Annotated in this window: 38 protein-coding genes, 9 tRNA genes and 1 pseudogene; 42 read left to right on the forward strand and 6 right to left on the reverse strand. The window is 55.0% G+C overall.

All coding sequences use genetic code 11. From position 1 onward, the window contains the following. Positions 1–110 precede the first annotated feature (110 nt). From JMF85_RS05550 to JMF85_RS05585, 8 genes are all read left to right on the forward strand, one after another. Positions 111–198: transfer RNA gene (locus JMF85_RS05550), tRNA-Ser, on the forward strand. Positions 199–291: 93 nt separating this feature from the next. After that, positions 292–368, forward strand: a tRNA-Met gene (locus JMF85_RS05555). Between the two features lie 65 nt (positions 369–433). Beyond that, positions 434–509, forward strand: a tRNA-Val gene (locus tag JMF85_RS05560). A gap of 7 nt (positions 510–516) precedes the next feature. Then, positions 517–592 (forward strand) — tRNA-Thr (locus JMF85_RS05565). A gap of 15 nt (positions 593–607) precedes the next feature. Next, positions 608–684, forward strand: a tRNA-Asp gene (locus JMF85_RS05570). A 25-nt stretch (positions 685–709) separates the two neighbouring features. Then, positions 710–785, forward strand: a tRNA-Phe gene (locus JMF85_RS05575). A gap of 21 nt (positions 786–806) precedes the next feature. Continuing rightward, a tRNA-Tyr gene (locus JMF85_RS05580) sits at positions 807–892 on the forward strand. A 9-nt stretch (positions 893–901) separates the two neighbouring features. Next, positions 902–974: transfer RNA gene (locus tag JMF85_RS05585), tRNA-Lys, on the forward strand. A 114-nt stretch (positions 975–1088) separates the two neighbouring features. Here JMF85_RS05585 and JMF85_RS05590 read toward each other — a convergent pair. From JMF85_RS05590 to JMF85_RS05605, 4 genes are read right to left on the reverse strand one after another with little or no spacing between them, the layout of a single operon-like run. After that, positions 1089–2669: a GMC family oxidoreductase gene (locus JMF85_RS05590; RefSeq protein WP_141334335.1), complete on the reverse strand. Its 1581-nt coding sequence runs from the start codon at positions 2667–2669 to the stop codon at positions 1089–1091. Further along, positions 2666–3277 (reverse strand): gluconate 2-dehydrogenase subunit 3 family protein, encoded by a 612-nt coding sequence (locus tag JMF85_RS05595; RefSeq protein WP_236595746.1) that lies wholly within the window; start codon positions 3275–3277, stop codon positions 2666–2668. The genes JMF85_RS05590 and JMF85_RS05595 overlap by 4 nt, the downstream gene beginning before the upstream one ends. Positions 3278–3284: 7 nt before the next feature. Next, complete coding sequence (locus JMF85_RS05600) at positions 3285–3677, reverse strand: hypothetical protein (RefSeq protein ID WP_127609203.1); 393 nt, start codon at positions 3675–3677, stop codon at positions 3285–3287. 24 nt (positions 3678–3701) lie between these two features. Beyond that, positions 3702–4967: a nickel-dependent lactate racemase family protein gene (locus JMF85_RS05605; RefSeq protein ID WP_201317875.1), complete on the reverse strand. Its 1266-nt coding sequence runs from the start codon at positions 4965–4967 to the stop codon at positions 3702–3704. Between the two features lie 278 nt (positions 4968–5245). On the opposite strand from JMF85_RS05605, the gene JMF85_RS05610 reads away from it, so the two are divergent. From JMF85_RS05610 to JMF85_RS05730, 25 genes and pseudogenes are all read left to right on the forward strand, one after another. After that, complete coding sequence (locus JMF85_RS05610; RefSeq protein ID WP_201317876.1) at positions 5246–6349, forward strand: PucR family transcriptional regulator; 1104 nt, start codon at positions 5246–5248, stop codon at positions 6347–6349. A 93-nt stretch (positions 6350–6442) separates the two neighbouring features. Further along, positions 6443–7567: an ABC transporter ATP-binding protein gene (locus tag JMF85_RS05615; protein ID WP_127609197.1), complete on the forward strand. Its 1125-nt coding sequence runs from the start codon at positions 6443–6445 to the stop codon at positions 7565–7567. Positions 7568–7710: 143 nt separating this feature from the next. Beyond that, positions 7711–8652 (forward strand): HPr(Ser) kinase/phosphatase, encoded by a 942-nt coding sequence (gene hprK / locus JMF85_RS05620; RefSeq protein WP_141334341.1) that lies wholly within the window; start codon positions 7711–7713, stop codon positions 8650–8652. Between the two features lie 61 nt (positions 8653–8713). Beyond that, a complete protein-coding gene (gene lgt / locus JMF85_RS05625; RefSeq protein WP_155614718.1) occupies positions 8714–9712 on the forward strand; it encodes a prolipoprotein diacylglyceryl transferase in 999 nt (332 codons plus the stop codon). 31 nt (positions 9713–9743) lie between these two features. Further along, complete coding sequence (gene ppaX, locus JMF85_RS05630) at positions 9744–10400, forward strand: pyrophosphatase PpaX (protein WP_201317877.1); 657 nt, start codon at positions 9744–9746, stop codon at positions 10398–10400. Then, positions 10397–10897, forward strand: a complete 501-nt coding sequence (locus tag JMF85_RS05635; protein ID WP_127609189.1) for an acyltransferase — start codon at positions 10397–10399, stop codon at positions 10895–10897. Before ppaX ends, JMF85_RS05635 begins: the two co-directional genes overlap by 4 nt. A 287-nt stretch (positions 10898–11184) precedes the next feature. Then, the gene (locus tag JMF85_RS05640; protein WP_127609187.1) at positions 11185–12384 is read left to right on the forward strand and encodes an ATP phosphoribosyltransferase regulatory subunit; all 1200 of its coding nucleotides are present in this window, start codon (positions 11185–11187) and stop codon (positions 12382–12384) included. 15 nt (positions 12385–12399) lie between these two features. Continuing rightward, positions 12400–13044, forward strand: coding sequence for an ATP phosphoribosyltransferase (hisG, locus tag JMF85_RS05645; RefSeq protein ID WP_054797495.1), 645 nt, complete (start codon positions 12400–12402; stop codon positions 13042–13044). A 17-nt stretch (positions 13045–13061) separates the two neighbouring features. Beyond that, the gene (gene hisD, locus JMF85_RS05650) at positions 13062–14351 is read left to right on the forward strand and encodes a histidinol dehydrogenase (RefSeq protein WP_054800217.1); all 1290 of its coding nucleotides are present in this window, start codon (positions 13062–13064) and stop codon (positions 14349–14351) included. Further along, positions 14344–14961 (forward strand): imidazoleglycerol-phosphate dehydratase HisB, encoded by a 618-nt coding sequence (gene hisB, locus JMF85_RS05655; RefSeq protein WP_127609185.1) that lies wholly within the window; start codon positions 14344–14346, stop codon positions 14959–14961. The genes hisD and hisB overlap by 8 nt, the downstream gene beginning before the upstream one ends. 3 nt (positions 14962–14964) lie before the next feature. Continuing rightward, entirely contained in the window at positions 14965–15585 is a 621-nt protein-coding gene (gene hisH, locus JMF85_RS05660; RefSeq protein ID WP_127609183.1) for an imidazole glycerol phosphate synthase subunit HisH, read from the forward strand. Positions 15586–15625: 40 nt separating this feature from the next. Next, a complete protein-coding gene (gene hisA, locus JMF85_RS05665) occupies positions 15626–16354 on the forward strand; it encodes a 1-(5-phosphoribosyl)-5-[(5-phosphoribosylamino)methylideneamino]imidazole-4-carboxamide isomerase (RefSeq protein ID WP_054800219.1) in 729 nt (242 codons plus the stop codon). Between the two features lie 45 nt (positions 16355–16399). Then, positions 16400–17158 (forward strand): imidazole glycerol phosphate synthase subunit HisF, encoded by a 759-nt coding sequence (gene hisF, locus JMF85_RS05670; protein ID WP_201317878.1) that lies wholly within the window; start codon positions 16400–16402, stop codon positions 17156–17158. Then, the gene (gene hisIE, locus JMF85_RS05675) at positions 17155–17847 is read left to right on the forward strand and encodes a bifunctional phosphoribosyl-AMP cyclohydrolase/phosphoribosyl-ATP diphosphatase HisIE (protein WP_201317879.1); all 693 of its coding nucleotides are present in this window, start codon (positions 17155–17157) and stop codon (positions 17845–17847) included. The genes hisF and hisIE overlap by 4 nt, the downstream gene beginning before the upstream one ends. A gap of 31 nt (positions 17848–17878) precedes the next feature. After that, on the forward strand, positions 17879–18706 hold the full coding sequence (gene hisJ, locus JMF85_RS05680; protein ID WP_201317880.1) for a histidinol-phosphatase HisJ: 828 nt from the start codon (positions 17879–17881) through the stop codon (positions 18704–18706). 100 nt (positions 18707–18806) lie between these two features. Beyond that, on the forward strand, positions 18807–19757 hold the full coding sequence (locus tag JMF85_RS05685; protein ID WP_054797498.1) for a ribose-phosphate diphosphokinase: 951 nt from the start codon (positions 18807–18809) through the stop codon (positions 19755–19757). A 180-nt stretch (positions 19758–19937) separates the two neighbouring features. Further along, positions 19938–21686, forward strand: coding sequence for a tetratricopeptide repeat protein (locus JMF85_RS05690; RefSeq protein ID WP_201317881.1), 1749 nt, complete (start codon positions 19938–19940; stop codon positions 21684–21686). Between the two features lie 34 nt (positions 21687–21720). Further along, positions 21721–22668: a thioredoxin-disulfide reductase gene (gene trxB, locus JMF85_RS05695; RefSeq protein ID WP_201317882.1), complete on the forward strand. Its 948-nt coding sequence runs from the start codon at positions 21721–21723 to the stop codon at positions 22666–22668. Positions 22669–22858: 190 nt separating this feature from the next. After that, positions 22859–23809 (forward strand): ROK family glucokinase, encoded by a 951-nt coding sequence (locus JMF85_RS05700; protein WP_127609173.1) that lies wholly within the window; start codon positions 22859–22861, stop codon positions 23807–23809. 295 nt (positions 23810–24104) lie between these two features. Further along, entirely contained in the window at positions 24105–25004 is a 900-nt protein-coding gene (gene rapZ, locus JMF85_RS05705) for an RNase adapter RapZ (RefSeq protein ID WP_127609171.1), read from the forward strand. Continuing rightward, complete coding sequence (locus JMF85_RS05710) at positions 25001–25990, forward strand: gluconeogenesis factor YvcK family protein (RefSeq protein ID WP_054797500.1); 990 nt, start codon at positions 25001–25003, stop codon at positions 25988–25990. Before rapZ ends, JMF85_RS05710 begins: the two co-directional genes overlap by 4 nt. Positions 25991–25995: 5 nt before the next feature. Beyond that, positions 25996–26921 (forward strand): annotated as a pseudogene (whiA, locus tag JMF85_RS05715) (DNA-binding protein WhiA). 225 nt (positions 26922–27146) lie between these two features. After that, positions 27147–27416, forward strand: a complete 270-nt coding sequence (locus JMF85_RS05720) for an HPr family phosphocarrier protein (RefSeq protein WP_010500412.1) — start codon at positions 27147–27149, stop codon at positions 27414–27416. A gap of 451 nt (positions 27417–27867) precedes the next feature. Continuing rightward, positions 27868–29646, forward strand: coding sequence for a copper amine oxidase N-terminal domain-containing protein (locus JMF85_RS05725; RefSeq protein ID WP_141334354.1), 1779 nt, complete (start codon positions 27868–27870; stop codon positions 29644–29646). A 223-nt stretch (positions 29647–29869) separates the two neighbouring features. Then, the gene (locus JMF85_RS05730; RefSeq protein WP_201317883.1) at positions 29870–30682 is read left to right on the forward strand and encodes a hypothetical protein; all 813 of its coding nucleotides are present in this window, start codon (positions 29870–29872) and stop codon (positions 30680–30682) included. A 79-nt stretch (positions 30683–30761) separates the two neighbouring features. On the opposite strand, the gene clpP is transcribed toward JMF85_RS05730, so the two are convergent. Together clpP and JMF85_RS05740 are read right to left on the reverse strand one after the other, a co-directional pair. Beyond that, positions 30762–31343 carry an ATP-dependent Clp endopeptidase proteolytic subunit ClpP gene (gene clpP / locus JMF85_RS05735; protein WP_127609161.1) on the reverse strand — a complete coding sequence of 194 codons (582 nt, stop codon included), beginning with the start codon at positions 31341–31343 and terminating at the stop codon, positions 30762–30764. A 133-nt stretch (positions 31344–31476) separates the two neighbouring features. Continuing rightward, positions 31477–31551: transfer RNA gene (locus JMF85_RS05740), tRNA-Arg, on the reverse strand. Between the two features lie 244 nt (positions 31552–31795). Here JMF85_RS05740 and JMF85_RS05745 point away from each other — a divergent pair. From JMF85_RS05745 to rnr, 9 genes are all read left to right on the forward strand, one after another. Next, a complete protein-coding gene (locus JMF85_RS05745; RefSeq protein ID WP_201317884.1) occupies positions 31796–32824 on the forward strand; it encodes a sugar-binding transcriptional regulator in 1029 nt (342 codons plus the stop codon). A 60-nt stretch (positions 32825–32884) separates the two neighbouring features. Continuing rightward, the gene (gene gap, locus JMF85_RS05750; protein ID WP_127609157.1) at positions 32885–33892 is read left to right on the forward strand and encodes a type I glyceraldehyde-3-phosphate dehydrogenase; all 1008 of its coding nucleotides are present in this window, start codon (positions 32885–32887) and stop codon (positions 33890–33892) included. 288 nt (positions 33893–34180) lie between these two features. After that, positions 34181–35365, forward strand: coding sequence for a phosphoglycerate kinase (locus JMF85_RS05755; RefSeq protein ID WP_155614711.1), 1185 nt, complete (start codon positions 34181–34183; stop codon positions 35363–35365). Positions 35366–35422: 57 nt separating this feature from the next. Continuing rightward, positions 35423–36175, forward strand: a complete 753-nt coding sequence (gene tpiA, locus JMF85_RS05760) for a triose-phosphate isomerase (protein ID WP_127609153.1) — start codon at positions 35423–35425, stop codon at positions 36173–36175. A gap of 1 nt (position 36176) precedes the next feature. Beyond that, on the forward strand, positions 36177–37721 hold the full coding sequence (gene gpmI, locus JMF85_RS05765; protein ID WP_201317885.1) for a 2,3-bisphosphoglycerate-independent phosphoglycerate mutase: 1545 nt from the start codon (positions 36177–36179) through the stop codon (positions 37719–37721). A 44-nt stretch (positions 37722–37765) separates the two neighbouring features. Continuing rightward, positions 37766–39058, forward strand: coding sequence for a phosphopyruvate hydratase (eno, locus tag JMF85_RS05770; RefSeq protein WP_054797503.1), 1293 nt, complete (start codon positions 37766–37768; stop codon positions 39056–39058). A 243-nt stretch (positions 39059–39301) separates the two neighbouring features. Then, a complete protein-coding gene (locus tag JMF85_RS05775) occupies positions 39302–40012 on the forward strand; it encodes a M50 family metallopeptidase (protein WP_155614709.1) in 711 nt (236 codons plus the stop codon). A gap of 129 nt (positions 40013–40141) precedes the next feature. Then, positions 40142–40381, forward strand: a complete 240-nt coding sequence (gene secG, locus JMF85_RS05780; protein WP_054797504.1) for a preprotein translocase subunit SecG — start codon at positions 40142–40144, stop codon at positions 40379–40381. A 320-nt stretch (positions 40382–40701) separates the two neighbouring features. Continuing rightward, positions 40702–42884: ribonuclease R (gene rnr, locus JMF85_RS05785; RefSeq protein WP_201317886.1), on the forward strand; the 2183-nt coding region annotated here is incomplete at its 3' end.

Genomic DNA, 42884 nt, shown 5'->3' on the forward strand with positions numbered 1-42884 from the left:
TTTTCACTATTGTGAAATCAAAGCATTCAGCATGCTGAGTTTCGTATCCAGTTTTCAGGGCGCAAGCTCTGTGCTTATGACGGTGTACAAGCTGTCGTATAGCTCATCTTGGAGAGATACCCAAGTGGCTCAAGGGGACCCTCTGCTAAGGGGTTAGACTGCGCAAGTGGTGCGAGGGTTCGAATCCCTCTCTCTCCGTTGCTTCACCCTCATGGATTGAGGGATGGGAACCGAAGGTTCATCGGAGCATAAGCTTCGTAAGCGAAACTTCGCAGACTCATTGATTGATATGGCGGCGTAGCTCAGCTGGCTAGAGCGTACGGTTCATACCCGTAAGGTCGGGGGTTCGATCCCCTCCGCCGCTACCAAAACAAGTTGAATGATTTAGACATTTTATGGTATGATTCGACTTGTGTGTACTTGTACATACTATGGAGGCTTAGCTCAGCTGGGAGAGCATCTGCCTTACAAGCAGAGGGTCGGCGGTTCGATCCCGTCAGCCTCCACCATACATACGCCGCTGTAGCTCAATTGGTAGAGCAACTGACTTGTAATCAGTAGGTTGGGGGTTCAAGTCCTCTCGGCGGCACCAGTTGTCTTTCATTGTGGAGCCGTGGTGTAGAGGCCTAACATGCCTGCCTGTCACGCAGGAGACCGCGGGTTCGAATCCCGTCGGCTCCGCCATGAATAACTTCATAACCCTACATATGGCTCGGTAGCTCAGTCGGTAGAGCAGAGGACTGAAAATCCTCGTGTCGGCGGTTCGATTCCGTCCCGAGCCACCATAGGCTTTTTTTAGCCGTCTTGGAGGCTTAGCGAAGTGGCCAAACGCAGCAGACTGTAAATCTGTTCTCTGACGAGTTCGGTGGTTCGAATCCATCAGCCTCCACCATTCATGTAAGAGCCATTAGCTCAGTTGGTAGAGCACCTGACTTTTAATCAGGGTGTCGTAGGTTCGAGTCCTACATGGCTCATCTTGTTACAAAGAAGAGATCTTCCATGAGAAGATCTCTTCTTTGTTTTGGCAACATTCCGTTTCTCTACTCACACGGATCGCCCCCCGTTCACAAGGACGAACCGTGTGGTTCTCATTGCAGTTCGAGCCTCGTACCGCTCTGCTTGATATAATCCGCCGTCCGAAGCGCGAGCGCCATGACGGTGTTCGTCGGATTACCGCCGCCTGAAGTGACGAAGGAGTTGGCACCGCATAGAAATAGATTGGGGATGTCGTGACATTGTCCGTAACTGTTCACGACCGACGTCTCCGGGTTGTCTCCCATTCTGCAACCGCCCATCAGATGGGCGGTATCGGGAACAATGAATTCGACACGTCCGCCGGAGGCTTCAAGGATAGCGCTCATTGTACCGATAGCGTGTCGAATTAATCGCCGGTCATTCTCTCCATAACCGAATGTCACTTTAGCTCGCGGCTGGCCGTGAACATCCTTCTCTTCGCATAAGGTGATGCGGTTGGCTTCGTCTGGAAGCACTTCCCCGACCAACGTAACGCGTCCGTAGTAATTATAATCAAGCATCGCCTCGCGCAGCCGATTGCCCCAGACCGGTCCTCCGGCACCCCCGGATTTGGCGATGCCTTGAGCGAAGCCGAGCGGTCTGGCGCCGTGCGCATGCAAGGTATAGCCTCGAGCGAAGTCGCGGTCCGGCGACGTGCTATAAAAGTCCTGCGTCGATGCGAGCACGGGCGTACCTTTATAGAGCCGCACTTCGTCGTCGAAACGGGCGTATACATCATGACTGCTGTGCGTCATGAACGCTTTGCCCACCCAACCGCTGCGGTTGGCGAGGCCTTCGGGATACTGTCCGTTGGCGGAATTGAGCAACAGCCGTGGGGTTTCGACGACATAGGTAGCTAATACGACGATGCGGGCCTTTTGCTCATAGGTATCGCCATGATGTACGAACGTAACACCGGTCACCCTACCGGTCGCATTCATATTCACCTGGGTCACGGTACAATCCGCAAGCACTTCTGCTCCCGCTTTCTCCGCTTTGGGGATGTGGACAATCAGCGTGCTGAATTTGGCGTTCGGCATACAGCCTTGATTGCAAAACCCGCGGTTGATGCAGGGCGGCCTGTCTTCAAACGGTGCGGATAAAATCGCGAGCGGCGTGACCGTCCAGCCGATGCCCAGCTTCTCGCAGCCGCGGGCAAACACTTGCGCATTCGGGCTGATCGGATCACGTTCCGGATACGGATACGGTCCACGGAACGGCCCCCAAGGGAAATATTTCGGGCCGGATACGGCAATGTCCCGCTCGATCTTCTCATAGTAGGGCTTCAGATCGGCATACCGGATCGGCCAATCCTCCCCGACGCCATCGAGCGTACGCGTCTGAAAGTCCGACTCATGAAACCGCAGAAACACCCCGGTAAAATGCGTTGTACCGCCGCCAACCCCCCAGCCGGAGTTATTGTGACCCATTTCCAGCGGATCGGATCCGTCAACAACGCGCGTATCCTGCCAGCCCAACCGCTGCATCGCCAGCTCGTCACTCGCGAAATCATGCTGAGGGTCGCGATAGGGCCCCGACTCCAGCACGACTACTTTCATACCGGCTTCGCTCAGCTCTTTGGCCAAGACGCCTCCGGCGGCGCCAGCGCCTACAATCAAGACGTCGACGGTTTCATCTCCATATCGCCTGTTCATGAGGGCTTACCTTCCTTTATCGGCTCCCAAGGGTCGGGCACATCCGGATTCATGCGTACATAACCGCGGGGATAGGCGGGCCCTCCGTATCCGATTTCCGACCAAACCTCCGGATGCGAGTAATAGCCGTCAATCGCAAGCTTCAGCAGCTTTTGAAACCAAGCTTGCTGCGGGATAGACCTCCAAATATCGGGGGGAGAGCCGTCTCCTTGACTGATTGCATGCATAATCTGCTTCTTTTGCTCCTGATCCATATGAAAAAATCGTTTCGTATGTAGCCTCTGACAAGCCGAGTCGAGCGCTTGCAAGCCATTGCGCACGAGCGCCGGAGCCGGCGGTTCGCCAGGTTTACGCTGGCTTTCCTGACCGGAATTCATCTTGGTGTCAATATGATCGAGTACGAACTGTATGATCTCCGGCCGCTCGTCATCCAATAACAGGCAGCACCAAGCCCGCAAGTTCTCAGCTTCAACAGCCGTCAGGAAGGTATAGCCGCCGCCGCCTGTCTGCAGGCGGTCAAGGACGATGCGCCGTGTGTGCTCATCCCATTCGTGCCGCTGACTCATAACGTCATAAGAAGGATAGCGGGTCAAACGTTTAATAGACATTCCTCTCTCACCTCCAGTAATAAGCAAGCAAGCCCAGTACGCTTAACGCGCTAAAGAGAAGCGGCAAAACGACCGGAGGCCCAGCCAGAAAGTTGCGCATCGAATAGCCGCCGACACGGACGCCGACGCCGTGAAAATGATAATAGAAACCGGCGGCTCCGATCATGACGCCCAGCCACATCAGTCCCGCAAAGACCAGAAGCAGCAGGTGGCTGCGGTCGAAGGCGAGCCACACGGCCGTCAGACTGAAGATAGGCGCCGCGACGACGGGGGTCCACATCGATTTGTGATGGAAATTCTGCCGGTAATGCGACAGCGCCACTTGAATCCAAAGGACGAAGAAGGCAACGCCGACAAACAAATAAATGACACGGTCGAGCGACCAGCTTATCCAATCCATGATCATCGCCTCCATGGCTTCGTTTTATAGGCTCGGTGAAGCCGGTTTAGGAAAGGTCAACGCGCCATAAGGCAGACAGGCCGCTGCCGTAGGTCGTTGCGGGGACAGAAGCTCTTCGAGCAGCGAGTCCAGTGATTCGACGGGAGTAAATCCGAGCAGCTGCGTGACGGGTCGCGGCATAGCGGACAACAGATATACGCGATGGTGAGCAAGAATTTCGTCTATATGTAAAATTTTGTGCGCCCCCAATACGAAATGCGCCCTAAGCTGGGCTACCGTGTGTGAACGGTTATGCATCGTATCGAGCCAGGCTTGAAATTGCCCGTTACCGAGCATTTCGGAACATTCCGCCACGAGAATGATGGTCCCGCCCGGTTTCGTGAAGGCTGCGGCGTTACGCAGCGTTTTGACCGCTTGATACATATGCAGGTCCTTCGGATACCCGCCCGGCGAGGCGATCACAATATCATAAACGGGCGAAGCCGGCACTAGAAACCGCTCGGCAGCAAGCCTCATGCCCACTTGATGGGCTTTCACGATATCGCCGGCAACGGCGTCCAAGACATGACGGTCGTGGTCGACGATCACATTCAGCATGAAGTGGACCGGCACCAACCGCTGCGCTTCCTCTAAATCGCGATGGACGGGGTTGTCCGAGCTCCCGACGATGGCTTTGTGCGTAAGCGAGAGCGCGTGGTTGTGCTCAATGCAGCGCTTGGAGGCAACGCCGGGAACTAACGATTTGACGCCTCCGGATATGCCGACGAGCGAGTGCGGCTCGATATTCCCGATGACGATGCGCAGCGGTGAAGCCGCGACAAGGCGGTTAATTTCAACGGGCGTTCCCAGCGTCGTCGTCCCGATATAAACGCAATCTTCGGACAAGCAGGAATGATTATGTACCCGAACCCGCGTATAAACGGGATGGGAAACAAGCTCGCGCAGCTCCTCTTGCGTATGCCGCCGATGATAGCCTAGAGCGACGACCACATCGATGCGATCATCGGGGATCCCAGCCTCGTTCAATTCCTCTAACAGCGGCTCAAGCAGCAAGGGACTAGGGCATAGGCGCGTTCCGTCGGGAATTAAAATAACCGCCTCCGTCTTGCTGCGGGCAAGCCTGCGCAGCGGAGAGCTGCCGATCGGTGCATCGAGCGCGCGGCGAATTCGGGCTCTGGATTCCAGTTGAGATCCCGGATTTCTGGGAAGCCTATAGGTGACGGTGCGAAGCGTATGGCCCGAAGGGATCTGGAAGCTTACGGTCGTCTGGCCATAACGCAGCATGGGCATCTTCTGATTTCACCCCCTGCATGAAGTTAAAAGTGATGAAAGCAGTTCAATTTTTCCCCAATATCATAAAAAGTATCCTGTTTCCGGGAAATAAGGGATGTTTATACGGCCGCCCGTCCGATCATAAGGAAATGAAATCGGGAATGGAGCCTTTGCTTCCTTTTTGTTTATGCTACAATAAGAGGATGTCGCCGGGAGTGGCGCCGAAATAGAGAAAACGTTTGCAACGTGACGCGGTTCGTCGGTACCGGTTGCAAATAAGGAGAGGGAGCCAAGGAATGGATTGGGAACTCGTACGTCAGCAAGTCGAAAGCGCGCTCGGTATACCTGTCAGCAGCGTCAAATGTTCAGTGGAAGAATGGTCCAAGCAGGTCGAGGAAAACGGCGGCGTCGTCTCCGGGGTGGACAAGAACGGCCAAGTTTATTTTTTGGTGCACAAAGAAGGGCAAGACGCGCTGCTTCTGCAAGTGCCCGCCGGGTCGATAACGCCCAAGGAACGGATGCTCCTTGGATTGCTGCTCGAAAACCGGAAACAGCAGGATAAAAAATCGGCTTCGCCAAGCGGTGAAGAGGAACGGAAAGCGGCATTGATCCGTGAATGGTTCAAAGGCCAGCAGGAACTCGGCTATACGCAAGCGGAGCTGCCGGATACGCTGGTGTCGCAATTATCGCTGTACGCAACGAAAATTCCGCTGCTGCTGTATGTCGATCAGATTACGTCGCGGCGCGCGCATTATACAGAGCTGAAGAAGCTGTTAGAGTCTTTCTTCGATGCGCCGCTTACACTGATTCCCCTCACGGATAAAGAATGGCTTATTCTCGGTCCGGAAAAAATATTGACGATGGACGGCGGGGATGATAAAGCCGATGCGTCCGACGAAACGCTGGAAGATCAGCTCGCCGCACTTGGTTACGGTCTTCACGAAATGCTGGAGAATGAATGGGTGGGTGAATGCCATCTTGCCGTTCATTACCCGATCCTTCCGGCCAAATCGTTATATGCCACCGTGCTTCAGCTGCGCGAGACGATCATGCTCGGTCGGACCTATCATATCGGCAGTAATATGCATATGCCTTGGGAGCTGCAGTTGGAGAAGCTCGTCCATATGCTTCCCGAAACGGAGAAGGCCAATTTTCTGGAGCGGGTGCTCAAGCGGCTTGATGTCGCTTTCGATCCGGAGACGATGACGACGCTTGAGCATTTTTTTCAACTCGATTGCAATGTCAGCGAGACGGCCAAGAAGCTCTATATTCATCGGAATACGCTGCTTTATCGGCTGGATAAATTCAAACAGGAAACGGGATTGGACGTGCGGACGTTCAATCATGCGGTGCTTGTGAAGATCGCCTTGTTATTGTACAAAGTAACGAAAAGAAAGTGATTTTTTTGTGAAGATTGTGCATAGTCATCAACGGATCAGTAAGGTATGATGTAAGCATATTAAGAAGATATCAACTCGTAGGGGGAATTAATCATGGCAGGCGTACGTTTAAACCACATCGTAAAAAAATATCCGGGTGCAGCGGAAGCAACGGTTAAAGACTTCCATTTGGACATCAAAGATAAAGAGTTTCTCGTACTCGTAGGCGCTTCCGGCTGTGGTAAATCGACGACGCTTCGTATGATCGCAGGTTTGGAAGAAATCTCCGAGGGTGAATTGTACATCGGCGACCGTTTGGTGAACGACGTGGCTCCGAAAGACCGCGATATTGCAATGGTATTCCAATCCTACGCTTTGTATCCGCACATGAACGTGTATCAAAACATGGCTTTCGGTTTGAAGCTTCGCAAGTTCAAGAAAGCCGACATCGACGCTCGCGTTCGCGAAGCGGCGAAAATTCTCGACATCGAGCACCTGCTCGACCGTAAACCGAAAGCATTGTCCGGCGGTCAGCGCCAACGTGTTGCCTTGGGCCGCGCGATCGTTCGCGAACCGCAAGTGTTCCTGATGGACGAACCGCTTTCCAACCTGGATGCTAAACTTCGCGTACAGATGCGCGCTGAAATTACGAAACTGGTTAAACGGCTTGAAACGACAACCGTTTACGTCACGCATGACCAAACAGAAGCCATGACGATGGGCGATCGGATCGTCGTTATGGATAAAGGGGTTATCCAACAAGCAGCTACGCCGGAAGAGATTTACAACTTCCCTGTTAATATGTTCGTAGCGGGCTTCATTGGTTCCCCATCGATGAACTTCGTTAACGGCAGCTTTACTGAGCAAGGCGGACAGCTGCACTTCCGTACAACGGGTGTCGACGTTCAGCTGCCTGAAGGCAAAGCCAAAATTATCCGTGAAAAAGGTTACGCCAATAAAGAAGTCGTACTCGGCGTTCGTCCGGAAGATTTCCATGAAGAAGCGATCTTCATCGAGGCGTCCCCGAACTCGATCGTTAACGCTCACATCGAAGTGTCCGAGAACCTCGGTCATGAGATGATCCTTCACTTGAACGGTATCGGCAACTCCAACGTTGTTGCCCGCGTAGACAGCCGTTCCGGCTTCCACGAAGGGATGAACGTCAAATTGGCGATCGACATGAACAAAGTTCACTTCTTCGACAAAGAAACGACAGCTTCCATCCTGCTGAATGGCTAATGGAATCGTATAAATAAAAAACCAGCCGAAAGGCTGGTTTTTTATTTGAATGATAGCGATAAGCAAAGCGGGCGGCAGCGGTTGATTTATGCGGCCGATTCCTTTACGATGAGGATACTGGTATAAAAAGGAGACGAACGACCTTGCCTAAAAAAGTAAAAGTTTCGGATTTGGTAAGAGAGTTTCAACTTGAGATTATATGCGGCGATGAGGGCTTGAAGCGTCCGATCATGACTGCCGACCTATATCGACCCGGGCTGGAACTGGCCGGTTATTACGAGTTTCATCCGCATGACCGGGTACAGATTTTAGGAAAAACGGAGCTGACCTTCTTCGAAGGCCTGTCGCCGGAGGAACGCACGGAGCGGATGCACCGGCTTTGCGCGCCGGATGAAATCCCATGCATCATCATTAGCCGCGGACTGGAAGCGCCGATCGAGCTGCTGGCGGCGGCGAATGACTACCGGATCGCGGTGCTGCGGACGCCGATGGCGACGACGATTTTGGCAAGCCGATTGACCGGGTTTTTGGAAAATCGTCTCGCTCCGACAACGACGATTCACGGCGTACTTGTGGACGTTTACGGTATCGGCATGCTTATCTCCGGTTCGAGCGGTATCGGGAAGAGCGAAACAGCGCTTGAGCTTGTGAAGCGCGGGCACCGCTTGATTGCGGACGATGCGGTGGAAATTCGCCAAACGGCCGACCACACGCTGATCGGGAACGCGCCGGAGCTGATTCGGTACTTATTGGAAATCCGCGGGATTGGTATTATTAATGTCATGACGTTGTTCGGAGCCGGAGCGGTACGCACCGCGAAGAAAATTTCGGTTGTCTGTAAGCTGGAGAATTGGCAGCAGGACAAGCAATACGACCGATTGGGACTGGACGAAGAGAAGACCCGGATTATCGACACGGATATTCCGCTCGTCACGATTCCTGTGCGTCCCGGGCGGAACTTGGCGGTCATTATTGAGGTGGCGGCGATGAATTACCGCTTGAAACGGATGGGCTATAATGCCGCGCTGCAATTTACGAACAAATTGACGGAATCGTTAAACGAGGATATGGACGACTTGGAATAATCCCATTGAACGGGGAGCGGTTCTCGGACCGTTCGCTTCGTATAAGGAGAGAAGATAGCGCATGTTTTTAGCTCTGAATCCGATCGCATTTTCACTTGGACCGCTGACGGTCTATTGGTATGGCATTATCCTGGGTGCGGCGGCGATGATGGGATTGTTGCTAGCGGTGCAAGAAGGCAAGCGGTTTGGCATTTCACCGGACTTTTTCATGGACTTGGTGTTGATCGGCGTGCCTTCGGCCATCATCGGCGCGCGAATTTATTATGTCGCCTTTAAGTGGGAAGATTACAAGGATAATTTGATCGAAGTAGTCAAGATCTGGCATGGCGGCATCGCCATCTACGGCGCTTTGATCGGCGCAATCATCGCTGCTGTCATTTATGTACGGCGCAAAGGCTATTCGTTCTGGAGGATTGCGGACATTTGCGCGCCGGGGCTGATCATCGGACAGGCCATCGGGCGCTGGGGCAACTTCATGAACCAGGAAGCGCACGGTGGACCGGTAAATGAAGCGTTCTTACGGAACAATCTGCATCTGCCTGATTTTATCGTCAATCAGATGTTGATTGAAGGACAGTATTATCACCCGGCCTTCTTATACGAGTCATTGTGGAATTTAGCCGGACTTGTGATCTTGTTCGTACTGCGCCGTCAACGGTTCTTGCGGGCAGGCGAGTTGTTCTTCAGCTATTTCATTTGGTATTCGATCGGCCGCTTCTTCATTGAAGGGGTCCGGACGGACAGCCTGGATTTCACCGGACCGGAATGGTTGGTCTCCCTGATGCACAGCTTATGGTCGCCGATGCGCGCGATCGGGTTTGAGCCTGGGGTGATGACGTACGGCGGCAATGTGCGGATTTCGCAGCTGCTGGCCGTACTGATCGTTATTGCCGCGATCGTCGTGATCATCGTGCGGCGGAAGACAGGAGCGTCTGCAGAGCATTATTCCGATCCTATTCTACAGGTCGGTGCGGCAGCGGCGAGCGAGACGACGACGGCGGTAAACGCCGAAGGAGCTCCGAATGAGGCGAAGCCGGGAGAGGCAGAGGAAACAAGATGAACATGAGACCAGCAAACGAAGGAGCAGAAGCATGATTCAAGCCGTACTGTTTGATTTGGATGGGACGATTCTCGATACGAATGAGCTGATCATTCAATCTTTTTTACATACGTTTGACTGGGACACGCCGGAGCCTGTAACGCGGGAGCGCATCATTCCCAACATGGGGCGGCCTTTGCACGAGCAGATGGCGGATTTCTCGGGGCGGGAGCAGGTGGAAGATTTGATCATGAAATACCGGGCTTTCAACATCACCCGGCATGATGAATTGGTCACGGCGTTTCCTCATGTGCCGGAAACGCTCGCCCAATTGCGTGAAGCGGGGGTGAAGCTCGGCGTCGTCACCAGTAAAATCCGGAAGACGACAGAGATGGGCCTGAAGCTGACCGGCATTATCGGTTATTTTGATTCGATTGTCACGGTCGAGGATGTAGAACAGCCGAAGCCGCACGGGGAAGGCATCTTAAGAGCGCTGCGCGAATTGGGTGTGGACGCCTCGAGCGCTTTGATGGTCGGCGACAGCCATTACGACATCGAGGCGGCCCGAAATGCGGGTGTCTCCCCGGTTGGGGTCGCCTGGTCGTTGAAAGGCGTCGAATATTTGCGCCGGTATGAGCCGGACCACGTTATTGACGATATTCGCGAACTATTGCCGATTGCCGGCATAGGAGGAGAATCCAACGCTTGAGACAGACGGACCGATATCCGGTGGACGGGCCTAACTCGTTATGGCAAGTATACAGTACGATAAGCCGATGGAAGGCCATTCGTAACTTTATTTTTATCCAGATCGCCAGGTATGCGCCCTCCTTGCCTTTGAAACGGTGGATTTATCGCCGTATCTTAGGGATGAAAGTGGGGGAGCATGCCTCTTTCGCTTTAATGGTCATGGTGGATGTATTCTTCCCGGAGAAGATCGAGGTGGGGGACAATACGATCATCGGATACAATTCGACGATCCTGACGCATGAGTATTTGATCAAGGAATACCGGCTCGGGCAGGTGAAGATCGGTTCCCATGTGATGATCGGAGCGAACAGCACCATACTGCCGGGCGTAACGATCGGGGATCATGCGATCATTGGGGCAGGCTCGGTCGTGCATAAGGACGTTGCGCCGTACAGCTTCGTCGCGGGCAATCCCCTGCGCGTAATACGAGAGGACGTCCGGGAGAGCGGGGAGTAAAACGATATCCGATTTAGCCTAACAGGGGCCCTTCACACCGGTTTGAACGGGAATAACGAACGTAGTTCCGCTCTTGTCGGAAACGACGGTTTACAAGCAGAAATACCGCACCCGGGTTCCGCTCGGGCGTTCGGATGAAGCTCTGCAGACATACGGAGAACGTTCGTGTTATTCCATTGACGGAGTCTCGTTTCCATGGTAGACTAACGATTACATTCTTTATTTTGGTAGTATGGTAGCACATTAGCGAACTAAAGCAAAAATTACGAATAGTAGGGTGAAGACCGGTGTCCAAACCGAAAGTGTTCGAAAAGCCGACAGGCGTCAAAGATTATTTGCCCGAGGCGGCGGCCAAGCTGCGCAGCATTGAGTTCAAACTGATGCAGTGTTTGGAGCGCTGGGGTTACAGAGAGATCATTACTCCAACGTTGGAGTATTACGATACCGTAGGGGTAGCGAGCTCGACGGAAGATAAGAAGCTGTTCAAGCTGCTCGACCGTAACGGCACGACGCTCGTCATGCGCTCGGATATGACGGCGCCGATCGCGCGTGTCGTTTCGTCCTTGCTTCGTGAACATGCGTTCCCTCTTCGTTTGTCGTACCACGCGAACGTCTTTCGCGCGATTGAAGCGGAAGCGGGGCGGGATGCGGAATTTTTCCAGACTGGCGTTGAGCTCGTCGGCGATGCGTCAAGCGAGTCCGATGCGGAAGTGATCGCACTCGCGGTCGCTTGCTTGCAGGCGGCCGGCGTGAAGCCGTTCAAAATCGCGCTGGGTCATGTCGGCTTCCTGAACGGCTTGTTCCAGGAAACGCTGCGCGACCGTACGGATGCGCAGACGCAGTTGAAGGACTGCTTGCTGAACCGCGATTACGTCGGTTATCGGGAAGCGCTCAAGACGATGGGCTTGCCGGCGGAGGTGCGGGAAGAGCTGGAGGGCATCCTTCGCTTGCGAGGGGGCCAAGAGATTTGCCGCCAAGCGCGTCAGTTAACCGACGATCCGGTAGCGCAGCAAGCGATCGCACATTTGTGCGAAGTGTGGGACGTGCTGGAGGCGTATGGCGTCAGCGAGCATGTGCTGATCGATTTGACCATGATCGGCGACTTCTCTTATTACACGGGCATGACCTTTGAAGGCTATGCGGCGGATCTCGGATTTCCGGTGTGCAGCGGCGGTCGTTATGACAACCTGCTGGCGCAGTTCGGCCGTCCGGCCCCGGCGACCGGCTTTGCGCTCAAGACGAACCGGATTCTTGAAGTGATCAGCAAGGAGGCTGCCGCAGAGACGTCGAACCGCGTGCTGATCGTCTATACGGCGGACAACCGGCAGCAGGCGTTAAGCCGGGCGGGAGAGCTGCGGATGGAGCGGCAAGCGCCGGTGGAGACGCTGCTCGCTCCGGACGGTCAGTATGAGAAAGAACAGCTGGCCGGCGGTTCGGTTCGCGTTCGGGGGATCGAATATCAGAGCGTCATTGAGTTTGTGAATTAAAGGAGCGGCGAGCCCATGCAGGAGTTATTGAAAGTAGCGATGCCCAAAGGGCGTATTTATAAGCAAGCTTCGAAGCTGTTCCGCGAGGCGGGCCTCGCGATTCCGGACGAAACGGACGAATCGCGCAAGCTGATTATCGCGGTGCCCGAAGCCAATATGGAGTTTATTATGGCGAAGCCCGTCGACGTTCCGACGTATGTGGAATACGGCGTAGCCGATATCGGCGTCGTCGGCAAGGACGTGCTGATGGAGGAAAACCGCGACGTTTACGAGCTGCTCGATCTCGGTATTGCCCGCTGCCGCATGTCGGTCATCGGCTTGCCGGATTGGAAGCCGGTGCTGAATCCGCGGGTGGCGACCAAGTATCCGAACGTCGCCTCGCAGTATTTTCGGGAGCGGGGACAGCAGGTGGAAGTGATCAAGCTGAACGGCTCCATCGAGCTGGCGCCGCTGATCGGGTTGGCCGACCGGATTGTCGATATGGTCGAAACGGGCAGCACGATTCGGGAAAACGGGCTCGCGGAGCACGAAGAGATTTTCTCGATTACGAGCCGGTTGATTGCGAACCGGGTAAGCTACCGGATGAAAAATAACGCTATACAAGCACTGTGCGACCGACTGCAGCCGGTCATCGCAGCGGCCTTGGCGGCGAAAGCATAGAAGGAGGTTGCCCTCAGATGAAACGGATGCCGGCATCGGAGTTTGCTTTGAAACGGGAAGTCGAGTACGGCTCGCCGGAGCAGAACGAGCGCGTACGGCTTATTATCGAAGAGGTGCGTCAAGACGGGGACGCGGCGCTGCGCAAGTTCGCCAAGCAGTTCGATCGCGCCGACGTGAGCGACCTCCGTGTCGCCGAAGCGGAGATCGAAGCGGCGTATCGTCAAGTGGATGACGAGTTCCTGACGGCGATTCGCGAAGCGGCCGTCAACATTCGCCGCTTTCATGAGAAGCAGCTGCGTACGTCGTGGATGGATTTGCAGCCGGACGGCAGCATCCTCGGGCAAGTGATGCGGCCTTTGCGGCGGGTCGGGCTGTATGTGCCAGGCGGTAAAGCGGCCTACCCGTCCTCGGTGCTGATGAACGCGATTCCGGCCCAGGTGGCGGGCGTACCGGAAATCGTCATGGTGACACCCCCGGCAACGGCGGGTATCGAAGGGATTAATCCGCACATCCTGGTGGCGGCAGCGGAAGCGGGCGTACGCGAAATTTATCGCGTCGGCGGCGCGCAAGCCGTGGCGGCGCTTGCTTACGGCACGGATTCGATCGCCCCGGTCGACAAAATCGTCGGTCCGGGCAACATTTACGTGGCGCTGGCGAAGCGATACGTGTTCGGCGCCGTCGATATCGACAGCATTGCCGGACCGAGCGAGATCGTTGTCCTCGCCGACGAGTCGGCGGATGCTGCCTATGTGGCGGCCGACCTGCTGTCGCAGGCGGAGCACGACGAGATGGCGTCGGCGATTCTGATTACGCCGTCGGAGGCGCTGGCGGAAGCGGTGCAGGCGGAAGTGCAGCGCCAGCTTGCCGAGCTGCCGAGGCGTGAAATCGCCGGGCAATCGGTGCGCGATTACGGCGCGATTCTGACCGTCGGCAGCCTCGAAGAAGGCGTAGACGCGGTGAATCGGCTCGCTCCGGAGCATCTGGAAATTCTCACGCGCGAGCCGTTCCAATATTTAAGCAAGATTGAGAATGCGGGCGCCATTTTCTTGGGTCCGTACAGCTCGGAGCCGGTCGGCGATTATTTTGCCGGTCCGAACCACGTGCTGCCGACGAACGGCACGGCGCGGTTTTCGTCGCCGCTGAACGTGGATCATTTTATGAAGAAGTCGAGCGTGATTTACTACAGTAAGGAAGCGCTGCTGCGCGACGGGGATAAGATTATCGCCTTGGCACGCCATGAAGGGCTGGAGGCGCATGCGCGCGCCATCGAAATTCGTTTGCAGAAAGAAGGGGACTCTCGTGGCTGAACAAGGACAAGGTCAACAACCGGGTGGACGCCGCTCGGAAGTGGCGCGCCGTACGAATGAAACCGACATCAGGCTTGCGTTTAACGTGGATGGAACCGGTGTGTCGGAGATCGAGACGGACGTGCCGTTCTTGAATCATATGCTCGACCTGTTTACGAAGCACGGCCAATTTGATTTGAAGGTGGATGCGAAGGGCGACGTCGAGATCGACGACCACCATACGGTGGAGGACATCGGCATTTGTCTCGGCCAAACGCTGCGAGAGGCGCTCGGCGACAAACGCGGCATCAAGCGCTACGCGAGCGTGTTTATTCCGATGGACGAGGCGCTGGCGCAGGTTGTCATCGACATTAGCAACCGCCCGCATTTCGAGTACCGCGCCGAGTATCCGTCGGCAACGGTAGGCAGCTTCACGACGGAGCTTGTGCACGAGTTTCTGTGGAAGTTCGCGCTTGAAGCGCGCATTACGCTGCACGTCATCGTGCACTACGGCCACAACACGCATCACATGATCGAGGCGGTGTTCAAAGCGTTGGGGCGTGCGCTCGACGAAGCGACGAGCATTGATCCGCGCGTACAAGGAGTGCCCTCCACGAAAGGGGTTCTGTAAGCCATGATCGCGATTATCGATTACGGAATGGGCAACCTGCACAGCGTTCGTTCGGCAGTCGAGCGGTTAGGTTATCAGGCGCTGATCACCTCGGACGAGCGCGAGCTGCTTGAAGCCGAGGGCGCGATTCTGCCCGGAGTCGGCGCGTTCGGCGATGCGATGGAGCATCTGCGCGCCTCGAGATTGGATGAGGCGACGGCGGCCTACGCGGCAAGCGGCAAGCCGCTGCTCGGCATCTGCCTCGGCATGCAGCTGCTGTTCAGCCGCAGCGAGGAGCACGGCGACCACGAAGGGCTGAATCTGCTGCCGGGTGATGTCGTGCGCTTCCGCGGCGATTACAAGGTGCCGCATATGGGCTGGAACAAGCTGTTGTTCCGCGCCGGCGACAGCCCGCTTTTTCGCGGTGTGGAGGAAGGTCACGTGTATTTCGTCCACTCCTTCCATGTGAAGCCGGAGCGGGAGAGCGATCTGCTGGCGACAACGGACTACCATCAGCAGGTGACGGCTATTGTCGGTCGCGGCAATGTGTACGGGATGCAGTTTCATCCGGAGAAAAGCGGCAGCGTCGGCATGCAGCTGCTTGATAACTTTCTGGGGTTGTGCGAGAAGAAACAAACGGTCTAAGCGGCCCCTTGAACTCTATATGTAGTGGAGGAAACGAATCATGTCTGCTTTTATCATTTATCCCGCCATCGACATCCGCGGAGGCAAGTGCGTTCGTCTGATTCAAGGCGACTATAATCAAGAGACGGTGTACAACGAGAATCCGCTTGAAGTGGCGAAGGCTTGGGAAGCCCAGGGAGCGAAATGGATCCACTTGGTCGATCTGGACGGCGCGAAAGCGGGTAAACCGGTGAACGACCAGCTGATCGGTGAAATCGCGCGTTCAGTCAGCGTTCCGGTTCAGGTCGGCGGAGGCATTCGCTCGGAAAGCGACGTCGACTATGTGCTGTCGCTCGGCGTGTCCCGCATCATCCTTGGCACGGCGGCGATTGAAGACCGCGACTTCGTCCGCCGCGTGCTGCAGAAGCACGGCGAGAAGATTGCGATCGGACTTGACGCCCGCGACGGTTACGTGGCGACACGCGGCTGGCTGGAGACGTCGACGGTCAAAGCCGACGAGCTGGCGGTCGAGTTGGCAAGGGAAGGCGCGCGCACGTTTATTTTCACCGATATTTCCCGCGACGGGATGATGGGCGGACCGAACGTAGAGGCGATTGTCAACTTGGCCAAAGTATCGGGTCAAACGGTCATCGCATCGGGCGGCGTCAGCCAATATGAAGATTTGCAAAAGCTGGCGGAGCATACGGACGAGGGCGTCGGCGGCGCGATCGTCGGCAAGGCGCTGTACACCGGCAGCATCAAGCTGGAGGAAGCGCACAGTCTGGTCTAACGGACCTATGCTCTCGTGCGCATTCCATACGAAAGGGGTACGGCTATGCTAGCCAAACGAATCATTCCCTGTCTTGACGTCAAGGACGGCCGGGTCGTCAAGGGTGTTAACTTTGTCAATTTGCGCGACGCCGGAGACCCGGTGGAGCTTGCTTCGATTTACGACCGCGAAGGCGCGGACGAGCTGGTTTTTCTCGATATCTCGGCTTCGCACGAAGGACGGGCGACGATGGTCGAGGTCGTGCAGAAGACGGCGGGGCAAATTACGATCCCGTTCACGGTCGGGGGCGGGATCGCAAGCGTGGACGATATGAAACGGCTGCTGCGCGCAGGCGCGGATAAGATCGGGATTAACACGGCGGCGGTGCGCAACCCGCAGCTCGTGTCCGACGGCGCGCGCCGGTTCGGTTCGCAGTGCATCGTCGTCGCTGTGGATGCCCGCTTCAACAAGGAGTGGGGCGAGTGGGAAGTGTTCACCCACGGCGGACGGAACGCCACGGGCATGAAGGCGCTGGAATGGGTGAAAGAGGTGGAACGCCTCGGCGCCGGCGAAATTCTGCTGACTAGCATGGATGCCGACGGCACGAAGGACGGCTTTGATGTGCTGCTCACGAAGGCAGTGTCGGAGCTGCTGACGATTCCGGTTATCGCTTCCGGCGGAGCGGGGAAGAAGGAGCATTTTTACGAAGTGTTCGCGGAAGGCAAGGCGGATGCGGGTCTGGCTGCAACGATTTTCCATTATAAAGAGATAACGATCGAAGAGGTTAAGGACGACCTCAAGGCTAAAGGAGTGGAAGTGCGATGAGCGAACGAAAAACGGCAACCAACCTGGAGGAGCTCCTAGCTGCGGTGCGCTTCGACGCGCACGGTCTCGTGCCGGCCATCGTGCAGGATGCAGTCAGCAAAGAAGTGCTGATGATGGCGTACATGAACCGGGAGTCGCTCGGCAAAACGTTGGAATCGGGCGAAACCTGGTTCTGGAGCCGTTCGCGCAGCGAGCTGTGGCATAAAGGAGCGACGAGCGGTAACATTCAGAAGGTGCGCTCGCTCCGGTACGACTGCGACGGCGACACCTTGCTCGTGCAGGTCGATCAAGCGGGCCCGGCTTGCCATACAGGCAGCTACAGCTGCTTCTATCATGACGCGAAGATCGGCGCGCTGGCGGCGGATGCGGCAACGGCGAACGAGTCCGACAAGCAGGACCGCTTCGCCATCTTGAACGCGCTCGAAGCGACCATTGCGCAGCGCGATGCCGAACGGCCCGAAGGTGCGTACACGACGTATTTGTTCGAGAAGGGCGTCGACAAAATTCTTAAGAAAGTCGGCGAAGAAGCGGCCGAAGTCATCATCGCAGCCAAAAATCGCGACAAAGACGAGCTGCGTTACGAAGCAAGCGATCTCATCTTCCACTTGATGGTGCTGCTGCGCGAGCAGAGGCTGCCGCTGGACGACGTGATGCGGGAACTGGATCGTCGTCATAATAAACAGAAATAAACGTCAGATTTTCAGGATAAGGAGCGTTTCTATGCGCATTGATTACCATACGCACCATGTGCGCTGCGGACATGCGTCGGGAGAGCTTGAGGAGTACGTGTTGAAGGGCATTGAGATCGGGCTCGTCCAGTTGGGGCTGTCCGATCACATGCCCTTGCTCCATGTCGACCCGGCCGCCTATCTTCCCGGCATGGCTATGCCGATGGAGGAATTGCCGAATTATGTCGAAGAGGCGTTCCGACTGCGGGAGAAATACAAAGACCGTATCGACATCCGGGTCGGGATGGAGGGCGACTATATCGAAGGCTGGGAAGCCGAGATCGAGCGTCTTGTGAAGGCGTATCCATGGGATTACGTCATCGGCTCGGTTCATTTTCTGGGCGAATGGGACATTACGGACTACCGGCAAACCGATGGCTGGAAAGAACGCGACGCCTACGAAGTATACAAGCAATACTACGACGCCGTCGGCAAGGCTTGCCGAACCGGATTCTACGATTACATCGGCCATATCGACGTCATTAAGCGATTCGGCTTCAAGCCCGAGCAAAGCGTCGAACACCTCGAACGACAAGCGCTGGAGGCGGTCCGGGCGGCGGGCATGGCGATCGAATTGAATGCGTCGGGGCTGCGGATGCCGGTGAATGAGATGTTCCCGAGCCGGCGCATGCTGGAATACGCCCTGGAGCTTGGAATTCCGCTCACCATCGGCTCCGATGCGCATCAGCCGGAGCGGCTCGCCCAATATTTGGATCAAGCCGTCGATTTGTTGAAAAATGTCGGATTTAACGAATTAGCCACATTTAAGGGCCGGAAACGGACGATGGTGCCTATTGGTTTCGATTCTTTTCATGTATAATGAGGGAGTGGAAGCATTCTAAATTTTATGTAAACGCTCAAGACTTCCGAGTCTGGGCATCGTCAAACGAACCACGTAACAACAGAAAGCGGAGGTAACCATGTATACCGACAAATTGAAGATTTTCTCGGGTTCGTCCAACCCGAAACTGGCGGAGCGTATTTGTCAAGAGCTCGAAGTGCCGCTAGGTCAGATCAAACTTTCCCGATTTAAGAGCGGGGAAATTTACTGTCTTTACGAAGAGAGCATTCGTAACTGCGACGTGTTTCTCGTACAAACGTTCTCGCATCCGATTAACGAACACTTCATGGAACTTCTCGTGATGATGGATGCGGCGAAACGGGCATCCGCGAGAACGATCAACCTTGTCGTTCCTTACTATGGTTATTCCCGCCAAGAGCGTAAAGCCGCGCCGCGCGAGCCGATTTCGGCCAAGCTGGTTGCGGATCTCCTGACGGCGGCGGGCGCCGACCGTGTGATCACGATCGACCTGCACGCTCCGGCGATTCAAGGCTTTTTCAACATCCCGGTGGATCATTTGACGGCGCTGGATTTGGTTAGTGATTATATTAAAGGTCTGAATATCGAAAATCCGATCATCGTATCGCCGGACGCTGGACGCGCTACGACGGCTGAGAATTTGGCCAACATTCTCGATGCGCCGTTCGCGATGATGATCAAGAAAAGACCCGCTCATAACGAAGCGGTTATTACGCACGTCATCGGGGACGTCGAAGGACGCACGCCGATCATTATCGAGGACCTGATCGATACGGGCACAACGATCGTGAATGTTGTCGAAGGTCTGAAAGAGCGCGGAGCCAAGGACGCTTATATCTGTGCTACGCATCCGGTGTTCTCCGGCCCGGCGCTGCAGCGTCTGGACCATCCGAACATTGCGGAGGTCGTGATCACGGACTCGATCGCGATTCCGGACGATCATTCCGCCCGGTTCAAGGTATTGTCCGTCTCCCACCTGCTCGCCGATGCGATCAACATTATCGTGTCGGGCGGCTCGCTCAGCTCCTTGTTCAAGTACGGCGGAGTATAAAACTTATCCTAAATGTTTTTTCCACACGTCTCCGGCTTTCAAAACCTACGGTTTTGGGCCGGATTGTGTTATAATTAGGAATCATTAGAATTCCGGGAAGCAACAGACGATAGCTAACGTCATTCGTTATTCGTATTCGGCGGTAAGCTCTACCGGACGGGTCACGGAGGTGCCTTAACCATGGAGAAGAAAAAACGTGTGCTGCCCCAGACCAGCACCAATGTCGTTCCGATGCAAATGGATGCCACGTTCTTTTTCGAAAAAGCCGTTCAATCCCTGGACCGTTATCATTACGATAAGGCATTGAAGTATTTTCGCCGGGCGGCCGAGTATGAGCCTGAAAATCCGGTCAACCATTGCAATTTGGCTGGGCTTTTGTCGGAAATGGGCAACTACGAGGAATCGAACCGCATTTTGCAGCATGTCCTGGATCAGATCGATCCGGCGATGACGGAATGTTATTTTTATATGGCCAACAATTTTGCCAATATGGAGAATTACGAGTCGGCCGAGAAGGCGATCGTTCATTATCTGGAGAACGATCCGACAGGGCAATTTCTCGAAGAGTCCGAAGAAATGATGGAGCTGCTGCGCCTGGAGCTCGATCGTCCTGCGAAGCTGACGACGATCAAGAGCCGGGAAGGCTTGTTCGAGCACGATCGCGCGCGCAGCATGCTGGAGGAAGGCAAGTTCTCCGAAGCGGTGCGGCTGCTGGAGACCATTATTCGCAACCATCCGGACTTCATGGCGGCGCGCAACAATTTGGCGCTCGCTTATTATTATATGGGTCATTTCGACCGATCGGTGCAGATGATTCGCGAGGTGCTCGAGCTGGAGCCCGGCAATCTGCATGCGCTTTGCAACCTGGCGATTTTCTACCAGCATTTCGGCGACCGCGAGAAGCTGGCGGGGCTGCTGGACATGCTGCGCAAGACGTATCCCTTCCATCAGGACCATGTGTTTAAACTGGCCACGACGATGGGTATATTAAGTGAACATGACAAAGCGTACCGGCTGTTCAAAAGGCTGTTAAAGACAGGCGAGGCCGGACCGGACCCTTGCTTGTTCCACTATGCGGCCGTAGCCGCATACAATACCGGCCGCTGGGACGAAGCGGAGCGGTTGTGGCGGCAAGCGGAGAAGAACGATCCGGGCTCGGATATTCCGAGATTTTATTTGAATATCTTGAACAAGCGTCGCGACGGCGATACGAAGGTTCAGGTGAGCTATCATTATCACCTGCCGTTCGAGGAACAGCTGCGCGGCATGGAGCGTAAGGAAGGCGGCCTGCCGGATCACTTGAAAAAAGATCCGCTCGTCCGTTCCTCGTTCTTCTGGGCGCTGCGGCACGGCGATACCGATACGAAGCTGCAGGTCATTCAGGCGTTTGGTCTTATTGCGGACGATGAAGTAAAGGATGCGCTGACGGAGTTTATTCTAGAGCCGGAGGAAGACGACTATTTGAAAAAGATGGCCGTGTTCGTCCTGCGCAGCATCGGGGTTAAAGATCCGCTGCCGGCGGTGCTGGAAGGCCGTTCGACGACCGTCGCACCGTCGCCGCATTCTCCGAGCCTGCCCGTATGGGACCGGAAATGGCAGCTGGTCATGGAATTGGCGCAGCGTGAAATGGCGCGGCGGTACGATATCGTACAGCAGTACGATTTACAGACCCTTTGGGTAGAATATTTAACGCGGGTATTTCCCGCCGTTCCGAAAATCGCAAAGGTGGAGGGCTGGGCCGCGGCGCTCGAATATTGGATCGCCCGGATGCACCGTCGTCCTGTCAGCTTTCAAGAGACAGCCGACCGTTACGGCGTTTCCGTGGCTACGGTCAGCAAGAACGCCAAGCTCATCGACGAGGCTTGCGGTTTACGCGAGAAAATGGACTCCATTTTCCGAAAGTTTTCCGGACTGGAAGCTCCATCCTAAAAAATAAGCGGGATCTGTAGGGAGGACACCTTCTATGTACAAATCAATCGTAATCGGAACCGGCCCGGCCGGTTTAACGGCAGCTATCTACTTGGCGCGCGCGAATCTGAACCCGCTCGTCATCGAAGGTCCTGAACCCGGCGGTCAATTGACCACGACGACGGAGGTCGAGAACTTCCCGGGTTTCCCCGAAGGCATTATGGGGCCGGAATTAATGGATAATATGCGCAAGCAGGCCGAACGTTTCGGCGCAGAATTCAAGACCGGCTGGGTCAACAAGGTCGATCTGTCGAAACGTCTGTTTAAGCTTAACGTCGAGGGCTTGGGCGATATTGAAGCGGAATCGCTGATTATCTCGACGGGTGCTTCGGCGAAGCTGCTCGGCATTAAGAACGAGAAGGAAAGCATGGGCCGCGGCGTCAGCACATGTGCCACATGCGACGGATTCTTCTTCCGCGGGAAGAAAATCGTCGTGGTCGGCGGCGGCGATTCGGCGATGGAAGAAGCGAATTTCCTGACGCGCTTCGCTACGCAAGTGACGCTGGTGCATCGCAGAGCAGAGCTGCGCGCTTCGAAGATCATGCAGGACCGCGCGCGCGAGAATTCGAAGATCTCGTGGAGCTTGAACCGGACTCCGCTTGAAGTCGTGTCGGGCGACAAGGGCGTTACCGGGTTGAAAGTGAAAAACAACGAGACCGGCCAGGAAGAAATCATTGAGACGGACGGCATTTTCGTCGCGATCGGCCATAAGCCGAACACGGATTTCCTTGAAGGTCAAATCGTTACGGATGAGGTCGGCTACATCTTGGTCAAGCCCGGCACTTCGATGACGAACGTTGAAGGCGTGTTCGCGTGCGGCGACGTGCAGGACAGCAAATACCGTCAAGCGATTACCGCGGCGGGAAGCGGATGTATGGCCGCGCTCGATTGTGAGAAGTTTCTGGAAGGACACATGGTGCACGACTGGAGCCAAACGCTCTAAAAGGCCGTCTGCATAAAGCGTGGAACAAACTTGTTCCACGTTTTTTCCCGTGGACTCTTCTTGACCTCCCGGGTGGGTTGCCTTATAGTTGGAACATGGAGCGCTCATCCTGAGCGGCTGGACAAGACCATAAAGCTCGAACACATACAAAGTTAGACGATGCGATTATTTATGAGGTGAGAAGACGGGTATGGGCGATCAAGTGTATTTGGGAGTCGATTTGGGAGGCACCGCGATTAAGGTAGGTTTGTGCGACGAACAGGGCAATCTGCTGCAAACGGACGAAGGGCCGACCGGAACCGAGCACGGCCCCGATGTAGTGCTGGAAAATATTGCGCAGTATGCGCGTAAACTTGTAACGGAATCCGCATATACATGGGATCAAGTGGCCGGAATCGGTGCCGGGATCGCGGGGTTTCTGGATATCCCGGAAGGCTTTGTCAAGCTATCTCCCAACCTGGGTTGGCGGAATGTGCCGGTCAAAAAAATTCTTGAAGAGAAGCTCGGCAAACCGGTCAAAATCGATAACGACGCGAACGTGGCCGCTCTTGGCGAAGCTTGGGCCGGCGCGGGCAGAGGCATCGCGAATATCGTATGCTACACGCTTGGAACGGGCGTAGGCGGCGGAATCATTATCAACGGCCGCATCTATCAAGGCTCGAACGGTATGGCCGGTGAGCTCGGTCATATGATCATCGTGCCGGATCTCGAAGCGATCGATTGCGGCTGCGGCAAGAAGGGCTGTCTCGAAACCGTATCTTCGGCGACGGGCATCATCCGTATGGGGAAAGAGGCCGTAGAGCGCGGGGAGCATACCTCGCTTGCGCTCGTGGAGAACATTATGGCCAAGGACGTGTTCGATGCTGCGAAAACCGGCGATGAGACGGCGCTTCGCATTATCAACCGCGCCGCTATGTACCTCGGCAAATCGATGGCCACCGTGTCTGTCGTGATCAACCCGCAGCGTTTCGTCGTAGGCGGGGGCGTGTCCAAAGCCGGCGACATTCTGTTCGATGCGATCCGCAAATATTACCGCGAGTGCACGCAGGAAACAGCGCAAGAGGGCGTGGACATCGTGCCGGCCATCCTCGGCAACGACGCCGGTATCGTTGGCGCCGCAGGTTTGAACCTGCGCGGCTAATTTTTGAAAGCAAGGTTCGCAGGTCAAAGCGCGAACCTTTCATATACTATAGCGAGGATTGCTGCGAGCGGCGGCTGTTAACTAGCTGCGATTCGTGATCGGGAGGAGAAACACCCGGAAAGTTTACGTGGCTACTTTAAAATTCGGTCTTTACCCTGCTGCTTTTGTTCTTTAGAAACCGAATTTTAACTGAGCTTGGAGGGAGTTTCTCCGGACGCGGAAACCTATCGCAAAGGTAGCTTGTCTCGCCTCCACGCAGCAACTCCGAGCCTAACAAAGGAGTGCTACAGTCCCCATGGAAGAAATGCAAAGCCTAGGCAAGCTGGTCATCATTACCGGCATGTCGGGCGCGGGCAAAACGATCGCCGTGCAGAGCTTGGAGGATTTGGGCTTCTTTTGCGTAGATAACCTGCCTCCGGTGCTCATCCCGAAATTTGCCGAACTGATCGAGCAATCGAAGGGCCGCATCGGCAAAGTGGCGCTCGTGATCGACTTGCGCGGCCGCGAATTTTTCGATTCGTTGTCCGAGTCGCTGCGCTACTTGAACGAGAATTACACGTTAACGTACGAAATCTTATTTCTGGATGCGACCGATTCCGCACTTGTTCAGCGTTACAAGGAAAGCCGGCGGAAGCATCCGCTTGCGCCGAACGGAGCTCCGCTTGAAGGGATTCACCAAGAGCGGAAGCTGCTGGAGGAGCTGAAGGGACTTGCCACGCAAGTCATCGATACGAGCAGCTTGAAACCGGTGCAGCTTAAAGAACGTATTGTATCCAGGTTTACGAACCTCGAGACGGGCATCATCTCCATCAATGTGATCTCATTCGGCTTTAAGTACGGCATTCCGATCGACGCCGATTTGATCTTTGATGTGCGCTTTTTACCGAATCCGCATTATATCGATCACCTTCGCCCTAATACCGGCCAAGACCCGGACGTATATGAATACGTGATGAAATGGAACGAGACTCAGGATTTTTTGACGAAGCTGCTCGATATGCTTCATTTTTTGGTGCCGCAGTACAAAAAAGAAGGAAAGAGCCAAGTCGTTATCGGTATCGGCTGCACCGGAGGCAAGCACCGTTCGGTAGCGATCGCCGAATATCTCGGCAAGGTGATGGCTAACGGCGAGACGGAGATTGTCCGTGTGAGCCACCGGGATTCCGAGCGAGATCGGGTTGAGGTGAAACAATGAGCTCTGATCGGGAGAGCGCAGCCTATTTACCGCGAATCGTTGTGCTTGGCGGGGGCACCGGACTGTCGGTGATGCTGCGCGGGTTGAAGCAGAAGCCGATCGACATTACGGCGGTCGTTACCGTGGCGGACGACGGCGGTAGCTCCGGCATTTTGCGTTCGGAGCTGGAGATCATTCCTCCCGGCGATATCCGCAACGTGCTGACGGCGCTTGCGGACGTAGAGCCGCTGCTGGGCCAGCTGCTGGAATATCGATTTGATAAAGGCAATGGATTGGCAGGCCACAGCTTGGGCAACCTAATGCTGGCAGCGATGCGCGATATTACGGGCGACTTCGTGACCGGCGTGCGGGAGCTGAGCCGCGTGCTGGCCGTGCGCGGCCGCGTGCTTCCATCCTCGGACCAGGCGCTGGTGCTGCGGGCGGAGATGGAAGACGGCAGCATCATCGAAGGCGAATCGAAGATTCCGAAAGCCGGGGGCGTAATTCGCCGCGTTTCCATCGAACCGAAGGACGCGCGAGCTTTGCCGGAGGCGTTGGAAGCGCTTCGGGAGGCGGATGCCATCCTTGTCGGCCCCGGCAGCTTGTATACGAGCATTTTGCCGAATTTACTCGTACCGGAAATTACGAAGACGATTGTGGAATCGAAGGCGCTGAAGATGTTCATCTGCAATGTGATGACGCAGCCCGGAGAGACGGACGATTACAAAGTGAGCGATCATCTAAAGGCGGTTCGCGACCATGTCGGCGAAGATTTGTTCGATTACGTCATTGTCAACAACGGCGAAATTCCCGAGCAGGTGCAGGCGAGATATGCGGAGCAGGGCGCCAGGGTCGTTCGTCTCGATCTGGACGAGGTAACCAAGCAAGGGTACAAGATCATCGCCGACAAGCTTGTTTTGTTCCGCACGTATTTGCGTCATGATGCCGAGAGGTTAAGTCAGCACATTTATCAACTGGTGGAAAGCTGGATGTTCAAGAAGAGGTGATTTCTGTGTCCTTCGCCGCACAAACGAAAAAAGAGCTAACGCTCATGGAGTCCGACCGCTGCTGCGAACGGGCTGAGTTATCCGCACTGATTCGCATGAACGGTACCGTACAGCTGACAAGCCAAAAAATCGTGCTGGACATCTCGACGGAAAACGCCGCGATTGCCAGAAGAATTTATTCGCTGCTCAAAAAAACGTTTCATGTGCACACTGAGCTGCTTGTACGGAAAAAGATGCGGTTGAAAAAAACAACGTATATATCGTGCGCGTACCGGTACAAGTACAGGATATCCTCAAGGAGCTGTACATCGTCTCCGAAGGATTCCACTTTACGGACGGCATCGAACCGGGCATCATTAAACGGAGCTGCTGTAAGCGCGCATACTTGCGCGGAGCGTTCCTGGCCGGAGGCTCGGTAAACAACCCGGAAGGCTCGTCGTACCATCTGGAGATTTACTCGATGTACGAGGAGCATTGCAAAGCGATCTGCAAGCTGGCCAACGAATTCGACCTGAACGCCCGCTGTATCGAACGGAAGAAAGGTTTCGTCTTGTACATCAAGGAAGGCGAGAAGATTATTGAGTTCTTAAGTCTGATCGGCGCGCATCAAGCGCTGCTGCGCTTCGAGGACGTCCGCATCATGAAAGACATGCGCAATTCGGTTAATCGGCTGGTTAACTGCGAAACGGCGAATTTAAACAAGACCATCGGCGCTGCAGTCAGGCAGATCGATAACATCCGGCTGCTGCAGAAGGAAGTCGGGCTTGAGAACTTGCCGGAGAAGCTGCGCGAAGTGGCCGAGATCCGCTTGAAGCATCCTGACATGAATTTGAAGGAAGTCGGCGATATGCTGAAAGGCCATGTAAGCAAATCGGGTGTCAACCATCGGTTGCGGAAGATCGACGAGATGGCGGAGAAGTTGCGAAAATAAGAACTTTAGCCGGTTCAAATATAGATTTTTTGTGGAAATCATCAAAAATTCTAGTGCAGAACGCCGAAAAATGCTATACTAGTTGAAAAATCGCATTTTTGCGATTACAGCTGTTTATCGCTGTAAGCAAGTCAGTCTACCGTTGCAATTTGTAAAAATAAAATTTATCTATAGGGTGATTTGCCCTTCATGGATGAGCTAATAAAAGTAGGGGGTATTGGTTGCATGTCGAGACGCCCAGTAGTCGTTAAGTTGAAAACAGGCCTTCATGCCAGACCGGCGGCACTTTTCGTACAGGAAGCAAACAAGTTCTCTTCCGAGATTTTCGTGGAGAAGGACGAGAAGAAAGTGAATGCCAAAAGCATCATGGGGATTATGAGCTTGGCCATCAGCACAGGGACCGAAGTTCACATAAGTGCCGAAGGTTCGGACGCAGAGCAGGCTGTAAACGCTTTAGTCACCTTGGTCAGCAAAGAGGAATTGGAGAACCAATAAGCAGAGTCGCAAGCTTCCGGGAGGAAGCTTCTTCCCTTCCGGGGATTGCGGTAATGGTATCGGTATTCGCGAATCACGGCAGTCTGTTTCAGATAGAACAGATTGCTGGAAGCGAACGACAGAGATGAATGCGCTTGCAATTTTCGTGCCTGCGGCAGACCGGTAAAGCGAGGCAGGATCGTTAGCGGAAATTTCGCTCGCGGCGTAATTGGTGGCATTTGTGCTCGTGGTCGCGTAGTGGGAAAACATGAACGGGAGGCCTCGATTTCCTGGAGGGGAGTCGAGGCTTTTGTATGTTTAAAATTGTACATTTCATGAACATCTGGCTAAACGGCGACTAATACTCGAAACACGCGGCAAATGGGGCGCAACCTTTTATAGGCAGCTATCGTCTAAATTGTCGTCGTATATTGGTATCCTGAAACAGACAGAAGAGGAGAAGAAACAACACATGAGACGTATGAAACAGGAACTGGCCTTATTGCTGGTTTTCACACTATTGCTCGGGACGTTTGGCTTCAGCGCATCGGCTGCTGACAAGAAGGAATCTTCGGTATCGTCAGGGACGACGTACGTGCTGCTGTACTTAAATAAAGCGGAAGCGTTCTTGAACGGGGAGCAGGTCACGCTCGACGCCCCGGCAACGATTATCAAGGATAAAATGTTCGTTCCGGCGAAATTTCTGGGCGATGCGTTCGGCATGAAAGTCGAATGGAACGAGCAGACGCGGATGATCGAGATGGAGACGCCGAACGCGCAAATTTTGCTCGACAGCGATAACAAATCCGTCTGGATCAACGGTTATTGGATGCGCTTTGAGGACGCGGCGGCGATCGTGAACGGCCGCTTGATGGTCAAACTCACTTGGCTGGCGGATTACATGGGCGCCCGTTATACATACAACGACGAGCTTAAACGCGTCGAAGTGTTATATGTGAAGACGCCGCAAGGCATCTATATCCCGGATACCGGCAACTCCAAGCCGGTAGCCAAGTTCAGCTTCGGCAAGTCGGTCTACAAGATCGGAGAGCCGATCAAATACGTCGATTTGAGCTACGATCCCGATGCCGAGGGCATTGCGAAGTTCGACTGGAAGGGCCGCCAGGAAGCGATCTTCACGCCGGGCACCTATCCGGTGACCTTGACGGTAGAGGACATTCACGGGAACCGGAGCGAGCCCTACACGCGCTATCTGGTTATCGGCAAGGAGACCTATCTGAATGAGGTGGAGTATCCGATTTACCGCAGCCCGGTAGGCTCGTTCATCAAGACGAACTGGTCCGTACTGTGGAGCAATTTCCACGAGCTGCCGGAGCTGCCGAAGCAAGTGACGGAAGACAAATCGCGCAAGCTGCTTGTCAGCGACAGTCCCGAGACGTTCGAGCAGCAAGGGATTTTGTATCAGGATACGATCGAAGGCAAGGGTCGCCTGTACGCAGACCATATTAACGGTACGAACGAAAAAGTGACGATGGCGATACTCGCCAAAAATATGACGGATAAGCCGGTCACCGTCAGAACGACGAACAAAGGCGAAGTATGGCCTTCCGTATATGCGAACCTGATCGGAAACGAAGCGACAGTTGACTTCCTGCTCGGCGACCCGCTGAACGAGAAGCTGACGATTCCGCCGAATCAAACGTTCGTCTATAAACAAATGCCGGACTTCTATCCGGGTCAAGGCGTGAACCTGTTCTATGACGTCGAAACGGACGGACTGGTGCAGTTTTCGTTCATCGCCTCCAGCCAGATCTCGCAAAACTCGCTGACGTTACCGCTGCTTCCGTTCAACGGACACGTGCGCGGCTCGTTCCCGGTGTCCGAGGTGCAGTGGAACATCGACGCGACCACCTTCACGAGCCCGTCAAGGCTGATCGTCGGGGACGGGAAGATCGATCCGTTCCAGCCGGGCTACGATACGATTCGGATGCAGCAGGTGAACAATGACGGCAATTATGGGGTTGTGTACAAAATTCACGCCGATAAGCCGCGCAAAATGGCGGTTATGATTTTGCCAAAGGGCGGTGTCTTTAAAGGTCCGTTCAAAATCAACGGCGAAATTCGCCTTGTGCCGGAATCCGGCGTCATCACGGCGTTTGACGGCATGCAGATTCTGGCTAAAACGACGGGGACGGAAGAAGCGCTCGATATCGAGTTCAGCCCGCCGGCCGGTTCGGCGTTCCCCATCGATTTAATCTTCTACCCGCTCGACGAGCGTGAAACCAAGTAACGAACGAAGCCTCCCGGTTCTTTAGCGGAATCGGGAGGTTTTTTGTGCGAATGGCGGGATGCCCGAAGCCTTAAGCACGATGGAGTGAGCGCGTCTTGATGTCAGCCGTCAGTCAACCGTCATCGAAACGTTATTCGATCCCGCGTAACCTTCGCGTCTCCTGAACCGTTATAGAAAACGAGCAGGTCAATTTTTGGAAACCAAGCAGGGGGGCGCAGGTAACATGGGAATCGGACGGCATGCTCCGGAAAATTGGATGAGAGTGACAGGTTGGAGCTTATTTGCAATAGGTACGCTGTTTATACCTTATGTTCCCTGGTATATCTTGGGCGGCATCCGCGAGGAAGAAATCGGATGGTGGGGGTTCTTCGCCGTCATCGGCGGGCTTGTCGTCGGAGTCTGTACGCGGATGTACCGACTGGGCTCGCTTCCGGTGAAACGAGGCCTGCTGCTGCTTGGTATCGTCGGCATGGCTTTCGTCGTCTTGGGGCAGGTGCCCGCCTTGTTCAGCTGGCTGATGTACGGGGGCAGCTTCGTACGCCATTGGATGCCGTGGGAACGGATCGGGTTCGGGCTTGGCATGCTGCTGCACATCTGGCTGGCGGTCACGGCGTTAATGACGGCGGTCGTATCAGGCTATGCATTAACCGGCCGGATGGAGCCGGAGCTGCGGCTGAGGGCGAGGGAGGGTGCGATTTATTTCGCTCTACTCGCGGCAGTTATCGGGGGGTGGTGGGGCTGGGACCGCTATCAAAGCTCGCATTGGATCGCGCAAACGGTTCCGGCGGACGGAAGCTTGGAGGTTCCCCGCGATAGCGAGGTGCGGGTTGTGTGGAAGGGCCGGCACGACAGCATGGGCATGCGCGTTCGTTACGCAGATTCGCCGGATACACCGGTCCCGGGAGAGACCGCGGGTTCCGGCGGCGGTATGAGCTACAGGCCGGAGGGCGGCTTTGCTCCCGGAGCGCGTGTGCAGATCACCGTAGAGGCGGGGCGGCGTACGCATACGTTCACGTTCACTACGGCGTCGGAATAACCCTGCCGTCTGGCGATATGACAACAGCCCTGACCCCGCGGCAGGAGAGCCGTAGAGTCAGGGCTGTTACAGGTTTGGTTTAGATCCGCTCGATGACGTTGTCGATCAAGCCGTAGTTTTTCGCTTCTTCCGCGGACATGAAGTTGTCGCGGTCGGTGTCCTTCTCGATCCGCTCGAACGATTGTCCCGTGCGCTCCGCAAGGATCGTGTTCAACTTGTCGCGCATCTTCAGAATGCGCTTCGCGCGAATTTCGATGTCGCTCGCTTGGCCTTCCGCACCGCCGAGCGGCTGGTGGATCATGACTTCGCTGTTCGGCAGCGCATAGCGCTTGCCTTTGGCGCCTGCCGCCAGCAGGAATGCACCCATCGAAGCGGCCATACCGACGCAGATCGTCGAAACGTCCGGCTTAATGAACTGCATCGTGTCATAAATCGCCATCCCCGAAGTGATCGAGCCGCCGGGACTGTTGATATACAGGCTAATGTCTTTGTCCGGGTCTTGTGCGGCCAGGAAAAGCAGTTGCGCGATGATCGAATTGGCTACAACGTCGTTGATTCCGCTACCGAGAAAAATAATCCGGTCCTTAAGCAGGCGCGAATAAATGTCATATGCGCGTTCCCCTCTTGCATCCGGTTCGACAACCATAGGAATAAAACTCATGTGCTGCAGCCTCCTTTTATAATTAAACTATATCCATCATAGCGGAAATTCAAACAAAGGTCAAGAAAGGTCAAACAAAGAGTAAAAAAAACAGCCATCACGTGAAGTTAGGGCTGATTGTCGTTAGTATAGATGGCGCGCCCGTAAGGAATCGAACCTTAATCTCAGGCTCCGGAGGCCTACGTCATATCCATTGGACCACGGGCGCGTATGATGTTGTGCAAGTCACAAAGAGTGACAGCAAAATTTATTATAAGACATTCTCCAATGAATTGCAAGTCAAAGTTGATGTCTTTTTTTAGGCGGATATCTACTTGAATGTGGAATCAAATTGAATTATAATGGGAACATCTAAGTGAGAAGCTTAGTTCTTTTTTTGGGTCATGTGGGACTGAAAATGTATCACCGGGACAAAAAGAGTCCCAACAGAGAGCGATGTGAGATTCGAGGCCATGCGAGATATTCTGGATATTCAGAAGCAGCTTCTGCCCGACCTGCTCGAAACGATGAAAAAACGGTACACGATTCTGCAGCACATTCTTATTTCGGGAGTCGTCGGACGCCGTACGCTGGCGGTTTCGATCGGATCGACCGAGCGGGTGCTGCGCGGTGAAGTCGATTTTCTCAAAGAACAGGGCTTGCTTCAGATCGATGCTTCGGGGATGCGAATCACCGATGCGGGCCGCGTTCTGCTCGAGAAGATCGAGCCGCTGGTCAAAGACGTATTCGGATTGACGGAGTGGGAAGAGCTCATTCGCGACCGATTCGGCTTGAAGCAGGTGGTGATCGTGCCGGGGGATTCGGAAGTTTCGCCGCATGCGAAGAAGGAACTGGGCCGCGCCGGCGCTTTGGTGGTGCGAAAGCTGGTTAAAGAAGATGAAGTCATCGCCGTTACGGGTGGCTCAACGATGGCGCAGGTGGCCGATCAGTTGAATGCTACGGCGTCGATGAAGAGCTGCTGGTTCGTCCCCGCACGAGGCGGACTTGGCGAAAGCGTGGAACTGCAGGCCAACACGGTGGCGGCTACGATGGCCAAGAAGGCCGGCGCCCGATACCGGCTGCTGCACGTGCCGGACCACTTGAATGAAGAGGCCTACCAATCGTTGATGCAGGACGATCATATCGCCGAGATCATTCAGTTCATCCGCCGGGCAAGGATGGTCGTACACGGCATGGGAGATGCTATGGTCATGGCAAGACGCCGGAAGGTCGATCCGGAAACGACGAGCAGTTTGCAGCGCGAAGGAGCGCTCGCGGAGGCATTCGGCTACTACTTCGACCGAAGCGGCCGCATTTTGCACAAGATGCCTACGGTAGGTCTTCGCATCGAAGACATTCACGAGATGGATACGGTCATCGGCATCGCGGGCGGGAAGAGCAAGGGCGAGGCGATCGTCGCCGTTCTCCGCCACGGTCACGAGGATGTGCTCGTTACGGATGAGGCTGCCGCCGCTGAAATCGTAAGAAGCTTGACATCTTGACGGGTTTATACCTGTCTTGACATATATAAAAAGAAACCATATTTTAGGAGGAACTTTCTCATGGCAACGAAAATTGGTATTAACGGATTTGGACGTATCGGACGTAACGTGTTCCGCGCAGCGCTGAATAACCCTGAAGTTGAAGTCGTAGCCATCAACGACTTGACGGATGTTAAAACATTGGCTCACTTGCTGAAATATGACACGACGCACGGCAAATTGGACGCTACGGTGGAGTCGACGGAAGGCGCATTGATCGTGAACGGCAGAACGGTTAAAGTCTTTGCCGAGCGCAACCCGGAAAATCTGCCATGGGGAGCTAACGGTGTTGAAATCGTCGTTGAATCCACCGGTATTTTCACAGCTAAAGAGAAAGCCGAGCTTCACTTGAAAGGCGGCGCGAAGAAAGTTATCATCTCCGCACCTGCTACGAACGAAGACATCACGATCGTGCTTGGCGTTAACGAAGATAAATACGATCCTGCTGCACATACGATTATCTCCAACGCATCCTGCACAACGAACTGCTTGGCGCCATTTGCGAAAGTATTGAACGACACGTTCGGTATCGTAAAAGGGATGATGACGACGGTTCACTCCTACACGAACGATCAATCCGTGCTCGACCTGCCGCACAAAGACTTGCGCCGTGCACGTGCAGCTGCCGAGAACATCATTCCGTCCACGACCGGTGCAGCGAAAGCCGTTTCCCTCGTATTGCCTGAGCTGAAAGGCAAATTGAACGGTATGGCTATGCGCGTGCCAACACCTAACGTTTCCGTAACGGACCTCGTAGTTGAAGTCAGCAAAAACGTAACGGTTGATGAAGTTAACGCAGCTTTGAGAGAAGCGGCTAACGGCCCGCTGAAAGGTATCTTGAACTACACCGAAGAGCCGCTCGTATCCAGCGACTTCAACGGCGACCCTGCTTCCTCGACAATCGATGCGTTGTCCACGATGGTTGTCGGCGACAACATGGTGAAAGTTGTTTCCTGGTACGATAACGAGTGGGGCTACTCCAACCGCGTCGTGGATCTCGTTAGCTTCATCGCGAAAAAAGGTCTGTAAGATCGCTTGAAACCCATTGTGGTGATGAACTGAAACTCAAGTTCGACCAATAGCGCAGGGACGGCATTTGTCCGCTTCCGGCAAGCCGGTATCGGTTTGCACGGGAGCGGGCCAACGCGGAGTTCCCTAGCGGGAGGTGCGGGCGAGACGCAGATCATGACCACAATTTTTGTGTGCGGGTAAATGTGCCTAATTTGTGAACAGATAGGGAAAATTCGGATAGAGAGCGAAAATTAAAGAGAGAATGCGGGAAAGAATATCGAGTAATCAATCGGGAGGCGACGAGAAATGAACAAGAAAAGCGTGCGTGACGTCGAAGTTAGCGGAAAACGGGTATTTGTGCGGGTGGATTTCAACGTACCGCTGGAGAACGGCCACATTACCGACGATACGCGGATTCGTGAAACTTTGCCGACCATCAAGTATTTGACCGAGCGCGGCGCGAAAGTGATTCTGGCGAGCCACTTGGGCCGTCCGAAGGGACAAGTTGTGGAGGAGCTGCGCTTAACGCCAGCGGCCGCTCGTTTGTCCGAGCTGCTCGGCAAGCCGGTTTTGAAAGCGGATGAAGCGATCGGCGACGCGGTCAAAGCGCAAGTCGCAGCGTTGAACGACGGCGACGTGCTGCTGCTTGAGAATGTTCGTTTCTACGCCGGTGAAGAGAAGAACGATCCGGAGCTGGCCAAGTCGTTTGCGGAGCTGGCCGACCTGTATGTGAACGACGCGTTCGGTGCTGCTCACCGCGCTCATGCTTCGACCGAAGGCATCGCGCATCACTTGCCGGCCGTTTCCGGCCTTCTGATGGAGAAGGAGCTTGATGTGCTCGGGAAAGCGTTGAACAATCCGGAGCGTCCTTTCACTGCGATCGTCGGAGGCGCGAAAGTCAAAGACAAGATCGACGTCATCAACAATCTGCTGAACATTGCCGACAACATCATTATCGGCGGCGGCTTGTCCTACACGTTCCTGAAGGCGCTTGGCAACGAGATCGGCAAATCGCTCGTCGATAACGAGAAGATTGATCTGGCGCTCAGCTTCATCAACAAAGCGAAGGAAAAAGGCGTGAACTTCCTGCTGCCGGACGACATCGTGGTCACCGACGAATTCAGCCCTACAGCGAACACGCGAATCGTATCGATCAGCGAAATTCCGGCGGACTGGGAAGGCATCGACATCGGGCCGAAAACGCGCGAGAAATATGCCAAGGTGATTGCCGAGTCCAAGCTGGTCGTGTGGAACGGACCGATGGGCGTATTCGAAATTGAACCGTTCTCGCACGGAACGCGTGCCGTGGCGGAAGCTTGCGCGACGACGAGCGCTTACACCGTTATCGGCGGCGGCGATTCGGCGGCGGCGGCCGAGAAGTTCCAATTGGCAGACAAGATGGATCATATCTCGACCGGCGGCGGCGCATCCCTCGAGTTTATGGAAGGCAAGGCGCTTCCGGGCGTCGTGGCTTTGAACGATAAGGAATAGCTTACGATAAGCAGATGAAGCTGCTTAAGGCAAATTTGGAAAGGGGCTCGGACATCGATGCGGAAACCGATTATTGCAGGCAACTGGAAAATGTTCAAAACGGTAAGCGAAGCCGTAGCATTCGTTAACGAGGTTAAAGGCAAAGCGGAGGTAGACGGCGTGGAGAGCGTCATTTGCGCTCCCTTCACGAACCTTCCGGCGTTGGTCGAAGCCGTGAAAGGCACGACGCTGAAAGTCGGCGCACAAAACCTGCACTTTGAAGACAACGGCGCTTACACGGGCGAAATCAGCGGCGTTATGCTGAAAGACCTCGGCGTAGATTACGTTATCATCGGGCACTCCGAGCGCCGCGCTTACTTCGCGGAAACTGACGAGACGGTGAACAAGAAGGTGCATGCCGCGTTCAAGCACGGCTTGACGCCGATCGTGTGCGTAGGCGAGAAGCTCGAAGAGCGCGAAGCCGGTCAAACGAAAGACGTGTGCAAAGTGCAAACGGAAGCGGCTTTCGCCGGTCTGAGCGCGGAGCAAGCAGCTCAAGTTGTGATCGCATACGAGCCGATCTGGGCGATCGGAACGGGCAAATCTTCTACGGCGGCCGATGCGCAGGACGTGATCGGTTACATCCGCGGCCTGGTCGAAGGTCTGTACGGCGCGGAAACGGCGGCAGCGGTTCGGATTCAATACGGCGGCAGCGTGAAGCCGAACAACATCGCCGAGTACATGAACGAAGCCGATATCGACGGTGCGCTCGTGGGCGGCGCCAGCTTGGAGCCGGCCTCTTACATCGCGCTGGTTGAGGGGGCCAAGTAAAATGGCCAGACCGAAACCGGTAGCGCTCATTATTTTGGATGGCTTCGGCCTGCGCGGCGACGTGCAGGGCAATGCTGTTGCCCAAGCGAAGAAGCCGAACTACGATCGGTATTGGAACCAATTCCCGCACACGACCTTGACGGCGTGCGGGGAAGCGGTCGGCCTGCCCGAGGGTCAGATGGGCAACTCGGAAGTCGGCCATTTGAACATTGGCGCGGGACGGATTGTGTACCAGGATTTGACCCGGATCTCCAAATCGATTCGCGACGGCGAGTTTTACGATAATGAAACGATTCTCGGCGCGATTCGTCACGCCAAGCAGAACGGCAAGAAGCTGCATCTTTACGGCTTGCTCTCCGACGGCGGCGTGCATAGCCATATCGCACACTTGTTCGCTTTGCTCGAAGCCTGCAAGAAAGAGCAGCTGGACGATGTGTACATTCATGCGTTTCTGGACGGCCGCGACGTAGCCCCGGACAGCGCCGCAAAGTACATGGAGCAGCTGCTTGCCAAAATCGCCGAGCTCGGCGTCGGCCGCATCGCGACCGTACAAGGCCGCTATTATGCGATGGACCGTGACAAGCGCTGGGAGCGGACAGAGAAGTCGTACCGTGCGATGGTATACGGCGACGGTCCGAAGTATGAAGATCCGATGAGAGCGATCACGGAATCGTACGAGCGTTCGGTGTTTGACGAATTCGTCATGCCGACGGTCATCGTGAAGCCGGACGGTACGCCGGTCGGACTCGTCGAATCCGGCGATGCGGTCGTGTTCTTCAATTTCCGCCCGGACCGGGCGATTCAATTGTCGCAAGTATTCACCAACAGCGATTTCCGCGGCTTCGACCGCGGCGATAAAGCGCCGACGGATCTGCACTACGTCTGCTTGACGCTGTTCAGCGAGACGGTCGGCGGTTACGTGGCGTATAAGCCGAAAAATCTCGACAATACGCTCGGCGAAGTGCTCGTACAGAACAACCTGAAGCAGCTTCGCATCGCCGAGACGGAGAAGTATCCGCACGTGACGTTCTTCTTTAGCGGCGGCCGGGATGTCGAGCTTCCGGGGGAAACCCGCATTCTGATCAAGTCGCCGGCGGTCGCCACCTACGACCTGAAGCCGGAGATGAGCGCTTACGAAGTCGCGGCGGCAGCGGTCGCCGAGATTGAAGCGGAGCGGCAGGACGTCATCATCTTGAACTTTGCCAATCCGGACATGGTCGGGCACTCGGGCCTGCTGGAGCCGACGGTGAAAGCGATCGAAGCGACAGACGATTGCCTCGGTCAAGTGGTCGAAGCGATTCTCGCCAAAGGCGGCGTTGCGCTGATTACGGCCGACCACGGCAACGCCGATGTCGTCACGAATCCGGACGGCTCGCGCAATACGGCGCACACGACGAATCCGGTGCCTTTCATTGTGACGGATAGTCATGTTACACTAAGGGACGATGGCATTTTGGCAGATATTGCCCCAACGGTCTTGGCGATTCTCGGCGTAGCGAAGCCGGAGGAAATGACCGGAACTTCGCTGATTGCTCAGCGTGTTTAATGACGCCGAAGCTTGATTAAAAATGATAAGGAGTGTTTAGAATCATGACAGTAATTTCTAATGTGTACGCTCGTGAAGTGCTTGACTCCCGCGGTAACCCGACGGTTGAAGTGGACGTGTATCTGGAGTCCGGCGCGCGCGGCCGCGCAATCGTTCCATCCGGCGCTTCTACCGGCGCTTACGAAGCTGTAGAGCTTCGCGACGGCGACAAATCCCGTTACCTTGGTAAAGGCGTGCTGAAAGCCGTTGAGAACGTGAACGACATCATCGCTCCGGAAATCATCGGCATGAACGCTTTGGACCAAGTTGGCATCGACCAGCGCATGATCCAGCTTGACGGCACTCCGAACAAAGGCAAGCTGGGCGCGAACGCGATCCTCGCGGTATCGATGGCGGTTGCCCGCGCAGCTGCCGAAGCTTTGGACATTCCTTTGTACGTTTACCTCGGCGGATTCAACGCGAAGACGCTCCCGGTTCCGATGATGAACATCATCAACGGCGGCGCGCATGCCGACAACAACGTAGACGTGCAAGAGTTCATGGTCTTGCCGGTAGGCGCTCCTACGTTTAAAGAAGCGCTTCGCACAGGCGCTGAAATCTTCCACAGCCTGAAATCGGTTCTGAAAGAAAAAGGCCTGAACACTGCTGTCGGCGACGAAGGCGGCTTCGCTCCGAACCTGGGTTCGAACGAAGAAGCGATTCAAACGATCATCACGGCGATCGAACGCGCAGGCTACAAGCCGGGCGTTGACGTATTCCTCGGCATGGACGTCGCTTCCACCGAGTTCTTTAAAGACGGCAAATACCACCTCGAAGGCGAAGGCAAATCCTTCACGTCCGCCGAGTGGGTCGATTTCTTGGCTGCTTGGGTCGACAAATACCCGATCATCACGATCGAAGACGGCTGCTCCGAAGACGACTGGGATGGCTGGAAGCTTCTGACCGAGAAGCTGGGCTCCAAAGTTCAGCTCGTCGGCGACGATCTGTTCGTGACAAACACCGAGCGTCTGTCCCAAGGTATTGAGAAAGGCATCGGTAACTCCATCCTGATCAAAGTGAACCAAATCGGTTCCTTGACCGAAACGTTCGACGCGATCGAAATGGCGAAGCGCGCCGGCTACACGGCGGTTATTTCCCACCGTTCCGGCGAAAGCGAAGACAGCACGATTGCCGACATCGCGGCAGCGACGAACGCAGGCCAAATCAAAACCGGTGCGCCTTCCCGTACGGACCGCGTAGCGAAATACAACCAATTGCTCCGCATCGAGGATCAATTGGCCGACGTCGCTCAATACGCAGGCAAATCCGCGTTCTATAACTTGAAAAACTTCAAATAATATATATAAATAAACTGTCAGGGAGAAGAGGTTTTGGACTTGGAGCTTTGCCGTCAGGCGAAGAGTAGTGTATGCACCGGAGAGTTTACGTGCCGCCTTTAAAAACGCATGATACCCACAGCTTATTTCAATCCAATCATCCGTTTTTAACAAAGGCCGGAGGGCATACAGCTGCTCGCAGCCGACAGGAGGCAACGCCTAGCCTCAACCTTGTTCACCTGACCAACCCCCGGAGGGAATCTTATGAGTAATCTGATAAAGACTGTACTGTTTCTTGTGGTATCGGCTTTTCTTACGCATTTGATTCCCTTCAGCGATTTTTTCCGCAATCTGGATACTATGATCCACGAATTCGGTCACGCCGTCGTCACGCTGGCGCTGTCCGGCAAGGTGATGTACATCGAGCTGTACGCCAACCACAGCGGCGTTACGTATTCGCAGGTATCGAGCAGATGGAGCTTAATTCCGATCTCGCTCGCGGGGTATGCGACGGCTTCGCTGTTTGCGCTATTGTTGTTCCGGCTCCGGTCGCGGGATAAAGAGCGCCTCGGGCTGCAGGTAATGACACTGCTTGCGGTGCTGTCTCTGGTGCTGTTCGTTCGGAATCCGGCCGGTATTTCGTGGCTGATCGGGTTCATCATTCTGAACGTGATCGTGCTGGCTATCGCTCCGCGATGGTTGCGGGATCTGTACTACTTGCTGCTGGCGTTCCTGACGCTGGAGGAATCGGTTTTCGGGCCGCTTTCGCTCATTATGTACGCGTGGAACGATCCGATGCGAGCAGGGGACGCCTCCAACTTGAGCGCGGTGACGCCGTTCCCGGCGATCGGCTGGGCCGTGCTGTTTACCGTCTTCTCGTTATGGTGCGCGGTCAAAGCGCTGAAGCTGTTCCTCCGCGGACGATCGTCTCATCGCGAAGGGAAGCCTCGCATCCAGCAACAGTTCGAACGTTGAACCTGATAAAAATACCGTTACGCTGCACATCCGTATGGACTGGATTTGTCAGCGTATTTTTTTGTGGTATAATAAGCTTGCTGTCTATTTTCGGACAAGTTGTGATTGCTGCTCGTAGGAGGTGTGAAGATGGAAATTGCACTGAAAATTATTTTGGTGATTGCGTCGATTGGATTAATCGCGGCCGTATTGCTGCAGCCGGGCAAAAGCGCGGGATTATCCGGTGCCATCTCCGGGGGTGCGGAGCATTTGTTCGGGAAACAGAAGGCGCGCGGTCTGGAGCTGTTCTTGCAGCGTTTGACTATGGCGTTGGCCGTTGTTTTCTTTGTTTTGTCTCTGATCGTGGCGTACTTTGTAAAAACCGCTTAATCATAAAACAACGACAGCAGGGGAATATTACTCCTGCTGTTTTTTTTTCTCTCCGGACGGGTAATGAAGCGGAGGAGGCTTGAAAGATACGCTGGTCGTTCCGAGGAGCGCCGATTACATAGATAAGCATATGTCCTCGCCTTTCCGGCAGATCGCCTATTCCCCGGAATCCTCGCATGGACTGCTGCTGGACGACGAGCGGAAACGGGTTGGTGATGCATTCGGGATTTTTACTTACACTCGGTCAATACGGGCATGGGAACAAGCGGGCGGCAGGTTCCTCCACATAAATTAGAAAGAGAAGATAGGAGTGAGCGCCAATGATCACAAGAGAAGCATTGCTCGATTTTATGAAAGAAACGGCTTATAAGCCTATGACGTACCACGAGTTGGAGCAGCATTTTGAACTGGAGGATGCTCAGGCATTTAAAGAGTTCTTGAAGCTGCTGAACGATTTGGAAAATGAGGGCTTGATATTACGTACCCGGAACGATCGATACGGTATTCCGGAACGGATGAATTTACTGCGAGGCAAGCTGCAAGCGCATGCGAAAGGGTTCGGATTTCTGATCCCGGACGACCGGGAGCTTCCGGATGTGTACATTCACGCCAATGATATGGGAACCGCCATGAACGGCGACATTATTCTGGTCCGCGTCAACTCGAAGAGCGCGTCCGGCGGTCGTATGGAAGGCGAAGTCGTACGCGTAGTCAGCCGTGCCAATACGCAAATTGTCGGCTTGTTTAAGTCGTTGGAAGAGTATGCTTTCGTCATACCGGACGACAAGCGGGTCGTGCGGGATATTTTTATTCCGAAGGATGCGTTTAACGGAGCGATGGACGGGCACAAGGTCGTGGTGCGGATCGTGTCGTACCCGGAAGGCCGCGCTGCGGCACAGGGCGAAGTCATCGAAATTTTGGGGCATAAGAATGATCCGGGCATTGATATTTTGTCAATCATCCGGAAGCACGGCTTGCCGGAATCGTTTGCCGACGATGTGATGGACGAAGCGGCCGCCGCACCGGAGTCGATTACGGAGGAGGAGATCCGCAGTCAGGGACGGCGCGATCTGCGCGGCAAGCGGATTGTTACGATCGACGGCGAAGACGCCAAGGACTTGGACGATGCGGTGAACGTCGAGCGTTTGCCGAACGGCAACTACGTCCTGGGCGTTCATATCGCCGATGTGAGCTATTATGTGCGCGAGGGCTCGGCGCTTGATCAGGAGGCGTACAACCGCGGCTGCAGCGTGTATTTGGTGGACCGGGTCATTCCGATGCTGCCCCACCGGTTGTCGAACGGGATTTGCTCGTTGAATCCGCAGGTCGACCGGCTGACGATGTCCTGTGAGATGGAGTTCGATCAGGATGCGAATGTCGTCCGGCATGATATTTTCACGAGTGTGATCAAGACCAGCGAGCGAATGACGTATAAGAACGTACGTACGCTGCTTACGGAAGAAGCTCCGGAACCGGAGCTGCTCGAGAAGTACGGCTACCTGATGGACGACTTCCGGCTGATGGAAGAGCTCGCGATGAAGCTTCGGTCCAAGCGGATGCGGCGCGGCGCGATTGATTTTGATTTTCAAGAGTCGAAAATCCTGGTAGACGAGAACGGGAAGCCGACCGACATTATTAAGCGCGACCGTACGATCGCCGAGATGATCATCGAGGAGTTCATGCTGGCGGCGAATGAAACGGTGGCGGAGCATTTCTACTGGATGAAGGTGCCGTTCTTGTACCGGATTCACGAAGACCCGGACGGCGAGAAGCTGGCGCATTTCATGGAGTTTATTACGAACTTCGGGTATGTGGTGCGCGGCAAGGGCAATACGGTGCATCCGCGGGCGCTGCAGACGCTGCTGGAGGAAATCAAGGGTACGAAGGAAGAGACGGTTATCAGCACCGTGATGCTTCGTTCGATGAAGCAGGCGAAGTATGATGCCAATAGTCTGGGCCATTATGGCCTCGCGGCGGAGTTTTATTCACACTTCACTTCCCCGATCCGGCGGTACCCGGACCTGATCATCCATCGCGTCATTCGCGAGGTGCTGGAGAGCGGCGGCGTACTCAGCGACAAGCGTCACGAATACTTGGCATCGAGGATGGAAGATATCGCGCGGCAGTCGTCGGAGCGTGAGCGCGTCGCCGTAGATGCGGAACGCGAGACGGAGTCGCTGAAGAAGGCCGAGTTCATGCTCGACAAGGTCGGCGAGGAATTCGGCGGCATCATCAGCAGCGTGACCAGCTTCGGCATGTTCATCGAGCTGGACAATACCGTGGAAGGGCTTATCCGTCTGTCCGACTTAACGGACGACTACTACCACTACCACGATGCCCAGCACGCGCTGATCGGCGAGCGCACCTCGAAGATTTTCCGCCTTGGCGATGAGGTGAAGGTGCGTGTGTCGCGTGTGAACATGGATGAACGCACCATCGACTTCGAGATGGTGGACATGAAGCCGCGGCAGCAGAAGGTGAGCCTCGTTGACGCGCTGAAAGC

The organism is Paenibacillus sp. EPM92 (assembly GCF_016586185.1).
GTDB lineage: Bacteria > Bacillota > Bacilli > Paenibacillales > NBRC-103111 > Paenibacillus_G > Paenibacillus_G validus.

Coding starts and splice junctions, on each gene's coding strand:
- JMF85_RS05590 (WP_141334335.1), bottom strand. CDS start 2,669: ATGAACAGGCGATATGGAGATGAAACCGTCGACGTCTTGATTGTAGGC.
- JMF85_RS05595 (WP_236595746.1), bottom strand. CDS start 3,277: ATGTCTATTAAACGTTTGACCCGCTATCCTTCTTATGACGTTATGAGT.
- JMF85_RS05600 (WP_127609203.1), bottom strand. CDS start 3,677: ATGGATTGGATAAGCTGGTCGCTCGACCGTGTCATTTATTTGTTTGTC.
- JMF85_RS05605 (WP_201317875.1), bottom strand. CDS start 4,967: ATGCCCATGCTGCGTTATGGCCAGACGACCGTAAGCTTCCAGATCCCT.
- JMF85_RS05610 (WP_201317876.1), top strand. CDS start 5,246: ATGGATTGGGAACTCGTACGTCAGCAAGTCGAAAGCGCGCTCGGTATA.
- JMF85_RS05615 (WP_127609197.1), top strand. CDS start 6,443: ATGGCAGGCGTACGTTTAAACCACATCGTAAAAAAATATCCGGGTGCA.
- lgt (WP_155614718.1), top strand. CDS start 8,714: ATGTTTTTAGCTCTGAATCCGATCGCATTTTCACTTGGACCGCTGACG.
- ppaX (WP_201317877.1), top strand. CDS start 9,744: ATGATTCAAGCCGTACTGTTTGATTTGGATGGGACGATTCTCGATACG.
- hisG (WP_054797495.1), top strand. CDS start 12,400: ATGCAGGAGTTATTGAAAGTAGCGATGCCCAAAGGGCGTATTTATAAG.
- hisD (WP_054800217.1), top strand. CDS start 13,062: ATGAAACGGATGCCGGCATCGGAGTTTGCTTTGAAACGGGAAGTCGAG.
- hisH (WP_127609183.1), top strand. CDS start 14,965: ATGATCGCGATTATCGATTACGGAATGGGCAACCTGCACAGCGTTCGT.
- hisA (WP_054800219.1), top strand. CDS start 15,626: ATGTCTGCTTTTATCATTTATCCCGCCATCGACATCCGCGGAGGCAAG.
- hisF (WP_201317878.1), top strand. CDS start 16,400: ATGCTAGCCAAACGAATCATTCCCTGTCTTGACGTCAAGGACGGCCGG.
- hisIE (WP_201317879.1), top strand. CDS start 17,155: ATGAGCGAACGAAAAACGGCAACCAACCTGGAGGAGCTCCTAGCTGCG.
- hisJ (WP_201317880.1), top strand. CDS start 17,879: ATGCGCATTGATTACCATACGCACCATGTGCGCTGCGGACATGCGTCG.
- JMF85_RS05685 (WP_054797498.1), top strand. CDS start 18,807: ATGTATACCGACAAATTGAAGATTTTCTCGGGTTCGTCCAACCCGAAA.
- JMF85_RS05690 (WP_201317881.1), top strand. CDS start 19,938: ATGGAGAAGAAAAAACGTGTGCTGCCCCAGACCAGCACCAATGTCGTT.
- trxB (WP_201317882.1), top strand. CDS start 21,721: ATGTACAAATCAATCGTAATCGGAACCGGCCCGGCCGGTTTAACGGCA.
- JMF85_RS05700 (WP_127609173.1), top strand. CDS start 22,859: ATGGGCGATCAAGTGTATTTGGGAGTCGATTTGGGAGGCACCGCGATT.
- rapZ (WP_127609171.1), top strand. CDS start 24,105: ATGGAAGAAATGCAAAGCCTAGGCAAGCTGGTCATCATTACCGGCATG.
- JMF85_RS05710 (WP_054797500.1), top strand. CDS start 25,001: ATGAGCTCTGATCGGGAGAGCGCAGCCTATTTACCGCGAATCGTTGTG.
- JMF85_RS05720 (WP_010500412.1), top strand. CDS start 27,147: ATGTCGAGACGCCCAGTAGTCGTTAAGTTGAAAACAGGCCTTCATGCC.
- JMF85_RS05725 (WP_141334354.1), top strand. CDS start 27,868: ATGAGACGTATGAAACAGGAACTGGCCTTATTGCTGGTTTTCACACTA.
- JMF85_RS05730 (WP_201317883.1), top strand. CDS start 29,870: ATGGGAATCGGACGGCATGCTCCGGAAAATTGGATGAGAGTGACAGGT.
- clpP (WP_127609161.1), bottom strand. CDS start 31,343: ATGAGTTTTATTCCTATGGTTGTCGAACCGGATGCAAGAGGGGAACGC.
- JMF85_RS05745 (WP_201317884.1), top strand. CDS start 31,796: ATGCGAGATATTCTGGATATTCAGAAGCAGCTTCTGCCCGACCTGCTC.
- gap (WP_127609157.1), top strand. CDS start 32,885: ATGGCAACGAAAATTGGTATTAACGGATTTGGACGTATCGGACGTAAC.
- JMF85_RS05755 (WP_155614711.1), top strand. CDS start 34,181: ATGAACAAGAAAAGCGTGCGTGACGTCGAAGTTAGCGGAAAACGGGTA.
- tpiA (WP_127609153.1), top strand. CDS start 35,423: ATGCGGAAACCGATTATTGCAGGCAACTGGAAAATGTTCAAAACGGTA.
- gpmI (WP_201317885.1), top strand. CDS start 36,177: ATGGCCAGACCGAAACCGGTAGCGCTCATTATTTTGGATGGCTTCGGC.
- eno (WP_054797503.1), top strand. CDS start 37,766: ATGACAGTAATTTCTAATGTGTACGCTCGTGAAGTGCTTGACTCCCGC.
- JMF85_RS05775 (WP_155614709.1), top strand. CDS start 39,302: ATGAGTAATCTGATAAAGACTGTACTGTTTCTTGTGGTATCGGCTTTT.
- secG (WP_054797504.1), top strand. CDS start 40,142: ATGGAAATTGCACTGAAAATTATTTTGGTGATTGCGTCGATTGGATTA.